Annotated in this window: 61 protein-coding genes and 1 other RNA gene (1 of these 62 running past the window's edge); 16 read left to right on the top strand and 46 right to left on the bottom strand. The window is 70.1% G+C overall.

Translation table 11 applies throughout. The features are described from left to right. The 5 genes in view from BGO15_RS06875 to BGO15_RS06855 are tightly spaced (at most 58 nt apart) and all read left to right on the top strand, a layout consistent with a single transcriptional unit that may run on beyond the window. Positions 1–214 carry the final stretch of an FAD-binding oxidoreductase gene (locus BGO15_RS06875; protein ID WP_056207023.1) on the top strand. 1,178 nt of this gene lie to the left of the window's left edge, so 214 of the gene's 1,392 nt are visible here — the last part of the coding sequence; the start codon falls outside the window, past its left edge; the stop codon is at positions 212–214. Then, the gene (locus BGO15_RS06870) at positions 211–816 is read left to right on the top strand and encodes a pyridoxamine 5'-phosphate oxidase family protein (protein WP_056207025.1); all 606 of its coding nucleotides are present in this window, start codon (positions 211–213) and stop codon (positions 814–816) included. Before BGO15_RS06875 ends, BGO15_RS06870 begins: the two co-directional genes overlap by 4 nt. Beyond that, positions 813–1,889 (top strand): methylenetetrahydrofolate reductase C-terminal domain-containing protein, encoded by a 1,077-nt coding sequence (locus BGO15_RS06865; RefSeq protein WP_056207026.1) that lies wholly within the window; start codon positions 813–815, stop codon positions 1,887–1,889. The genes BGO15_RS06870 and BGO15_RS06865 overlap by 4 nt, the downstream gene beginning before the upstream one ends. Then, the gene (locus BGO15_RS06860) at positions 1,889–2,623 is read left to right on the top strand and encodes an SDR family NAD(P)-dependent oxidoreductase (protein WP_200934415.1); all 735 of its coding nucleotides are present in this window, start codon (positions 1,889–1,891) and stop codon (positions 2,621–2,623) included. The genes BGO15_RS06865 and BGO15_RS06860 overlap by 1 nt, the downstream gene beginning before the upstream one ends. 58 nt (positions 2,624–2,681) lie before the next feature. Next, positions 2,682–4,022 carry an amidohydrolase family protein gene (locus BGO15_RS06855; protein ID WP_056519905.1) on the top strand — a complete coding sequence of 447 codons (1,341 nt, stop codon included), beginning with the start codon at positions 2,682–2,684 and terminating at the stop codon, positions 4,020–4,022. Between the two features lie 28 nt (positions 4,023–4,050). On the opposite strand, the gene BGO15_RS06850 is transcribed toward BGO15_RS06855, so the two are convergent. The 4 genes from BGO15_RS06850 to BGO15_RS06835 form a co-directional block, all read right to left on the bottom strand. Then, on the bottom strand, positions 4,051–4,848 hold the full coding sequence (locus BGO15_RS06850; protein ID WP_045248516.1) for a creatininase family protein: 798 nt from the start codon (positions 4,846–4,848) through the stop codon (positions 4,051–4,053). Positions 4,849–4,947: 99 nt separating this feature from the next. Next, the gene (locus BGO15_RS06845; RefSeq protein ID WP_045248517.1) at positions 4,948–6,132 is read right to left on the bottom strand and encodes a nitrate ABC transporter substrate-binding protein; all 1,185 of its coding nucleotides are present in this window, start codon (positions 6,130–6,132) and stop codon (positions 4,948–4,950) included. A gap of 61 nt (positions 6,133–6,193) precedes the next feature. Further along, positions 6,194–7,114, bottom strand: a complete 921-nt coding sequence (locus BGO15_RS06840; protein ID WP_056207028.1) for an ABC transporter permease — start codon at positions 7,112–7,114, stop codon at positions 6,194–6,196. Then, complete coding sequence (locus BGO15_RS06835; protein ID WP_045248519.1) at positions 7,114–7,896, bottom strand: ABC transporter ATP-binding protein; 783 nt, start codon at positions 7,894–7,896, stop codon at positions 7,114–7,116. The genes BGO15_RS06840 and BGO15_RS06835 overlap by 1 nt, the downstream gene beginning before the upstream one ends. A gap of 250 nt (positions 7,897–8,146) precedes the next feature. Between BGO15_RS06835 and BGO15_RS06830 the strand changes: the two genes are divergently transcribed. Continuing rightward, positions 8,147–9,367: an MFS transporter gene (locus BGO15_RS06830; RefSeq protein WP_056207030.1), complete on the top strand. Its 1,221-nt coding sequence runs from the start codon at positions 8,147–8,149 to the stop codon at positions 9,365–9,367. Here the strand turns inward: BGO15_RS06830 and BGO15_RS06825 are convergent. The 3 genes from BGO15_RS06825 to BGO15_RS06815 all read right to left on the bottom strand — a co-directional run bounded on the left by BGO15_RS06825 (position 9,360) and on the right by BGO15_RS06815 (position 13,297). Then, a complete protein-coding gene (locus BGO15_RS06825) occupies positions 9,360–10,892 on the bottom strand; it encodes a carboxylesterase/lipase family protein (RefSeq protein WP_056207032.1) in 1,533 nt (510 codons plus the stop codon). The genes BGO15_RS06830 and BGO15_RS06825 overlap by 8 nt on opposite strands. 66 nt (positions 10,893–10,958) lie before the next feature. Further along, a complete protein-coding gene (locus tag BGO15_RS06820) occupies positions 10,959–12,647 on the bottom strand; it encodes an ATP-binding protein (RefSeq protein WP_056519908.1) in 1,689 nt (562 codons plus the stop codon). Continuing rightward, positions 12,644–13,297, bottom strand: coding sequence for a response regulator transcription factor (locus BGO15_RS06815; RefSeq protein WP_235557476.1), 654 nt, complete (start codon positions 13,295–13,297; stop codon positions 12,644–12,646). Before BGO15_RS06815 ends, BGO15_RS06820 begins: the two co-directional genes overlap by 4 nt. Before the next feature lie 67 nt (positions 13,298–13,364). Here BGO15_RS06815 and BGO15_RS06810 point away from each other — a divergent pair, with 67 nt between their 5' ends. Next, positions 13,365–14,546, top strand: coding sequence for an amidohydrolase family protein (locus tag BGO15_RS06810; protein WP_056207036.1), 1,182 nt, complete (start codon positions 13,365–13,367; stop codon positions 14,544–14,546). A 79-nt stretch (positions 14,547–14,625) separates the two neighbouring features. Here the strand turns inward: BGO15_RS06810 and BGO15_RS06805 are convergent, their stop codons facing one another. Genes BGO15_RS06805 through BGO15_RS06785 form a run of 5 tightly spaced genes read right to left on the bottom strand, consistent with a single transcriptional unit; the run spans position 14,626 to position 19,566 of the window. Continuing rightward, positions 14,626–15,393, bottom strand: coding sequence for an ABC transporter ATP-binding protein (locus BGO15_RS06805; RefSeq protein WP_056207038.1), 768 nt, complete (start codon positions 15,391–15,393; stop codon positions 14,626–14,628). After that, positions 15,386–16,159 (bottom strand): ATP-binding cassette domain-containing protein, encoded by a 774-nt coding sequence (locus BGO15_RS06800; RefSeq protein WP_056207039.1) that lies wholly within the window; start codon positions 16,157–16,159, stop codon positions 15,386–15,388. Before BGO15_RS06800 ends, BGO15_RS06805 begins: the two co-directional genes overlap by 8 nt. Beyond that, entirely contained in the window at positions 16,156–17,007 is an 852-nt protein-coding gene (locus BGO15_RS06795; RefSeq protein WP_056207041.1) for an ABC transporter permease, read from the bottom strand. The genes BGO15_RS06800 and BGO15_RS06795 overlap by 4 nt, the downstream gene beginning before the upstream one ends. Continuing rightward, entirely contained in the window at positions 17,004–17,951 is a 948-nt protein-coding gene (locus BGO15_RS06790; protein WP_056207043.1) for an ABC transporter permease, read from the bottom strand. Before BGO15_RS06790 ends, BGO15_RS06795 begins: the two co-directional genes overlap by 4 nt. 52 nt (positions 17,952–18,003) lie before the next feature. Continuing rightward, positions 18,004–19,566 (bottom strand): ABC transporter substrate-binding protein, encoded by a 1,563-nt coding sequence (locus BGO15_RS06785; protein ID WP_056207045.1) that lies wholly within the window; start codon positions 19,564–19,566, stop codon positions 18,004–18,006. Between the two features lie 170 nt (positions 19,567–19,736). On the opposite strand from BGO15_RS06785, the gene BGO15_RS06780 reads away from it, so the two are divergent. From BGO15_RS06780 to BGO15_RS06770, 3 genes are all read left to right on the top strand, one after another. Further along, positions 19,737–20,858, top strand: coding sequence for an aminotransferase class V-fold PLP-dependent enzyme (locus BGO15_RS06780; RefSeq protein WP_056207046.1), 1,122 nt, complete (start codon positions 19,737–19,739; stop codon positions 20,856–20,858). Positions 20,859–20,869: 11 nt separating this feature from the next. Beyond that, positions 20,870–22,237, top strand: a complete 1,368-nt coding sequence (locus BGO15_RS06775) for an LLM class flavin-dependent oxidoreductase (protein WP_056207048.1) — start codon at positions 20,870–20,872, stop codon at positions 22,235–22,237. A 70-nt stretch (positions 22,238–22,307) separates the two neighbouring features. Next, positions 22,308–22,952, top strand: coding sequence for a GntR family transcriptional regulator (locus BGO15_RS06770; protein ID WP_056207050.1), 645 nt, complete (start codon positions 22,308–22,310; stop codon positions 22,950–22,952). A 31-nt stretch (positions 22,953–22,983) separates the two neighbouring features. Here BGO15_RS06770 and ssrA read toward each other — a convergent pair. Next, positions 22,984–23,352: a transfer-messenger RNA gene (ssrA, locus tag BGO15_RS06765) on the bottom strand. A 208-nt stretch (positions 23,353–23,560) separates the two neighbouring features. On the opposite strand from ssrA, the gene BGO15_RS06760 reads away from it, so the two are divergent. Continuing rightward, positions 23,561–25,018, top strand: a complete 1,458-nt coding sequence (locus tag BGO15_RS06760) for an MFS transporter (RefSeq protein WP_056519910.1) — start codon at positions 23,561–23,563, stop codon at positions 25,016–25,018. Positions 25,019–25,021: 3 nt separating this feature from the next. Here BGO15_RS06760 and smpB read toward each other — a convergent pair whose 3' ends face one another. The 4 genes from smpB to prfB form a co-directional block, all read right to left on the bottom strand. Further along, positions 25,022–25,498 (bottom strand): SsrA-binding protein SmpB, encoded by a 477-nt coding sequence (gene smpB / locus BGO15_RS06755; protein ID WP_045248522.1) that lies wholly within the window; start codon positions 25,496–25,498, stop codon positions 25,022–25,024. Between the two features lie 63 nt (positions 25,499–25,561). Continuing rightward, the gene (gene ftsX / locus BGO15_RS06750; RefSeq protein WP_045248523.1) at positions 25,562–26,479 is read right to left on the bottom strand and encodes a permease-like cell division protein FtsX; all 918 of its coding nucleotides are present in this window, start codon (positions 26,477–26,479) and stop codon (positions 25,562–25,564) included. Next, positions 26,476–27,498: a cell division ATP-binding protein FtsE gene (ftsE, locus tag BGO15_RS06745; protein WP_056207051.1), complete on the bottom strand. Its 1,023-nt coding sequence runs from the start codon at positions 27,496–27,498 to the stop codon at positions 26,476–26,478. The genes ftsX and ftsE overlap by 4 nt, the downstream gene beginning before the upstream one ends. Positions 27,499–27,574: 76 nt before the next feature. Continuing rightward, positions 27,575–28,687: a peptide chain release factor 2 gene (prfB, locus tag BGO15_RS06740; RefSeq protein WP_045248525.1), complete on the bottom strand. Its 1,113-nt coding sequence runs from the start codon at positions 28,685–28,687 to the stop codon at positions 27,575–27,577. 25 nt (positions 28,688–28,712) lie between these two features. Here prfB and BGO15_RS06735 point away from each other — a divergent pair, with 25 nt between their 5' ends. Then, positions 28,713–29,942 (top strand): MFS transporter, encoded by a 1,230-nt coding sequence (locus tag BGO15_RS06735; protein ID WP_056207053.1) that lies wholly within the window; start codon positions 28,713–28,715, stop codon positions 29,940–29,942. A 10-nt stretch (positions 29,943–29,952) separates the two neighbouring features. On the opposite strand, the gene BGO15_RS06730 is transcribed toward BGO15_RS06735, so the two are convergent. Then, positions 29,953–30,798: a helix-turn-helix transcriptional regulator gene (locus tag BGO15_RS06730; RefSeq protein WP_056519912.1), complete on the bottom strand. Its 846-nt coding sequence runs from the start codon at positions 30,796–30,798 to the stop codon at positions 29,953–29,955. Positions 30,799–30,898: 100 nt separating this feature from the next. Between BGO15_RS06730 and BGO15_RS06725 the strand changes: the two genes are divergently transcribed. Beyond that, on the top strand, positions 30,899–31,663 hold the full coding sequence (locus BGO15_RS06725; RefSeq protein ID WP_056207055.1) for an SDR family NAD(P)-dependent oxidoreductase: 765 nt from the start codon (positions 30,899–30,901) through the stop codon (positions 31,661–31,663). A gap of 73 nt (positions 31,664–31,736) precedes the next feature. After that, positions 31,737–32,573, top strand: coding sequence for an aldo/keto reductase (locus BGO15_RS06720; protein ID WP_056207057.1), 837 nt, complete (start codon positions 31,737–31,739; stop codon positions 32,571–32,573). Between the two features lie 109 nt (positions 32,574–32,682). Here the strand turns inward: BGO15_RS06720 and BGO15_RS06715 are convergent, their stop codons facing one another. From BGO15_RS06715 to BGO15_RS06705, 3 genes are read right to left on the bottom strand one after another with little or no spacing between them, the layout of a single operon-like run. Beyond that, on the bottom strand, positions 32,683–33,102 hold the full coding sequence (locus BGO15_RS06715; RefSeq protein ID WP_056207059.1) for a pilus assembly protein TadG-related protein: 420 nt from the start codon (positions 33,100–33,102) through the stop codon (positions 32,683–32,685). Continuing rightward, positions 33,099–33,545 carry a hypothetical protein gene (locus BGO15_RS06710; RefSeq protein WP_056207061.1) on the bottom strand — a complete coding sequence of 149 codons (447 nt, stop codon included), beginning with the start codon at positions 33,543–33,545 and terminating at the stop codon, positions 33,099–33,101. Before BGO15_RS06710 ends, BGO15_RS06715 begins: the two co-directional genes overlap by 4 nt. Next, entirely contained in the window at positions 33,520–33,906 is a 387-nt protein-coding gene (locus BGO15_RS06705) for a TadE/TadG family type IV pilus assembly protein (protein WP_056207125.1), read from the bottom strand. The genes BGO15_RS06710 and BGO15_RS06705 overlap by 26 nt, the downstream gene beginning before the upstream one ends. Before the next feature lie 261 nt (positions 33,907–34,167). Here BGO15_RS06705 and BGO15_RS06700 point away from each other — a divergent pair, with 261 nt between their 5' ends. Further along, positions 34,168–34,635, top strand: coding sequence for a DUF2510 domain-containing protein (locus BGO15_RS06700; protein WP_082483048.1), 468 nt, complete (start codon positions 34,168–34,170; stop codon positions 34,633–34,635). Between the two features lie 442 nt (positions 34,636–35,077). Here the strand turns inward: BGO15_RS06700 and BGO15_RS06695 are convergent, their stop codons facing one another. The 22 genes from BGO15_RS06695 to BGO15_RS14790 form a co-directional block, all read right to left on the bottom strand. Then, positions 35,078–35,740, bottom strand: a complete 663-nt coding sequence (locus BGO15_RS06695; protein ID WP_056207064.1) for a hypothetical protein — start codon at positions 35,738–35,740, stop codon at positions 35,078–35,080. Beyond that, positions 35,730–36,224 (bottom strand): hypothetical protein, encoded by a 495-nt coding sequence (locus tag BGO15_RS06690; RefSeq protein WP_056207066.1) that lies wholly within the window; start codon positions 36,222–36,224, stop codon positions 35,730–35,732. Before BGO15_RS06690 ends, BGO15_RS06695 begins: the two co-directional genes overlap by 11 nt. An 11-nt stretch (positions 36,225–36,235) precedes the next feature. Beyond that, positions 36,236–36,967: an immunoglobulin domain-containing protein gene (locus BGO15_RS06685; RefSeq protein ID WP_056519915.1), complete on the bottom strand. Its 732-nt coding sequence runs from the start codon at positions 36,965–36,967 to the stop codon at positions 36,236–36,238. A gap of 52 nt (positions 36,968–37,019) precedes the next feature. Next, complete coding sequence (locus BGO15_RS06680; RefSeq protein ID WP_056207070.1) at positions 37,020–37,412, bottom strand: hypothetical protein; 393 nt, start codon at positions 37,410–37,412, stop codon at positions 37,020–37,022. Positions 37,413–37,438: 26 nt separating this feature from the next. Continuing rightward, positions 37,439–37,582 carry a hypothetical protein gene (locus tag BGO15_RS06675; RefSeq protein ID WP_156454817.1) on the bottom strand — a complete coding sequence of 48 codons (144 nt, stop codon included), beginning with the start codon at positions 37,580–37,582 and terminating at the stop codon, positions 37,439–37,441. Continuing rightward, entirely contained in the window at positions 37,579–37,947 is a 369-nt protein-coding gene (locus BGO15_RS06670; RefSeq protein ID WP_156454818.1) for a hypothetical protein, read from the bottom strand. Before BGO15_RS06670 ends, BGO15_RS06675 begins: the two co-directional genes overlap by 4 nt. A gap of 47 nt (positions 37,948–37,994) precedes the next feature. Next, entirely contained in the window at positions 37,995–40,559 is a 2,565-nt protein-coding gene (locus BGO15_RS06665) for an immunoglobulin domain-containing protein (RefSeq protein WP_162237868.1), read from the bottom strand. Positions 40,560–40,744: 185 nt separating this feature from the next. Next, positions 40,745–43,072, bottom strand: coding sequence for a phage tail tape measure protein (locus BGO15_RS06660; RefSeq protein WP_056207073.1), 2,328 nt, complete (start codon positions 43,070–43,072; stop codon positions 40,745–40,747). A gap of 239 nt (positions 43,073–43,311) precedes the next feature. Further along, positions 43,312–43,650 carry a hypothetical protein gene (locus BGO15_RS06655; RefSeq protein WP_056207077.1) on the bottom strand — a complete coding sequence of 113 codons (339 nt, stop codon included), beginning with the start codon at positions 43,648–43,650 and terminating at the stop codon, positions 43,312–43,314. 9 nt (positions 43,651–43,659) lie between these two features. Next, a complete protein-coding gene (locus tag BGO15_RS06650) occupies positions 43,660–44,256 on the bottom strand; it encodes a hypothetical protein (protein WP_056207080.1) in 597 nt (198 codons plus the stop codon). After that, the gene (locus BGO15_RS06645) at positions 44,253–45,254 is read right to left on the bottom strand and encodes a phage tail tube protein (RefSeq protein ID WP_056207082.1); all 1,002 of its coding nucleotides are present in this window, start codon (positions 45,252–45,254) and stop codon (positions 44,253–44,255) included. Before BGO15_RS06645 ends, BGO15_RS06650 begins: the two co-directional genes overlap by 4 nt. Continuing rightward, positions 45,251–45,577, bottom strand: a complete 327-nt coding sequence (locus BGO15_RS06640) for a hypothetical protein (protein WP_056207085.1) — start codon at positions 45,575–45,577, stop codon at positions 45,251–45,253. Before BGO15_RS06640 ends, BGO15_RS06645 begins: the two co-directional genes overlap by 4 nt. Before the next feature lie 11 nt (positions 45,578–45,588). Then, positions 45,589–46,062 (bottom strand): hypothetical protein, encoded by a 474-nt coding sequence (locus tag BGO15_RS06635; RefSeq protein ID WP_056207087.1) that lies wholly within the window; start codon positions 46,060–46,062, stop codon positions 45,589–45,591. Next, positions 46,059–46,409 (bottom strand): head-tail connector protein, encoded by a 351-nt coding sequence (locus BGO15_RS06630; RefSeq protein WP_056207089.1) that lies wholly within the window; start codon positions 46,407–46,409, stop codon positions 46,059–46,061. The genes BGO15_RS06635 and BGO15_RS06630 overlap by 4 nt, the downstream gene beginning before the upstream one ends. An 85-nt stretch (positions 46,410–46,494) precedes the next feature. Beyond that, positions 46,495–46,845, bottom strand: a complete 351-nt coding sequence (locus BGO15_RS06625; protein ID WP_056207090.1) for a hypothetical protein — start codon at positions 46,843–46,845, stop codon at positions 46,495–46,497. After that, positions 46,842–48,116 (bottom strand): phage major capsid protein, encoded by a 1,275-nt coding sequence (locus tag BGO15_RS06620; RefSeq protein WP_056207092.1) that lies wholly within the window; start codon positions 48,114–48,116, stop codon positions 46,842–46,844. Before BGO15_RS06620 ends, BGO15_RS06625 begins: the two co-directional genes overlap by 4 nt. After that, positions 48,113–48,805 (bottom strand): HK97 family phage prohead protease, encoded by a 693-nt coding sequence (locus tag BGO15_RS06615; protein ID WP_082486416.1) that lies wholly within the window; start codon positions 48,803–48,805, stop codon positions 48,113–48,115. The genes BGO15_RS06620 and BGO15_RS06615 overlap by 4 nt, the downstream gene beginning before the upstream one ends. Further along, positions 48,805–49,962, bottom strand: a complete 1,158-nt coding sequence (locus tag BGO15_RS06610) for a phage portal protein (protein WP_162237869.1) — start codon at positions 49,960–49,962, stop codon at positions 48,805–48,807. Before BGO15_RS06610 ends, BGO15_RS06615 begins: the two co-directional genes overlap by 1 nt. Then, positions 49,959–50,138: a hypothetical protein gene (locus BGO15_RS06605; protein WP_056207098.1), complete on the bottom strand. Its 180-nt coding sequence runs from the start codon at positions 50,136–50,138 to the stop codon at positions 49,959–49,961. Before BGO15_RS06605 ends, BGO15_RS06610 begins: the two co-directional genes overlap by 4 nt. Further along, positions 50,135–51,628, bottom strand: coding sequence for a terminase large subunit domain-containing protein (locus tag BGO15_RS06600; RefSeq protein WP_156454820.1), 1,494 nt, complete (start codon positions 51,626–51,628; stop codon positions 50,135–50,137). Before BGO15_RS06600 ends, BGO15_RS06605 begins: the two co-directional genes overlap by 4 nt. Continuing rightward, on the bottom strand, positions 51,591–52,166 hold the full coding sequence (locus tag BGO15_RS06595; protein WP_156454821.1) for a hypothetical protein: 576 nt from the start codon (positions 52,164–52,166) through the stop codon (positions 51,591–51,593). The genes BGO15_RS06600 and BGO15_RS06595 overlap by 38 nt, the downstream gene beginning before the upstream one ends. Positions 52,167–52,462: 296 nt before the next feature. Next, positions 52,463–52,675, bottom strand: a complete 213-nt coding sequence (locus BGO15_RS14790) for an HNH endonuclease (protein WP_353743570.1) — start codon at positions 52,673–52,675, stop codon at positions 52,463–52,465. A 136-nt stretch (positions 52,676–52,811) separates the two neighbouring features. Between BGO15_RS14790 and BGO15_RS06590 the strand changes: the two genes are divergently transcribed. Beyond that, complete coding sequence (locus tag BGO15_RS06590; protein ID WP_056208401.1) at positions 52,812–53,015, top strand: three-helix bundle dimerization domain-containing protein; 204 nt, start codon at positions 52,812–52,814, stop codon at positions 53,013–53,015. A 480-nt stretch (positions 53,016–53,495) separates the two neighbouring features. Here BGO15_RS06590 and BGO15_RS06585 read toward each other — a convergent pair whose 3' ends face one another. The 3 genes from BGO15_RS06585 to BGO15_RS06575 all read right to left on the bottom strand — a co-directional run. Beyond that, complete coding sequence (locus BGO15_RS06585; protein WP_056208396.1) at positions 53,496–54,170, bottom strand: peptidoglycan-binding protein; 675 nt, start codon at positions 54,168–54,170, stop codon at positions 53,496–53,498. Further along, positions 54,167–54,298, bottom strand: a complete 132-nt coding sequence (locus BGO15_RS06580; protein ID WP_268768736.1) for a hypothetical protein — start codon at positions 54,296–54,298, stop codon at positions 54,167–54,169. The genes BGO15_RS06585 and BGO15_RS06580 overlap by 4 nt, the downstream gene beginning before the upstream one ends. 247 nt (positions 54,299–54,545) lie before the next feature. Next, the coding region (locus tag BGO15_RS06575) for a hypothetical protein (RefSeq protein WP_286747648.1) at positions 54,546–55,212 on the bottom strand (667 nt) is incomplete at its 5' end.

The raw sequence follows: 55,212 nt of genomic DNA, 5'->3' as shown, positions 1-55,212 counted from the left end.
CGACCGGCTCGCCGCGCTCGGCGTCGGCTACCACAACCCCCACCAGTGGTTCGTGGACTACTTCCCCGACCGTGCCCGCGAGATGGCCGCGACGACAGACCCGCAGGGTCTCCTCAACCCCGGAAAGCTCGTCAAGCCCGACGTCGACACGGGCACGAAGCCCTCCGTCGCCCTCACCGACGACACCACGGACGACGAGGCGGGCGCCTGGTGACCGGCTGGTTCGACCTCGCCGAGCGAGACGACTGGCCCGCCGACCCGTTCGAGCTGCTGACAGCCTGGCTGCCGGCGAACGACGACCCGGCGCGTCCGATCATGACGGTGATCACCGTCGACGAGACCGGAGCCCCCGACGGACGCACCCAGCTGCTCACCGAGTTCGATGCGGGCGGTCTGTACTTCCACGCCGACGCGAACTCGCGCAAGTTCGCCCAGCTGGAGAACGATCCGCGGGTCGCCCTCGTCATCGCGCTGCTCGACGACAAGCATCAGATCACGGTGCAGGGCGTCGCCGAGACGCCGCCGCCGGGCGAAGAGGATGCCGCCTACCGCCGCCGCAACGTCTACCTGCAGCAGCTCGCGTGGCAGAACACCCACGAGTTCGCGCGACGTCCGCTTCCCGAGCGTGTGGCCGCATGGGCGGCGTTCCAGGAGGAGCACGCCGACGGCTTCGAGCCGCCCGTGTCGTGGGCCGGCAAGCGCGTGCGCCCCACGCGCCTGACGTTCTGGGCCGGCCGCGACGACACGGCGTCTCGCCGCGTCGAGTACCGTCGTCAGCCCGACGAGTCCTGGGCCGTCGAGGTGCGCGCCGGATGAACGCCCCCGCGGCCGTCGCCGACTGCCCCAAGTCGATGACCTACGGCCCGTGCGGCGGGGTGGGTCTCGACGGGCGCTGCGAGGTCGCACCGCATCCCTGCGTCTTCCTGCACACGGGCGTGATCCCGTGGTCCGGGGTGCGGCCGGATGCCGCCGCCCCGCCGACGGTCGCCGCAGCCCCCCTCCCCGACCCGGTGCCGTCTGCGGGCGCGGCGCGCATGCGCGCACTGCTCGCCACACGCCCGATCGTCGTGGCGGACTTCCCGGCGCGCCCGGTGGATGCGGCATCCATCGTCGACTGTGCACACGAGCTCGTCGGCGGGGTCGACGCGGTGCTGCACGGTGACGCCGGGCAGATGCGCGTGCAGTTCCCGCCGGCCTACCGCGCCCGGCTCGTGCAGGAGGCAGGCCTCGTCTCGTGGGCGGGCGTGAACACCCGGGATCGCAACCGGGTGGCGCTCGAAGGCGAGCTCGCTGCCCTCGCCCACGCGGGCGTCGGCGGTGTGCACTGCGTGACCGGTGACCACACCCTCACCGGCTCCCGGCCGGAAGCTCGACCCGTCTTCGACCTCGACTCGACCGAGCTCGCCTCGCTCGCGCATCGAGCGGGCCACCTCGTGTCGGTCGCCGAGTCGCCGATGGCGCCGCCGATCGCCGAGCGCGCCGGACGTCTGCTCGAGAAGCAGCACGCCGGCGCGGAGATCTGCTTCGTCAACCATTCGGGCGGCGCCGAGCCTGTCGCGGCCTTCATCGGCCGCGCGCGCGACCTGGGAGTGACGACGGGCTTCATCCCGTGCCTCCCCATCATCCTCAGCCATGCGAGCGCGGCCCTCATCCGCTCGTTCACCGAGCTCGCCCTGCCACCGGGCTACATCGAACGCATCCTCGCCGCACCGGACCCTGTCGCCGAGGGCGTGGCAGCGGCGATCGAGCTCGGGAGGGAGTTCCTCGAGATCGACGGCGTCGTCGGCGTGGACCTCTCGGGCGGCGTCGACGACGGCACCGAGATCGAGTACGCCCGGGCGGTGGCCGCGATCGGCCGCGCGCTCGGCGGCGGAACGGAGACGAACTGATGGGCACCCTGGACGGCAAGCGTGTGATCGTGACGGGCGCGGCCCGCGGCATCGGGCGTGCGATCGCGGCGCGCATCGCGGCCGAGCGCGCGCAGGTCGTGCTGCTCGACCGCGACGCCGACGCGATCGCCCAGACCGCGGCAGACCTCGGGGTCGCCTCTCTCGCCGTCGACCTCGTGGATGTCGCCTCCACCCGCACCACGATGCGCGCGGCGATCGATCTGCTCGGCGGTCTCGACGTGCTCGTGAACAATGCGGGCGTGTTCCTCAGCGGCGGACTGCTCGAGACCGACCCGGCCGACTGGGACCGCGTCCAGGTCATCAACACCCGCTCCATGCTCGTCACGACGCAGGAGGCGGTGCCCGCGATGCGCGCGGGAGGCGGCGGCCGCATCATCAACCTTGCGAGCATGGCTGCGAAGTCGGGCGGCGGCTTCGAGGGCGCCTACGCCGCCTCCAAGGCCGCCGTCGTGGCGCTCACCCGCGCGACGGCCCAGGAGTTCGGCTCCGACGGCATCACCGCGAACGCCCTGTGCCCCGGATACGTGCTCACCGAGATGGGCGCCGACACCCGCACCCCCGAGATGGTGGCGGCGTGGTCGTCGCGCTCGCCCCTCGGCCGCTGCGCCGCACCCGACGACGTCGCCGACGTCGCGGCGTTCCTCGCGGGCGATGCCTCGCGCTACATGACCGGCCAGTCGGTGAACGTCACCGGCGGCATGATCATGCACTGAGACGGATGCCCCACGGGCACCGTCGTCCCACCCGTCACCCGTCCTCCGGAGTCCGCCGATGACCACCCTCCCGCCCGCTCCGTCCCTGCGCGTGCACGGCGCACGCGCCATCGTCGTCGACGCGGACACGGTGCGCACCGGCGACCTCGTCATCGAGGGAGCGCGGGTGGCGGAGGCATCCGATCTGCGCACCGTCGACACGCTCGACGCCGATGGCGGGATCATCACGGCCGGGCTCGTCAACGCCCACCATCACCTGCTGCAGAGCGGATTCCGCACGCTGCCGGGCACGCGCGGGGTGCCGATGGCCGCCTGGCTGCCCGCGATGGCTGCGGCGTATTCCACCGCAGGCATGGATGCGGAGCTCTTCGGCGTCTGCGCCGAGGTGGCCGTCGCGGAGGGCTTGCTGAGCGGCGTCACCACCGTCGCCGACCATCACCTGAACTGGCCGCACGGCGCGCCGATCGAGGAGACCGTCGACATCGCGCGAGCCATCGCGACGTCCGCTGCCCGCCTCGGCGGACGCCTCGTCTATGTGCGCGGGTCGGCCCGTGACGACGCCGACTGGGCGGGCGCTTCCGCCGAGGCGATCGCGGTCTCACTGCTCGCCGACGGTCACGTCGGCGGCGTGACGGCCGACGGCATGCTGCAGTACGCGGTCGGACCTGCCGGCGTGCACAGCGACGGCGAGGCGACCTTCGCCGCCCTCGGCGCGGTCGCCGCGCGGTGGGGACTGCGGCGCCGCACGCAGGCGAACGAGCAGGTGGATGTCGCGATCGCCCTCGAGCGCTACGGACGCCGCCCGATCGACCTGCTCGAGGAGTGGGGCTGGCTCGCCGACGACGTCACGATCGCCCACCTCGTCGACATCACCGACCACGAGCGCCGCCGGATCGCGGCCGCCGGTGTCACCGCGACCCACGCCCCCGGATGCGACGTGCCGATGGGCTGGGGAGTCGCGCGGGTCGCCGATCTCCTCGACGCCGGCATCGCCACGGGACTCGGCACGAGCGGCGGCGGCTCCAACGACGCCGGACACCTGCTCGCCGACGCCCGTCTGGCCCTGCAGGTGTCGGGCCTTACGGGCAGGCCGCTCGCCGCGGCATCCGTCATCGACATGGCCACGCTCGGGTCGGCCCGCGGGCTGGGCCGGCCCGAGCTCGGACACCTCGCCCCCGGGGCCGCCGCCGACTTCTGCGTGTGGGACCTCAGCGGCGTCGCCGACGCGGGCGTCGCCGACCCGATCGCCGGACTGCTCTGGGCCTCGCCCGGACGCCGCCCGCGCCACGTGGTGGTCGCGGGCCGCGTCGTCGTCCGCGACTACCGGCTCGTCACCGCCGATGAGCACGACATCACGGCACGGATGTCGCACCTGCTCGCCGAGCGCGCCGCGCGCTGAGCGGAGCGGCGCGGCGGGCGACGGCCGCTCAGATGAGGGTCGTGCGCTCGGGCAGCGTGAAGCGGTCGATCTCGCCGAGCGCGACGAGACCTCGTTCGATCGCCTCGTCGAACAGCGCCTTTCCGGCCGCCGCCGTCGCCGCTGTGGGGTCGCCGATGATGCCCGCCGGGCCGAAGTCGTCGGAGAGCCAGCCGAAAGAGACCGGCTTGCCGTTGAACCCGAGCATCTCGTAGTCGTCGAACCACTCCGGCACGTTGCGGGCGAACAGCTCGGGGTGCACGAGGTCGGGACGCAGGTGCATGACGATGGATGTCTCCGCCCACCCGCCGTGGATGCCGAGGCCGTGCTCGTCGGGGAGCGTCGGATCGTCGGAGGTTCGACCGGCGGTGCCGAGGGCGGGCATCGAGAACGTCTGGAGGCCGAACCGTCGGCGCAGCTCGCGGTTCGCCACCTGCAGGAGGGCGACGTTGCCCCCGTGGCCGTTGACGAAGACGACCTTGCGCGCGGGCGTCGTCGTGATCGAGCGACCGATTTCGACGAGCACGTCCATGAGTGTCTCTCCGCTCAGCCACAGCGTGCCCGGCGCCCAGCAGTGCTCGTCGGACTTCGCGATCTGCAGGGTCGGCAGCTGCCAGGCATCGATGCCGGCCTCACGTGCACGGGGCACGAGGGCTTCGACGGCGGCCTCCGCCATCAGCGCATCGGTCACCAGTGGGAGGTGGGGCCCGTGGTGCTCGATCGCGCCGATCGGCACCAGCAGCACCGAGGCCGGAGTGAGCACGGTCGCCGTCTGGGGGCCGGTGAGTTCATGGAAGCGCGTGGTCACGGGGCATCCTTCTGTGTGCGGGTCGTGCGTGTCGGCGGCGGGGGGACCGGGTGGGGCACGCCGATGCCCCCGGCGCGGGGCCGGGGGCATCGGGTGGTGTTACTTGAGTCCGATCGAGGTGTCGATGAACTCGTTGGTGTACAGATCGGTCGCCTTCAGGCCGGGCGCGATGTTCGTGCCCAGATCGGTGTAGATCTTGGAGGCCTTGGTGAAGAAGTCCGCCATGCGGGCGTCGTTGAAGTCACCGATGGTGGAGTTGTCTCCGTTGGAGACGATCTTGTCGGCGAGCATCGTCTTGACCGCGTAGTCCGCGACACCGGGGCTGTAGCTCCAGCTCGCGTTGTAGCCGGCGATCGCCTTCTGGATGAGGGCGTTGGCCTTCGACGGGTCGGCGAAGTAGTCGACCTCGGCCTGCTGCAGCACCGGCGTGAACGCCTTGAGGCACGGGGTCAGCTTGTCGAAGTCACCGGTCTTGGCGACCATCTCCGACTGGTAGGGGTCCCAACCGGTCGACGAGATGAGCGAGTACTTGACCGGCTTGTCCCAGGCCGAGACCTCGTTCTGGTAGATGTACGGCTCAGCGGAGGCGAAGCCCTGCTGGACGCTCTTGCCCTCGGCGGCCACGAACTGGTCCGGCGCACCCGAGTAGCTCGAGTCGGTGTTGGCCTTGTCGACGTAGCCCTGCGAGATCAGGTAGTCCATGTAGGCCGATCCGCTGAAGTACAGCCACGAGCCGCCGGTCGACTTGAGCGCCGCGCCGATGTCCTTGACACCGGTCACGTTCGGGTAGGTCGCCGGGTCCCACATGACCATGATCGGGCTCTGGTCGAGGGGCGCGAAGAAGGCCTTCGTGGGCACCTTGCCCGAGTTGGCGATCTGGTCGTCGGTGGTGACGTAGCCGAAGGTGATCGAGTCGTCGGTGTACATCTGGGTGGCGACGTTGTTGAAGTTGATCGCCGCGCCACCGGCGCGGATCTCGAGCTTCACACCGGTCGACTTGCCGCCGGCGTAGAGCGTTCCGACGACGGCCTTCTTGTCGGCCTCGACGGTCGCGTCGTCGCCGAGCATCTGGTACAGGTGACCGTGCTCCGACTCGGGCCACCAGTCGGTCTGGACGACGATGGTCGACGGGCAGCCGGCCGCGGCGAGGTCGACCGTGCCGGCCTCCGCGGAGGCCGCGGCGCTGGAACCGGTGGTGGTGCTCGACGAACACGCCGCGAGAACCGCGGCCATGGCCACGGCGCTCAGGATCGCGCCCGCACGAACAACGGTGCGTGTGTGCATGTGATCTCTCTTTCGGGTGAGACGGATGGTGCGATGCGGGAGTGGTGCAGGTTGAGGGGGCTCAGGTGGTCGGCTCGTACCAACGGCCGACGACGAGCTTGGAGAGGGCGCCGAAGATGATGAACATGGCGACGCCGAGGAGCGCGGAGACGATCAGCGCATCGAACAGCTGGGGCATGTTCAACAGGCGCACGTAACGCTGCATGAGGGCGCCGAGGCCCGGTTCGCCGCGCTGGAAGAACATGTCGCCGACGATGGCGCCGACGACCGACAGGCCGGCGGAGGTGCGAAGGCCCACGAAGATCGACGGCAGCGCGCCGGGGAACATGAGCTTGGAGAGCACGGTCCACTTGGAGGCCTTCTGCAGCTTGAACAGCTCGTGGTAGGACTTGTCGAGCGACTGCAGACCGAAGAGGGTGTTCGACACCATCGGGAAGAGCGCGATCATCACGCACACCACGACACGGGCGCCGAACTCCTGGCCGAACCAGATGCCGATCAGCGAGACGAGCGCGAGGATCGGGATCGTCTGCAGCACCACGGCGTAGGGGTAGGTCGAGTTGTAGACCCACTTCCACAAGGCCATGCAGGTAGCCCATGCGATGCCGAGCGCCGAGGCGATGAGCAGTCCCACGATCGCCACGCCGGTGGTGCGGGCGAGCCCGGTGATGATGTCCGCCGACACCGACGGGTCGAAGGCCATCACGAACACCTCCCCCGGCGTCGGCAGGAGGAATCGCCGCTGGGGCGTCTGCATGGCGTTGAGGAGGTACCACCCGGCGATCACGAGCACGAACACGCCGAGCGGCGGGAGCAGGGTCAGGATCGTGCGCCTGACCTTCTGACCGAACGTGCGCTTCGCCTTGCGGCTGGGGCCGACGGTGGCGGGTTCGACGGCGGAATCGAGGTGCGCGGCGGCGACCGCGGGCTCGACTGCTGCCTCGGGGGTCACGGCGGAGGTCTCGGTGGACGGCGTGGACATCAGCGGTGCCCTTCTCGGAGCGCGTGCGACACCTCGCCGACGAGCTCGGCGAAGTCGGGGGTGTATCGGATGTCGGGGTTGCGGTCGGCCATGGCGAACGGCACATCGAAGCTCTTCACGATGGTGCCGGGCCGGCCCGACATGACGATCACCTTCGTGGAGAGGTACACGGCCTCGGACACCGAGTGGGTGATGAACATCCCCGCGAAGCCCTTGGCGATGAACAGCTGGATGAGCTCGTCGTTCAGGCGCTCGCGGGTGATCTCGTCGAGTGCACCGAACGGCTCGTCGAAGAGGAAGAGCTCGGGATCGAGGGTGAGCGAGCGTGCGAGCGAAGCGCGCATCCGCATGCCGCCGGAGAGCTGCTTGGGCAGGTGCTTCTCGAACCCCTTGAGGCCGACGAGGTCGATCGCGGCATCAGCCTTGGGGCGGCGGACGCGGATGGGCTGGTTGTTCAGCTCGGCGAGCAGCTCCACGTTCTGCTGCACGTTGCGCCACGCGAGGAGGGTGGCGTCCTGGAAGACGTAGCCGATGCGGTCGGTGCTGACGTCGACGGTGCCGCGGCTGGCGGTCTCGAGTCCGGAGGCGATTCGCAGCAGCGTCGATTTGCCGCAGCCGGAGGGTCCGACGACGGTGAGGAACTCGCCGGTGCGCACGGAGAGGTCGACACCGTGGAGGGCGACGGTGCCGTTGGGGAACTTCATCTCGACGTCGGTGAACGACACGAGATCCCGGGTCTGCGGGAGGGGGGTGGAGCCGGTGGGAGGTGCGACCGTGGTCACGACGGACTCGCTTTCGCTCGAGGGGTGGCGACGCCGCGTCTTCGGGGCGAATGTTGATGCGCTCAACAACGCTCAAGTTAGGGATCGGGTGTTTCGCTCATGTGTCGCCGCTGTAACCCTGATCGAAAACCCGGATGCCGCCGCCTCCCCGCCCGCTCGACGGCCTCGCGCGCGTGCCTAGACTGACGACGCCGGCGATTGTCCCGAGGGAGTCTCCCGAGTTCGACCGGCCAGAACAGGCCGGGTCGTCATGACCGCAATCGACCTCGATCGCTATCGCCGTGCGCTCATCGCCCCCGGCGCTCCGTGGTTCTCCCTCGCGGGGCTGCTCGCCCGCTTTCCCCGGGGAGCGCTCTCGCTCGGCGCGATCCTGCTCGTGTCGGGCGCGAGCGGAAGCTACGCGCTCGGCGGTGCGATCGCCGCGACGTTCGTCGTCGGGCTGTCGCTCGCGGGACCCGTGTGGGCGCGCGCGATGGATCGCGTGGGACAGCGCCTGCCCCTGCTGGCGTCCGCGGCGGCTCTGATCGTGTCCACCGCCCTCCTCACCGGCGCGGTGCTGTGGCGGTGGCCGGTGTGGACGTGGTTCGGGCTCGCGGCGATCGCCGGGGTGTGCTGCCTCGATGTCGGTCCCGCGGTGCGTGCGCGGTGGACCGCGCTCCTGGCCGGAGACGATCGACAGAGCGGATTCGCCATCGAGACGATCGTCGACGAGATCCTCTACGTGCTCGCGCCGCCGCTCGTGACGGTGATCGCGGTCGCCGCGGCTCCCGCGTCGGGCCTGGCGGTGATCGTCGTCATCGGTGCCGTCGGACTCGCCTGGCTCGGCGTTCTCACCCGCTCACAGCCCATCCCGCGCGGCCGGGAGCGCAGCGCGCGTCTCGTGCCGCCCCTCGGCATCCTGCCGCTCGTCGTCGCCTGGATCGGCGTCGGCGCGATGTTCGGCGCGTTCGACATCACTGCCGTCGCATGGGCCGCCGAGCTCGGCGGCGCATGGCTCACGGGCGTACTGATGGCGGCGTTCGCCCTCGGCAACACCGTCGGTGCGATCGTCTACGGCGCGTTGACGCTGCGCCCGTCGGCACGGGCCCGGTGGCTCGCGCTCACCGCGCTGGTGGCGGCCGCGGCCGTCATGCTGCCGCTGGCCGCCCGGGGGCTCGTGCTGATCGGGGTCGTGCTGCTGTTCGGGCTGCTTGTCGGTCCGCTCCTGGTCGCCGGCTTCGCCCTGCTGGAGTCGCGTGTCGATCGCGACCGCGTCACGGAGCTGCTCGCCTATCCCTCGATCGGCTCGGGCATCGGCATCCCGCTCGGGTCGATGATCGCGGGGGCATGGATAGACGCGCAGGGCGCGGCATCCGGATTCCTCATCGTCACCGCGGCCGCGGCCGCCGCACTCGTGCTCTCCGCCGCAGGCGAGGGTGTCGTCGCGGTGGTCGCGCGGGTGCGGCGGCCGGTGGTGTCGCAGGTCAGCTGAACGAGAGCACCTCGTCGCCCCAGGCGCTGCGCAGGGCCGCGTCCAGGTCGGGAACGACCGAGTCGGTGTGCTCGATCACGAGGGTGTCGCGCGCGGCGGCATCGTAGCGCGGCCAGTCGACCGCACCGTCGGCCGTGGGCTCCTGGCCGTAGGCGAACCGGGTCCACCGCTCCTGCATGCGCTGCGAGATCTCGATCGCGGCGCGCTTGCCGCCGAGCTTGAACGTCGGGTCCTTCGGGCCGCTCGTGAGGTTGCCCCACAGGTAGGGCAGCTCGGTCGCGTGTGTCGCGCCGAGACCGATCAGGCGCAGGAAGGGCGCACTGTGGTCGAAGCGGTAGAGGTAGGTCGGTGCCACGCGGCTGTGACCTTCGGCCACCCACAGCGTCGGCATGCGGAAGCCGATGTCGCGGGCGATGCCGAGACCGATCGCGCCCTGGCGGGCGTGCTCGTAGGCTCCGCGCACCTGCTCGATCGGCGGCATGTCGATGGACGGGTCATCGGCGGCCATGTCCGTGAACATCTGCTGGATGCGGTCGTCCGTGATCGGGATCAGCGGCGACTTCATGAACTTGAACAGCGACGCCTCGTCCTTGTTCGTCCCGATGATGAGCGGAACCGGGATGCCGCGGCCCTCGCTGAGCGCGTCGACGGGAGCCTCGGGCAGCAGGTCGCCGTCGACGATCGGGGCGAAGGCGAGTGTGCCCGGGTCGGTCGAGGGGACGGCGGCGTAGACGGCCTGGCCGACCCGCACGACTTCCTCGACGGGCAGCTCGCGCAGTGCCGTCACTGCGGCACCGTCGAGGCCCGCCTCGGTGACGAAGCGCTCCGCGACGGCACGGGCGCGTCCCGGACCGTACATGCTCGATGCCGGCGACGACTGGGCGATCGCGCGGTGGAAGAGACCCTCGGCGGACGGCACGGCAAGGAGCGTGGTGACGAGGCCGCCCCCCGCGGACTCGCCGAACACGGTCACGCGGGACGCGTCACCGCCGAAGGCGGAGATGTTCGTCTGCACCCAGCGGAGGGCCGTCAGCACGTCCTTGAGGGCGAGATTGCGGTCGAAGCCGCCCTCGGGCAGCAGTTCGCTGAGGTCGAGGAAGCCGAGCGCGCCGATACGGTAGTTCACCGTCACGATCACGACCTGGCCGCTCGTCACGATCGACGTCGCGTCGAACAGCGGCTGGCTCGACGAACCGAACGTGTACGCACCGCCGTGCAGCCAGACCATCACCGGCAGCGGGCCGGCAGCGTCGGCGGGCGCCCACACGTTGAGCGAGAGGCAGTCCTCGCTCTGCACGATGTCGGTGCCGAGGGGGATCGACGGGTTCACCGGCTGCGGGCAGACCGGGCCGTAGGCGAGCGCGTCCACGACGCCCTCGACCGGGGCGGCCGGCACCGGGTCGCGCCAGCGCAGCGGGCCGATCGGCGCCTCCGCGTAGCGGATGCCCCGCCACGACGTGACGTTCGCGGCGGTGGCGCCGCGGAAGGTTCCGGCGGGGGCGGTGATGGTGGTGGCGTCCAACATGACGGGGTCTCCTTGAGCGTTGGTCTGGGGTGCGATAGCCCGAAGCTATCCGCCCTCTCCGAGCGCTCAGGCGGGATGTACGGCTGACACGACAGGATGCCGCGATCCGCCCGGATCGACCACGAGAAGCGCCCGCAGCACCACGCTGTCTGCCACCTGCACGAGCTCGGCGCCGAGGGAGCGCACGTGGGATGCCGGGCGCAGCGCGGCCCCCCGCGGCAGGATGCCCTCGCAGCGCACGGCGAGACGCAGCATCCGCCCGGCACCCGTGGATGTGAGGTCGACGCTCACCCCCACCCGGCGTGCGTCGGCGTGCTTGACCGCGTTGAGAAGCCCTTCGGCGACGATGTCGTAGGCGTCCCGCGCGAGCGTGCCATCGCCGTCGAGCGCGGCGCGGGCGTCGTCGTCGATGCGCACGTCGACGGCGATCACGTGCGCCCAGGTGGCGATGACCTGGTCGACGGCCTCCGCCCCGACGGGCGGCGCCGGGCGCGCGAACACGTCGGCGGCCTGCGCGAGCAGCTCGTCGATGTCGGCCGCGATGCCTGCGCTCGGCGTCTGCAGCTGCAGCACGCAGCGGGCCTGCACGTCGCGATGGAGGATCTGGGCGGCATCCGTCAACGCCGCCCGAGCGGGGGCGGTGCCGCGGCGCAGCGCCCGCTGCTGGGAGGCCACGGCGTGGGAGAGGCGGCGCTGCTCGACCTGCAGCGCGTGCACGACGGCGGCGAGCATCGCGAACGCGAACGCGATCAACGGGAACGCGAGGGCGGGGATCAGCACCCGTATGCCGGTCAGTCCACCGAGCACAGAGGCGAGCGACAGCGCGAAGCCGGTGAGGACGGAGACTCCGAGGAAGACTCCGGCGCGCGCTCTGCCGCCACTGAGCACCGACAGGCGGCGGGGCAGGTAGTCGGTGGCGAGCGATCCGATCACGAGGAACACGGCGCCGATCACGAGTACCGCAGGGGTCGCCGCCCGCACTGCATAGGGAAGCATGAAGACCAGGTAGACGAGGCCGACGAGGCCGACCGGCGGCAGGCGCAGGCCGAACAGTCGCGCGCGACGCACGTCGAGCTCACCGGGCATCCGGGGCGGCTCGGCCGCCGCGAGATCGGCCAGTTCATGACTTTCCGCGCGGGCTGCGTCGGCTGCGAAGGCGCGCACCTGCTCGACAGTGGGCGGGTCGTTCCATTGGGCGAGGCGCGTGCGGGCGTCGTCGACGACGCGCACGACGAGCGCCCGGGCCGCACGATCGTAGGCCTCCGTGCTCTGCTGCGCTGCTGCGAGCTCGGCCCGCACCGAGCGAAGCAGCGCGTTGACGCGCCGGCGGGAACGGATCGCGTCGACGACGAGCGCCGTGACGGACAGCGTCACGAGCCACACGATGAGGTTCGTGGCGACGCGGAACGCGAGAACCTCGACCGAGTCGCCCGGGAATCCCGCGGCACGCAGCGCCGCGTCCTGCACGAGCGGTCGCGCGGCGGCAGCGACGGCCACGCCGGCGAGCACGGCGGTAGCACGACCCCGTGGCGTCGGGATGTTCCGTTCGAGGACGGCGACGAGCCCGAGCAGGAGGCCGAAGACCAGCGCGCCGATGAGCGACACGACGAACCCGTCGAACGCCTCATCCGGCGACAGGTCGCCGGCGGGGCTCACGACGGTGAGCGAGAGCGCGACGGCGACCGCGAGCGTCCAGATCGAGACGTAGGCGCCGCCGCCGACCACGTGGACGACGGCCGACGCCAGTCGTCTCATCGCACGGGTCCGAAGGCGGAGATGTAGGCGGCAGCCGCGGCGACGCGGGGATTCACAGCAGGATCGCCGGTGAGGCGCATCCGCTCGAAGATGCGGCTGATCGACCGTTCGACGGCGCGGACCGTTGCTCCGGATGCCTCGGCGATCTGCTCGTTCGACCAGCCGCGCGCGATCATCGCGAGCACGTCGATCTGGTGCCGCGTGAGGGTACCGAGCTTGTCGGCGACGGGCGCTGCGACGGTCGGCGCCGGTGACGGGTGGGTCGACAGCGCCGTCTCGAGCGCCTCGAAGAGCACCGCGGGCGAGGTGAGCGCGTCTTTGCTGACGAACACGGCACCCGCCACTCCGAGCGGCTCGGCGCCCGCGGCGGCGCGCGGGTAGCTCGAGAGGAAGACGATGCCGAGGTGCGGAGCGAGTCGGTGGAGCGTCTGGGCGAGGTCGATGCCGTTGGGACGACTGCCCAGGTCGATGTCGGTCACGAGGGCGTCGGGATCGACCTCGGCGAACAGTCGCATGGCCTCATCGGCGGATGCCGCGCCGGTCGCATCCCAGCCGTTGCGGGTGAGCAGCTCGCACGCGAGCGTGCGCAGCGCCGCCTGGTCCTCCACGACCAGCACGCGACGCACCCACCCCGCTCCCACGGTGTCCACGCTAGTCGAGGAAATCATGCCGAACGGCACGATGACGGCCCGCGCGCGGCCGTAGGCTGGCGGCGAGATGCACAGCACTGCCGACGACGCCCCCTCCTCCGAGCCGGTGGTCGATCTCGTCGACCCGGCGGCACCGCTTCTGATCGTCGGCGGGCGACTGCTCGACGCGCACGGCACGATCGTGCCGAACCCAGGGGTCCGGGTCATCGACGGGCGGATCGCCGCGTTCGGTGCGACGGTGGATGCGCCACCCGCCGGGCGCGTGGTGCGTCTCGTCGACGAGGTGCTCGCACCGGGGCTCGTCGACGCCCACTGCCACATCGCGTGGGCGGCGTTCCACGACAGCGAGCGGGCGGACATCGACTCGGTCCGCACTGAAGCTCTGGTGTCCGACGCCCTGACCCGCACGCTCCGCTCCGGCGTCACCCTGCTGCGCGATGCGGGCGGTGCCGACGAGACGCTGCGGCGTCGCGCGGCATCCGACCCGGCATCGGCTCCGAGGCTGTCGCTCAGCCACCGCATCATCACGGCGACCGACGCGCCGACCGCTGACGCGATGCGGCGGGTCGTCGCCGCGCTGGCCGACGACGGCGCCGACTGGGTCAAGCTCGCCGCGACGGGCGGCCTGGGCGACGCCGATGCCCTCGAGCTCGTCCCCCGGTTCTCGCGCGAGACGGTACGCGCGGCGACCGAGGAGGCCGCCGCGCACGGGCTGCGCGTCATGGTGCACGCCTGGGGCGGCGCGGCCATCGACGACGCCCTCGACGCGGGGGTCGCCTCGATCGAGCACGCGATCTTCCTCACGCCGGCTCAGGCCCATACCGCCGCCGCGTCGGGCGTCACGATCGTGCCGACCCTGCGCATCTACCAGCTGCTGACGGATGCCGCCTCCCCCGTCGACCTGCCGGCGCCGTTGCGCGCGCGGGCCGAGGCGGTCGTCGAGGCGCATCCCCGGGCCGTGGGCGACGCCCTCGACGCGCGGGCGACGGTCGCCGTCGGCACGGACTTCGGCACGCCGCAGCAGCACGGCCGCATCGCGGAGGAGCTCGCCGCACTGCGCGCGGTGGGCCTGTCGGCCGCCGAGGTGCTGGTCGCCGCCACGCGGGCGGGCGCGACTCTCGTCGAAGGCGACCCCTCCGCGGGAGTGCTCAGTGTCGGCGGCGTCTTCGATGCGGTCGCGCTGCGCGGACTGGATGCCCCCGGCGCGCCCACCGTCACACGCGTCTTCCGTTCCGGCATCGGGACCTGACCCGGGCGATCCGGCTGCGGCCTCCGGCGTCGACCCGAGTCACTCACGCGCACCTCGCTGACCTGTGCGCCACGTCGCCTCAGCGGTGCGCGCCGCCGTCGAGCCGCGGGACCGCGTCGATGAGCGCTCGGGTGTAGGCGGACGTCGGGCGCCGCAGCACGTCGGCCACGGCGCCCTGCTCCTGCACGCGGCCCTGCTCGAGCACGATGACCTCGTCTGCCAGCCGCTCGACGACGCGCAGGTCGTGCGTGATGAGCACGATCGCGAGTCCCTGGCGTCGGGCGAGCTCGTCCAGCAGCTCGAGGATCTCGGCCTGCACCGAGACATCCAGCGCCGACGTCGGCTCGTCGGCGACGAGCACCTCGGGATCCACCGCGAGCGCGCGGGCGATAGCGGCGCGCTGACGCTGTCCGCCTGAGAGGTGGCCGGGGCGGCGGCGGGCGAGCTCGGGGGTCAGCGCGACCGACTCGAGCAGATCATTGAGCGCCGTCTCCCGCTCCGCGGCGGATCGCCGGGGGCGGGTGCGCCGCAGCAGCTCCCGCAGCACGCTGTCGATCGTGCGCAGCGGGTTGAGTGCCAGTGAGGGATCCTGGAACACCATCTGCACCCGGGTGCGAGCACGTCGACGATCGGATGCGGTGCCCCCGGGGGCATCCTCACGCCACACCAGACGCCCGGCCGACGCGGGCTGCAGCCCGGCCACGACGCGACCGATCGACGTCTTCCCCGATCCGCTCTCGCCGATCAGCCCGACGATGCGGCTCGGACGCAACACCGCGTCGACGCCGTGCACGACCGTTCGGCCGCGGTAGGCGACCTGGAGGCCGTCGAGCACCAGCTCAGCCATCAGAGCCTCCTTCCAGTGCGCGGGCCTCGGCGATGAGCTCGGAGAAATAGTCCGATGCGGGCGCCGCGATGACCTCGTCGGTCACGCCGGACTCGATCACCTGGCCGTGCCGCATCACCATGATGCGCTCGCTCACCTGCGCGACCACGGGCAGGTCGTGGGAGACGAACACGAGCCCGAGCCCCTCGGCCCGCAGCGACGACAGCAGGTCGAGCACACGCTGCTGCACGGTCACATCCAGCGCGGTCGTCGGCTCGTCGCACAGCAGGAAACGCGGCTCCGCCGCGAGCGCCACAGCGATCGCGGCACGCTGACGCATCCCGCCCGACAGCTCGTGCGGGTAGAGACGCGCGGTGGCCGCGGCATCCCGTATGCCGACCCGGTCGAGCAGGGCGACGGCATCGGATGCCGCGACCGCCCTCGGAAGCCCGCGCACGGCGCGCCGCACGTCGGCGATCTGCGCGCCCACGCGCCGAACCGGGTCGAGCGCCGAGCCGGGGTCCTGCAGCACCAGGCCGATCTGGCCGCGCACGTCGGCGTGGCCGTGTACCGGTGCACCGTCCAGACGCACCTCACCCGCCGCGCGGCGCACACCGTCGGGCAGCAGGCCGATGAGCGAGCGCAGCAGCAGGCTCTTGCCCGAGCCGGACTCCCCCACGATGCCCAGGCTCTCGCCCGGCGCGACCCGCAGCTCGGCGACCTCGACGAGGGGCGCGCCTCCCCTCTCGACCAGACGCAGCCCCGACAGCTCGAGCCCCGCGCTCACAGTCGCACCCGTCGGTAGTCCGCATAGCCGTCGGCGAGCAGCGCGAAGCCGAGACCCGTCCAGAAGACAGCGAGCCCCGGGAACACCGACACCCACCAGTTCGTGGTCAGGAACTGCCGGCCGTCCGAGATCATGCGCCCCCATTCGGCCGTCGGTGCCTGCACGCCGAGACCCAGATAGCTCAGCGTCACGACCGCGAGGATCACGAAGACGACCTCGGAGAGGGCGAGGGTGACGATCTGGTTCCAGAGGTTCGGCAGGATGTGCCGGAAGATCACGCGTCCGTGACCGAGCCCGCCGGCGCGCGCCGCCTCGACCCAGGGCCGTTGACGCAGACCGAGGGTCACACTGCGGGTGAGTCGCGCGTAGTGCACCCACGCGACCGCGGCGAGGGCGACGTAGATCGAGAGCTCGCCCGGGCCGAGGAAGACGACGAGGGCGAGAGCGAGGATGTAGAAGGGGAACGTCAGCACGACGTCCACGAGGTAGCCGATGATCGCATCCGCCACGCCGCCGAAATAGCCCGCGACGAGACCGAGCACCGATCCGATCGTCGCCGGCAGGAGGATGCCGAACACGCCGATGCGCACATCGGTCGCCGCCCCGTATGCGATGCGCGCCCAGATGTCGCGGCCCAGCTGATCGGTGCCGAGTGGATGCGCACCCCCCGGCGGAAGGAACCCCGCGGAGAGGTCCTGAGCGTTCGGGTCGTACGGGGTCAGCAGCGGTGCGGCCACGGCGATCAGCACCATCACGCCGATCATCACCAGCCCCACGACGAGGGCGGGCTGCCGCCACACGGACTCCCGTCGACGGGTCGGGGTGGCGATCCCCGCCTCGGCGCTCATCGGGTGCTCCTCGCGCGGCGCACCCGAGGGTCGACGAGACGCACGACGATGTCGGTCAGCGTCGTCACGACCACGACCACGAGCCCGGTCAACAGCACGATTCCCTGGATGAGCGGGGCGTCGCGGGCCGAGATCGCGTCGAACAGGAGTGAGCCGACGCCGTTGATGGAGAACACCCGCTCGACGATGAACGTGCCGCCGAGCAGCACGGCGAAGTTCGTGCCCGCGAGAGCGATCATCGGCAGCAGCGAGTTCGGGATGAGCCGGCGCCAGGTGATGAAGGCGGGCGAGAAGCCGACCGCGCGGGCGGAGACCATGAAGTCGGCGTCCTTCGTGTCGAGCATCTCGGTGCGCAGACTCCGGGTGAGCACGGGCACGATCGCCGCGGCCGCGACGATGACCGGGAGAACCAGGGATGCCGCGAACTCCGCCGGTGAGCGCCCGAGCCCGCCGGCCGGGAGCACACGGAGGTTCACCGCGAAGATCAGGATGAGCACCAGACCGAACCAGAAACCCGGCACGGCGATGCCGGCCGTGGTGAGCAGCCGAACCCCATGGTCGATCGCTCCGCCGGGGCGTCGGGTGGCCGCCACCGCGAGCAGCAGAGCCGACGCGAGGGCCAGGACGAGCGCGATGCCGGCGAGCAGCACCGTGGGGCCGGCGCGACCGATGACGAGCGGAGCGACCGGCACCCCGAGTGACAGCGACGTGCCGAGGTCTCCGTGCAACACCCCGACGACGTAGTCGCCGAGCCGCACCCACCAGGGCTGGTCCAGCCCGAGGGCGGTGCGCAGTGTCCCCGCCGCCGCCGGTGTGACGTGGGCGCCGAGCAGCGCGCTCACCGGGTCACCGGGGATGACCAGGATGAGCGCGAACGAGGCGAGGACGACGCCGACCGCCACGGCGAGGCCGCGGGCGGCGACGCCGATGATGCGTAGGATCACGGTTCTCCTCGGGGGAACGGTGGGGCGACCGTTCGAGCCGCCCCACCGTATCTCACTTGGCGATCCACACTCCGTCGAGGAGCGAGGTGCCGTTGGGCACGACCACGAGGCCGTTGATGGAGCTGGCGGTCGCCGTGATCTGCGCCGTGTAGTCGAGCGACAGGTTCGGCACGTCCTGCGCCACGATCTCCTGCAGCTGGGCGTAGATCGCCTTGCGCGCGTCGCCGTCCGGGGTCGTGCGACCCTGCTCGGCGAGGTCGTTGACCTGCGTGTTGTCGTAGCCGGTGAAGAACGCCTTCGACGGGCCCTTCGCGTCGACCTGCCAAGTCGTCACGTTGTCGGGATCGGACGTGTCGGCGATCACCGTCGTCAGGGCGAACTGGTAGTTGCCCGCGGGGAACTGCGTCCAGAAGGTCGCGCTGTCCACCGAGTCGATCTTCACAGTGATGCCGATCTTCGCCAGCTGCGACTGGATGATCTGCGCCTGCTGGTCGCGCGACTGCGATCCGCTCTCGACGAGCAGCGTCGCGGTCGTCGGAACGGGGTTCGCCTGCGCGACATCCTTCGTGGCCTGGTCGATGTCGAACGGGAGGATCGTCGCCGACTGGTCGGAGTACTTCACCGTGCTCGGGATGTAGGTCGTGCCGGTCGTCGCGGTGCCGAAGGTCGTGTTCTTCGCGAGCGCCGCGCGGTCGATGGCCTGCGCCACCGCACGTCGCGCATTGCGGTCGCTGAAGGGCGCCGCGGCCGTGTTGAAGAAGATCTCGTCCTGGTTCCAGCTCGAGATGCTCTGCAGCGTCACGGCGGTGTCGGAGCTCAGGTCCGCCACGCTCGCCGGGGCGATGCCCTCGGAGATCTGTGCCTGGCCCGACTTCACGAGCGACGCGAGCTGGGCGTCGTCACCGGCGACCAGGTAGGTCACCGAGTCGAGGTACGGCTTGCCGGGCTGCCAGTAGTGGGTGTTCTTGACGAGCGTGATCGACCCACCCGTCTTGTCCCAGGTGCCGACGGTGAACGGGCCGCTGGCGACCGGGTTCGCGAAGAACGTCGCCTCCGACTCGCCCTTGAGGTTGTTCGGCACGATCCCCGACGAGAACGTCGACAGCTCGGCGAGCAGCGGCGAGAACGGCTTCGAGAGCGTGACGACGACGGTGCCGGCGTCGGGGGCGGTCACGTCGGTGATGGGCGCCGACAGCGGCAGCGCACCGCCCTTCGACAGATGGCGCTTGATCGAGTAGACGACGTCCGCCGACGTGAGGGCGCTGCCGTCCGAGAACGTGAGGTCGGGGTGCAGCGTGAAGGTCCAGGTGAGTCCATCCGAGGATGTCGTGTACGACTGGGCCAAACGGGGCTGGATGCCGCCCTTGTCGTCCTGGATGACGAGCGTGTCGAAGATCTTGTCCAGCGTGTACGCGTTGTTGCTGGTCAGCGTGTCGGGCACCGGGTCGAGGTTCGTCACCTCCGCACCGAGCCGCGCGATCGTGATGGAGCCGCCGGCGACCGGCGATGCGCTCGTGGGGGCCGAGGCGGCCGACCCGGAGCAGGCGGAGAGAGCCAGGGCCGCGACGATACCGGCGGCGGCGATCCCTCCCCAACGTGCGACACGAAGTGCCATGGATGTCCTCTTCTCTGGTGCGCGCCGGGATGGGTGTTCGGTGGCGCGGAAGTCATGTGCGGTAACCCTGGGGAAGCGTAATGCGCACGCGTGTATACATTGTTGACGACGAGAAACACTTCGTCACGGGACGCCCGATCACCGAGGCGACGCCGCGGAAGGACGCACGAATGACAACAGCACTGGCCGCGCCGTGGCATCCGCTCTGGGACGTTCCCGCGTTCCCCGCCGCACGCTACGCACTGCTCAGCGACCGCATCGGTGCACTGGTGGGCGCGTCAGACGTGCACGACACCGTCATCGTTCCGGGCGAGGCCATCGTCGCGCTCGAAGCCGTCGCCCGCGAGGTCGGACACGCCGGGCAGCGCGTCCTGAACATCGTGACGAGCCACTACGGCGGCCTCTTCGGCGAGTGGCTGGCGCAGAGCGGCGCCGAGGTGACGACACTCGCCCCACTCGTGGCGGGCGGCGCGATCGAGACGGAACGCGTCGCCGCGGCCCTCGCGCAGGAGGCGTTCACTGTCGTCAGCCTCGTGCACGGAGAGGGCGCGACCGCCATCGTCAACCCGCTCTCCACGCTGCTGTCCCTCGCCCGCGCAGCCGGCGCCCTCACCGTCGTCGACGCCGTCGCCTCGGTCGGCGCCGAGCCGGTCGACGTGACGTCCGACGGCATCGACATCCTGGTCGCAGGCCCGCAGAAGGGATGGTCCGGCCCCTCGGCGATCTCGACGATCACCGTGAGCCCCGCGGGTTGGAACGCACTTCGACGCACCACTCCCACCGCGGCCCTCTCGGCCGTCTCGCTGCTCGACCTGCAGCGGGACTGGCTCACCACCGACCGCACCCGCATCCCCGGCACCGCCCCCTCGCTCGAGCTGTGGGCGCTGGATGCCGCGATCACCCGCGTCGAGCTGGAGGGCCACGCCTCACTCGTGGCGCGGCACCGCGCGGCGGCCGAGGCCACGTTCCGCGCCGTCACCGCGCTCGGACTGCAGCCGTGGGCCCGCGGCGTCGAGGAGGCTTCCGGCCTCATGACCGGCATCCTGCTCCCCGACGGCACCGACCGCTCCCGCGTGCTGCGCGCGACGTCCGCCCGCGGCTCCGGCATCACCGCGGGGGTAGGCGACGTGCCCGCCGGCCACCTGCGTCTGAACCACACCGGTCCTCGCGCCGGCTTCGCCACGATCGCCGCCGATCTGACCTCCCTCGCCCTCGCCGTGACCGCAGAAGGGGTCCGCGTGGACCTCGCCGCGGCCGCCACCGAGCTCGCCGCGCTTCCTGCGGCCGTCTGACAAGGAGACGCATGCCTCGCCGACTGCACCTCAACGCGTTCGAGAACTTCTCGCCCGGCAACATCGCCTCTGGCCTGTGGCAGCACCCGCAGGACGACTCGCGGGCGTACCGCTCACTGACGTACTGGACCCGATTGGCCCGAGATCTCGAGGCAGCGGGCTTCGACGCGATCTTCCTCGCCGATGTGCTCGGCGTGCTCGACGTCTACAAGGGCGGCCCCGACGAAGCCCTCCGCACGGCCAGCCAGGTGCCGATCGGCGACCCGCTGACGCTCGTGTCGGCGATGGCGGCGGTGACGGAGCGCCTCGGTTTCGCGGTGACATCCTCGGTGAGCTACACGCACCCCTACACGTTCGCGCGCAGCCTCGCGAGCCTCGACCACCTCAGCGGCGGGCGGGTCGGCTGGAACATCGTGACGTCGTACCTCGACAGCGCGGCGCGCAATCTCGGGCGCGGCGAACAGCTGGCGCACGACGAGCGCTACGACCTCGGCGACGAGTTCCTGGAAGTGACGCACAAGCTGTGGGAGCTGTCGTGGGATGCCGACGCGGCCGTCGTCGACAAGGAGCGCGGCGTCTACGTCGACCCCGAGCTCGTACGGCCGATCGGTCACGAGGGCCGCTACTTCTCGGTGCCCGACGAGTTCCTCGCGGAGCCGTCGCCGCAGCGCACCCCGGTGCTCTTCCAGGCGGGATCGTCGTCGCGCGGGCAGCGGTTCGCGGCGGAGCACGCCGAGGGCGTCTTCGTGCACGGCACCCGCCCCGAGGTGCTGGCCCCGATCGTTGCGAACGTGCGCGCCGCCGCCGAGGCGGCCGGGCGCGCACGCGAATCGGTGCGGGTGCTCGCGGTTGCGACGATCGTGACCGGCGAGACCGACGAGATCGCCCGGGCCAAGTTCGCCGACCTGCAGCGCTACGCCGACTACGGCGGCGCGATGGTGCAGTTCGCGGGGCCGGTCGGAGTGGATGTCGCGGACCTCGACCCCGACATCCCGCTCACCGACATCGCCTCCAACGGCGCGCAGTTCTCGGCGAAGTTCTTCGCATCGGCCGACCCGGACCGCACCTGGACCTTGCGTGAGGTCGCGGAGTACATGGCCGTGGGTGGGATGGGACCGACCATCGTCGGCTCGGGGGCGACGGTCGCCGACGAGCTCGAGCGCTGGGCGGAGGTCGCGGACCTCGACGGCTTCAACCTCGCCTACGCGGTGCGTCCCGGCACATTCGACGACATCATCCGATACGTCGTGCCGGAGTTGCGCCGCCGCGGCGTTCTGCCCGAGCGGGAGCACGGCGCGCGCACCCTTCGCGAGGCCCTGTTCGGCGACGGCGAGCCGGCCCTGAAGGCCGATCACCCGCACTGGCGCATCGCGCTCTGACCACTTGTCGGCGCCGACGAGGGCGCTGATACGATCCGCACACACGCCGCACGGCAGCAGGGGGCACCACGTGACGACCAAGACCCGGAGGTCGACCGCCGCGGTCGATCACCACGCGACACTGCGCGCCCTCATCCTGAGCGGGGAGATCGGCGCCGACACCCGGCTCTACGAAAGCGCGCTCACCGATGAGCTCGGCACCTCGCGCACGCCGATCCGCGAGGCGCTGGCGATGCTCGAGCGCGACGGCATCCTCGTGCGCGAGGCGCGCGGCTACCGTGTGCGCACGCGGTCGACGCAGGAGGTGCTCGACTACTTCGACATCCGCATCGCGCTCGAGTCGTCGGCAGCCGCTCTCGCCGCCGATCGCGCCACGCCTCTGGAACGCGGGCGCATGGTCGAGCTGCTGCGCCGCGCGGACCAGGCGACCGACGAGGAAGCGGCCGAGCACCACCGCGCGTGGCACCGCACACTCATCGAGGCGTCGCACAATCCCGCGCTCGTCGACTTCGTCGAGCGCGCCGAGATCATGATCCTGCTGCACGAGCGTCCGTGGCCGCGGTCGATCGCCGGCACACAACAATCCCAGGCCGAGCATCTGGCGATCCTCGACGCGGTGCTGCAGGGCGACGCACAGGCCGCGCAACGGCTCATGGCCGACCACATGGTGCGGGCACGCGACTACCAGCTGCACGCGGCGATCATAGACCTCTGAGTGGCGGCCACTCCCAGTGCGACAGCGGCGATGGTGGAGATGGGGGGAATCGAACCCCCGTCCATCGCTGGGTCTCTGCGCCTTCTCCGGGCACAGTCTGTGCAGACGTGTTCTCAGTCCCGACGCTTGTCACAGACACCTGCGTCGACGGACTCATCCTGAAAGAGTCCCTCGCAACCCTCAGGCGAGGTTACGAAGCAAGATTCCTAGATGACGCCAGGACCCGTATCGGAATCACATACGGACTGACGGACTCGGGCTCGCTGCTCAGGCAGCGAGGGCGAAGTCGGACTGCGACTTGTTGGCAGTTATTGGTTCGCAGGGGGCGTTCACGAGATAACCCTGCATCCTCGGCCCGCTTCTCGCAGATTCGCAGGCGATGTCGAAACCGATCATCCCCATGTTCCCTCGGTGAGGGGCCGCTGTCGCACTGTGGAGTTGCCATGCCCTTGCGGGCGATCGGAAGCGCGAGGCATCCGAGCGTTTCAGAATACAACGGATGCCGCGCCCCTGCCATTCCCCGCCGTCACCGCGGCGCGCGTGTGACGCCCACGGCGCGGCGCACCCGCCGATACAGTGAACCCACCCGGACCAGTGGAAGGAGCGCGATGTCTGCGCGCGTGAGCTTGGGCGCCCTGGCGGGCGTCGTCGGATTCCTGGCCTTCGTCGAGTTCACGAGCGGCGTGCTGCAGGGCTACTACACCCCGATGCTCACCGACATCGCCCGGCATCTGTCCATTCCCGATGCCGACGTGAACTGGCTCGAGGGAACCCAGCTGATGCTCTCGGCGCTGGTCGTGCCCGCCTTCGCCAAGCTCGGCGACATGGTCGGACACAAGCGGATGCTGCTCATCTCGACCGCACTGACCGCAGCCGCGTCGGCGGCGCTGCCGTTCACCGACTCGTTCCCGGTCTTCCTTGCGGCGTGGACGCTGCAGGGCTTCTACGTGGTCTGGCTGCCGCTGGAGATCGCCCTCATCTGGTCGCGCACGCGCGGCCGCGAGGGGCGCGCTGTGCTCACCGCACGTGCGGCCGGCCTGCTCGTCGCGGCGCTCGAGATCGGCGCGATCTCCGGCGCACTCATCGGCGGTGCGCTCGTGGACGCGCTGCCCCTGCAGCTGGTGCTCGCGATCCCCGCCGTCGCGGTGGTCGCCTGCTTCTTCGTCGTCCTGTTCGGTGTGCGCGAATCGCCCGAGACCACCGGCGGCCGCCTCGACACCGTCGGACTCGTGCTGATCTCTCTGGCGTTGCTCTCCTTCACGGGCGGGCTGAGCCTGCTGCGCATCAACGGCCCGACAGATCTGTTCTCGTGGGGGGTCACGCTCGTCGGCGTGGCGCTGGTCGTGCCGTTCGCCCTGTGGGAACTGCGCCATCACGACCCGCTCATCGACGTGCGCATGTTCCGCTCCCCCGCGCTCGGTCCCGTGTTCCTGACGGCGGGCCTGTTCGGCGTGAGCGTGCTCGGGTCACAGGCACCGCTGTCGACCTTCGCGCGCACCGATCCGGCCGCCGCAGGGTTCGGCCTCGGCACGACCGGCTTCCAGACGAGCCTCATCATCGGCATCTACCTGATCGCCATGATCATCGGCGCGCTCCTCTTCCCTGCGATCTCACGCCTCGTCACCCCGCGGGTGACGCTGATCGGCGCCGCAGTGCTGGTGGGTGTCGGCTTCCTGCTGTTCGTGCCCTTCCACTCGGCCTACGCGAGCGTCGTCATGAACATGGTCGTCGTGGGACTCGGATCGGGCGCGCTCGTCGCCGCCCTCCCCGCCGCCGCGGCATCCGCTGCGCCGGCCACCCAGACCGGCGTCGCGACGGGTCTCACCAACTCCGTGAAGACCGTCGGTGGCGCCATCGCGTCATGCGCGTTCGGCATCGCACTGTTCCAGGGCAGCCTCGGCGCCGAGGGCGGCGGGCAGACCGCGGCATCCTTCTCGGGATACCTCACCGTGTGGATCGTCTGCGGCGTCACCGCGCTCGTCGCCGCCGTGCTGCTGGTGTTCGTGCCGAAGCAGGCGTTCACGGATGCCGCGGCCGAAGTGGCCGAGGCATCCGCCCAGGTCTGAGGATCAGTCGCCGAGGCGGTTGCGGGTGCGCATCGCGCGCTCGGCCTCACGGCGGTCCTGGCGCTCGCGCAGCGTCTGGCGCTTGTCGTACTCGGCCTTGCCCTTCGCGACCGCGATCTCGACCTTGGCGCGGCCGTCAGAGAAGTAGAGCTTGAGCGGCACAAGCGTGTAGCCGCCGGCGGAGATCGCATGGCTGAGCTTCACGATCTCGTCCTTGTGCAGCAGCAGCTTGCGCAGGCGCTTCGCGGAGTGGTTGTTCCAGGTGCCCTGTGAGTACTCGGGAATCGTCACCGCGTCGAGGAACGCCTCACCGCGCTCGATGAACGCGTACCCGTCGGAGAGGTTCGCGCGCCCCTGGCGCAGCGACTTCACCTCGGTGCCGGTGAGCACCAGGCCCGCCTCGTACGTCTTCTCGATCGAGTACTCGTGGCGCGCGCGACGATTGGTCGCGACGACCTTCTCCCCGCGTTCCTTGACCATGACCTGCTCCTCCGGGATACTCGCGCCGATCGACGCGAGCCCCCCAGTCTATCGGAGCCGGGATCAGGCGCGAAGCCACCGCCGGATCGCGAATCCCGCCGACAGAGCGGCGAGCACCACGCCGATCACGATCATCGCCGGGATGACGTACCAGAGGTCGTCCGTCGTGACCCAGGAGGTGATGAACGTCACCCTCGGCTGCAGGTAGCTGCCGACGCCGAACTGCACGCCCGCCCACACCGTGACGCTCGCGAGCGCCGACCCGATGACCGCCGAGATCACGCCCTCGAGCACGAAGGGGGTCTGGATGAACCGGTTCGACGCTCCCACGAGACGCATGATGCCGATCTCCCGACGTCTGGCGAACGCCGACAATCGGATCGTCGTGGAGATCAGCAGCACCGCGGCGATGAGCATGAGCACGGCGATGCCGACGGCGATGTAGGTCGCGACCGTCAGCGCCGAGAACAGCGGCTGAAGGTACTGCATCTGATCGGCGACCTCTTCGACGCCCGCGGTCGAGGAGAACTGCTCGGCGAGCACGTCGGACTGCGACTGGTCCTTGAGGTTGATCCAGAACGTCGCATTGATCTGGTCGGGGCTGATTACCGACGCGTACTGCGATCCGAGCTGCTGGATGGCGCTCTGGTAGGCCTCCTGACTCGTCTGGAACGTGTAGTTCTTGATGAGCGGCGCGAGCGTCGATCCGTCGAGCGTCGCCTTCACGGCGGCGATCTGGTCGTCGGTGGCCGCGGTGCCGGGGGCGCAGTTCTTCGCCTGGGACACTGTCGAACACATGTAGACGGCGACCTGTGCGCGGTCGACCCAGAACGAGCGCAGCTTGCCGATCTGCGACTGCATGAGCATGGCGGCGCCGACAAAGGTCAGCGACACGAAGGTCACGAGGATGACCGAGATCACCATCGAGGCGTTGCGGCGCAGCCCGCCGAACGCCTCGCCGAGAACGAGTCCGAGCCTCATCGCGTGGGTCCCACTTCCTCGCCCGGGCCCTCGAGCCCGAGACGGTCGGCGACGCCCAGCGCGTCGAGCGAAAGATCATCCGCCTCCGTGGGGCGGGGTGCCGCCGGTGCCGACGCGGCGGTCGGCGCGGCCTGCGGAGCGGGCGCCTGCGGCGGGGTGACCGGCGCCGCGGCGGGCGCCGCCGGCTGCGGCGCCACCGCGGGCTGCGCGGCGACCGGCGGAACCGGCGCCTGGGAGTCCGCGGCGATCTCCTTCTGCAGCTCGATGACCTCGGTCAACGCAGCGACGGCGGCCGCGCCGCGCTCCTGCTGCGGCTGCAGTCGCGGGATCGACGAGGTGTCGCCATAGCCGCCGTGACGCTCGTCGCGCACCATCTCGCCGCCGCGCAGCTCGATCACTCGGCGCTGCATCTGGTCGACGAACGCGGCCTCGTGCGTCGCCATGAGCACAGTGGTTCCGCTCGCGTTGATGCGGGCGAGCAGCTGCATGATGTCGACGGATGTCGCGGGGTCAAGGTTTCCGGTCGGCTCGTCGGCCAGCAGCACCTGGGGACGGTTCACGAGGGCGCGGGCGATCGCGACGCGCTGCTGCTCACCACCGGACAGCTCGTGCGGAAGGCGCTTCTCCTTGCCGGCGAGGCCCACGAGCGCGAGCGCCTCGGGCACCGCCTGGTGGATGAATCCGCGTGAGGATCCGATCACCTGCAGGCTGAACGCGACGTTCTGGAAGACGGTCTTGGTCGGCAGCAGCCGGAAGTCCTGGAACACCGAGCCGATGTTGCGGCGGAAGTAGGGGACCTTGCGGCTCGCCACCCGTCGCAGATCCCTGCCGAGCACGACCACACGGCCCTGACTGGGGATGTCCTCGCGGAGGATCAGACGCAGGCACGAGGACTTCCCCGATCCCGACGCCCCCACGAGGAAGACGAACTCGCCGCGTTGCACCTCGAAGTCGACGCCGTTGAGGGCGGGCTTGGAGGTGCCGCGATACCGCTTGGTGACGTTCTCGAACCGGATCATGGCTGTGTCAGCCTAAGCGCGGCTCTCGCGGCATCCGGGTGCGACACCCGGGGGCGCGACATCCGTTCACCGGATGTCAGTCGTCGTCGTCCTTGCGCTTGCGCCAACGGATTCCGGCGGCGATGAAGCCGTCGAGGTCGCCGTCGAAGACCACGGCGGGGTTGCCGACCTCGTGGCCGGTGCGGAGGTCCTTCACGAGCTGCTGACCGTAGAGGAAGTAGGAGCGCATCTGGTCGCCCCAGCTCGCCGTGATGGTGCCGGCGAGCTCCTTCTTCTTCGCCGCCTCCTCCTCGCGCTTGAGCAGCAGCAGTCGGGTCTGCAGCACGCGCATGGCCGCAGCGCGGTTCTGGATCTGCGACTTCTCGTTCTGCATCGAGACGACGATGCCGGTCGGGAGGTGGGTGATGCGCACGGCGGAGTCGGTGGTGTTGACCGACTGCCCGCCGGGGCCCGAGGAGCGGAACACGTCGACGCGGATGTCGCCCTCGGGGACGTCGACCTCGACGGCCTCCTCCATGACGGGGATGACCTCGACGGCGGCGAAGCTGGTCTGTCGCTTGTCGGCGCCGCCGAACGGGCTGATGCGCGCGAGACGGTGGGTGCCGGCCTCGACCGAGAGGGTGCCGTAGGCGTAGGGCGCGTCGACCTCAAAGGTGGCCGACTTGATGCCGGCTCCCTCGGCGTAGGAGGTGTCCATCACCTTGACGGGGTACTTGTGGCGCTCGGCCCAGCGCAGGTACATGCGCATGAGCATCTCGGCGAAGTCGGTGGCGTCGTCGCCGCCGGCGCCGGAGCGGATGGTGACGACCGCCGACCGTGAGTCGTACTCACCGTCGAGGAGGGTCTGCACCTCCAGCTGGCTGATGACCTCGCCGAGGTCCTTCAGCTCGCGGCGGGCCTCGTCGGCCGAGTCCTGGTCCTCGAGCTCGTTGGCGAGCTCGACGAGCACCTCGAGGTCGTCGAGGCGGCGGGCGACCGCGTCGATGCGGGCGAGGTCGGCCTGACGGTGGCTGAGCGCGCTCGTCACCTTCTGCGCCTTCTCGGGGTCGTCCCAGAGGTCGGGTGCACCGGCCTCCTCGCTCAGGCGAGAGATGTCGGCGCGCAGCGCATCGACGTCGACGACGGCGGTGATGTCGGCGAACGTGGAGCGGATGGCCTGGATATCGGCGGACAGATCGAGCTCGAGCATGACAGTCCAGACTAACGTGGAAGCGATGGATGATCGTGCGGGCCTGGTGCTGGGCCGACTCGCACCCATGATCTACGGGCCGACCATCCTCTTCTCCCTCGGCGAGGGCGCGGTCATCCCCCTCGTGCCGGTCATCGCGACGAAGCTCGGGGCGGATGTCGCGGGTGCCGGTTTCATCGCGAGCGCGCTGGTGGTGGGGCAGCTCGTCGGCAATCTCCCCGCCGGCTGGCTCGTCGCCCGCGCCGGTGAGCGCGTGACGATGGCGATCGCCGGCGGCGTCGCGATGCTGGGCGTGCTGGGCACCGTGTTCGCGCCGAGCCTGCCGGTGTTCGCGGCGGCGGTGTTCGTGATCGGCTTCTGCGCGGCTGCGTTCGGGCTCGCCCGCCATTCGTTCATGACGACGCGGGTGCCGCTGCACTTCCGTGCGCGGGCGCTGTCGCTGCTCGGCGGCTCCTTCCGGCTCGGCATCTTCGTCGGTCCGTTCATCGCCGCCGGGCTCCTCGCGGTCTTCGGCACCGAGCATGCGGCGCTCTGGTTCTTCGCCGGATGCCTCGCGGTGCTCGTCGTTCTCGTGCTGTTCGGTCCCGACCCCGAGCGCGTCGCCCCGTCGGGAGGGGAGCCGGTCGTCGCGCTCGAGCGGGAGGGCGTGTTCCGCACGATGTGGCGCCACCGCGGCATGCTGTCGCGCCTCGGGGTGGCCGCGGCATCCCTGTCGGCGGTGCGCGCCGCCCGCCAGGTGGTGCTGCCGCTGTGGGGCGTGTCGATCGGGCTGGACGCCAGCACCATCGCGCTCGTCGTGGGCGTGTCGGGCGCGATCGACTTCGCCCTGTTCTACGCGAGCGGGCAGGTGATGGACCGCTTCGGGCGGTTGTGGGCAGCCCTGCCGGCCATGCTGCTCATGGCGGGCGGATTCCTGGTGCTCGCCTTCACCCACGACGTGTCGGGACGCCTCGGCTGGTACCTCGCCGTCGGCATCGTGCTGGGGCTCGGCAACGGGCTCTCGAGCGGCATCCTGCTGACCCTCGGGGCCGATGTCGCACCGCGCGCGGATCCCGCGCCGTTCCTCGGGTCGTGGCGCACGCTGAGCGATGCGGGCGGGGCGACCGCTCCCGTGCTCGTGAGCATCATCGCCGCGGCCGGCAGCCTCGCGATCGCGACCGGCGCCGTCGGCCTCATCGGTCTCGCCGGCGCGCTCGCGTTCATCCGCTACGTGCCCCGGTTCGTGCCGCACGCGCGGACGAGCCGACGCGGCTAGCGACTCGGAGTCACCGGGTCTCGACGAACGACTGCGTGCCGATGACGGTGAGCAGCGCCAGCTTCTCGGCGTCGGGGGTGCCCGGGGTCGCCGTGAACACGAGCAGTCGCTGTCCGGTGTCGGTGTCGAGCAGCGTCTGGCAGTCGAGTGTGAAGGTGCCGATCTCGGGGTGCACGAAGCGCTTCGTGGCGGGATGCTTCTCGCGCACCTCGTGCTCGGCCCACAGCGCCCGGAACTCCGGGCTCTCGTCGTCGAGCGCACGCACGACCCGACCGGCGAGCGAGTCGTCGCCGTAGCGCACGTAGGCACTGCGCAGCTCGGCCACGAAGGCGCGGGCGCGCTCGTCGTGGTCGTCGCGGGCGTAGACGTCGCGCGAGGCGGGCTGCGCGAACCACCGGTAGACGGTGACCCGCGCGAGGCCGGTGAGGGCCGTCGCGTCGCCGAGCAGCGCCTTTGCGGGCGCGGTCTGCACGAGGGTCTCACCGAACTCGCTCACGACCTGCGCGGGGGTGTCGCGCAGCCGGTCGAGGATGCGCAGCATCGCCGGCGCGACGTGCGAGCTGCCGCCGGTGCGCTCGGGCGCGGGGTGCCCGGCGAGGCGGAACAGGTGGCCGCGCTCGTCGTCGCTCAGCCGCAGGGCGCGGGCGAGGGCGGTGAGCATCTGCTCCGACGGCTGGGGGCTGCGGCCCTGCTCGAGCCGGTTCAGATAGTCGGTCGACATCGTCGCGAGCTGGGCTACCTCTTCACGACGCAGCCCCGGCGTGCGGCGGCGCGGGCTGCGTGCGAGCCCGACGTCCTCGGGTTGCAGCGCCTCGCGTCGGCGGCGCAGGAAGTCGCCCAGCTGTTCACGGTCCACTCCCCCATGGTCGCCGCGACCCGGCGCGCGAGCAAGGGATCGCCGATCCCCCGATCGACGAGTCCTTCCCGGATGCCGCGCCCCGCCCGACGATCGAGACATGACCGATTCACGAATCATCCTCATCACCGGCGGTTACCGTGGCCTGGGCCGCGCCACCGCCCTCGCCGTCGCGGCCGCCGGCGACGACGTCGTCGTCACCTATCGATCGGGCGCCGGCGACGCGGCATCCGTCGTGTCCGACATCGCGGCGCTCGGGCGGCGCGCGGTGGCGCTGGAGCTCGACACGACCGCGCCCGAGACGTTCGCCGCGTTCGCCGACACCCTGCGCGCCACGCTCTCGGCGACCTGGGGACGCGAGACGTTCGACGGGCTGGTGAACAACGCCGGGTTCGCCGGCAGCACACCGTTCGGCGGCATCGAGCACGAGACGATCGACGCGCTGGTCGCCGTGCATTTCACCGGGGTCGTGCTGCTCACGCAGCAGCTCGAGCCTCTGCTCACCGACGGCGGCCGCATCGTCAACATCTCCAGCGGCCTCACCCGCAATCCCGCCAACTCGGCGTATTCGGTGTACGCCGCGATGAAGACCGCCATCGAGACGTGGACGCTGTATCTCGCGAAGGACCTCGGCCGGCGCGGCATCACCGTCAACACGGTGGCGCCGGGGGCGACCGCGACCGACTTCGCGGGCGGCGGCATCCGTGACGACGAGGGCTACCGCGGCATGATCCTGCCGACGGTGGCGCTCGGCCGCATCGGCGAGCCCGACGACGTCGGCCGGGCGATCGCGACCGTGCTCGACCCGCGCCTGGCGTGGGTCACGGGTCAGCGTATCGAGGCGTCGGGCGGCCAGCGCCTGTGACCTGCGAGGGGGCGGATGCCGCGGCATCCGCCCCCTCGGCCTCGATGTCGCGCCGGGCTCCTAGGCTGGAGGGATGACCGTTCCCTCTGTGACCCTCAACTCCGGTTATGACATCCCCCAGCTCGGCTTCGGCGTGTTCCTCGTGCCGCCGGCCGAGGCCGAGAAGGCGGTGAGCGAGGCCCTCGAGGTGGGCTACCGCCACATCGACACCGCCGCGATCTACAAGAACGAGCAGGGCGTCGGCGCCGCGATCGCGGCAAGCGGCATCCCCCGTGACGAGCTCTTCATCACCACGAAGCTCTGGAACGACCGGCAGGCCGGTGACGAGCCGCTCGCCGCAATCCGCGAGAGCCTCGACAAGCTGCAGCTCGACCACGTCGACCTGTATCTCACGCACTGGCCGACGCCCGAGAAGAACACCTACGTGAACGCGTGGGAGAAGCTCATCGCGATCCGCGATGCGGGGCTGTCTCGCTCGATCGGCGTCTCGAACCACCTGCCCGAGCACCTCGATCGCCTCGTCGCCGCGACCGGCGTGGTGCCGGCGGTCGACCAGATCGAGCTTCACCCGGCCTACCAGCAGCGCGACGTGCTCGCGTGGGCGGCCGACCACGGCACGATCATCGAGTCGTGGGGTCCGCTCGGCCAGGGCAAGTACCCGCTGTTCGAGAACCCGGCCGTCGTCGCGGCGGCCGAGGCGCACGGTGTGAGCCCGGCGCAGGCGGTCATCCGCTGGCACCTGCAGCGCGGCTTCGTGGTCTTCCCGAAGTCGACCCGCAAGGAGCGCATGGTCGAGAACTTCGAGGTGTTCGGTTTCGAGCTGACCGCCGACGAGGTCGCCGCGATCGACGCCCTCGACACGGGTGACGGCTCGGGCCGCGTCGGCACGCATCCGCTCGAGTTCAACTGACCTCGTCTCGATAGGTCACGGCCGGTCGCCTTCGGGCGGCCGGCCGTTGCCGTGTGCACTCGGGGCGTACGTGACCACCCCGCGGCACACGTGATCGCGGCATCCCGGGTCACCGCAGCGCGACGCGGCTCGTGGCGGTCGAGGTGAGATCGACCCCCGCCGGCACGAACGGCGAGAGCAGCACCGACCGCCAGGTCGACGTCACTGTCACCCGCGCTGAGCGACCGTCGTCGGTCACCGCGTCGACGAGCACGGCGTCGGCCCCCGTCGCGGCCAGCGCACGCTCGGCACCCGAGGTGATGTCTTCCCCACGCTGCACGATCACCGCCCCCTCGCCCTCCAACCGGATGTCATACGAGGATGCCGCGGCCACCGCCGCCGCGTCGGCGACACCGTCCAAGCGCTTCTGCGCGAGGAACAGACCCGTCGCCTCCGCGCATACCAGCACCAGGGCGATCGCGAGCATCCCGTAGCCGAGCACGAGCGGGAGGATCGACCCCTCGTCATCGTGTGCGCACCGCGCGGTCATCGTCCCGGCCCCGCCGACACGAGCTGCACCGCCGACGCCTCGATCGGCAGCGCCGCGAGATCCTCCCACCCGAACACGGGCGGCACGAGCGGCAACACCACGCGCGTCTGCACCGTCGCGGTGAGCACGGCACCGGGGGCGGGGCATCCGTCGTCCGCCGGGGCGCAACGGACCCGCACCGAGATATCGGCGGGGTCGATGCCGTAGTCGGCGGCGGTGGTCTGCACCACCCGCGCGATGTGGCCGTCGATATCGCCGTCGGCCACGGCGATCGATCGAGCGAGGTGGCGGGCCGCGGCATCCGCGCCGAACGCATGCGACTGCACGAGCCCGAGGGTCACGACCAGGTAGACCACGGGAACGAGCAGCAGCAGCCCGGCGACGAGGAACTCGATCGATGCCGAGCCGTCGTCGGGCTCAGTCGAAGGATTCGAGCGGCGCATCGCCGGTCACCTCCATCGCCCCGGGGATGCCGACGAGGCCGATCACGGGAAAGGTCGCGCGCACGGTGACCCGCACCGTCGGGAACCCCGCCTCCGCCGACGTCGCCACGCGGATCTCGTCGATCAGCCCGCCACCCACGGCCCGCGTGATGGCATCGCGGGTGCGCGCCTCGCCGTCCCCCGGCGTGGCATCGGCGAGGGCGGCGACGTGTGCTCCTTCGGATGCCGCGTCCTGCACGACGTTGCGGACGTACACCGCCAGCGCGAACTGCAGCACCGCCAGCGTCAGTACCGTGAGGAGGGCCCCGACCATGACGAACTCGGCCGCCGCGGATCCCTCATCGTCACGCCACCGCCTCAGAATCCGGAGACACGGGCGAGCGCGTTCTGGAACAGCTCGGCGAGCGCGGGGCCGGCGAGCGCCCAGATCACCACGACGAGTCCCGCCGTCATGAGCGTGAAGCAGTCCTAGTCCCCCGGCGTTCGACCACGAGGACGGGTGAGAATCGGGACTATTCACGAACGTGAATCAGTCCTACTGCCCCCGTCGCAACGCCCGTACGCAAGCGTCGAGTGTCGGTCTCACCTATGAACTTCACTCGTGCCCGCTATGCTCCGCGCCATGACGACACCGGCAGGTTGGTATCCCGACCCGGAGTTTCCGCAGACGGAGCGCTGGTGGAACGGCGTTGAATGGGCCGACGCGCGACGGGCTTCCCAGCCGACTGGCCGTCGCACTTCCGGGCTGCGCTGGTACTGGTGGCTGGCATTCGCCCTCGCGGGCGCTCTCGCCGCGTTCAGTGTGCTCGGCGTCCTCGGGGGCCACGGCAACAACGCGCCCGTCTCGAGCGGCTATTCGACCAGCGAGGCCGCGTTCCTCTCGTCGATGCGCGAAGCGGTGAACAGCCGGGGCAAGTCGTGGAGTCAGACTTCCGAGCAGGCGATCCTGACGCTCGGATGGGAGGTCTGCGACCTGTCGCAGACTGCGAATGGCGCCGCGGCACTCGCCGCCGCCGCGCCCACCTCGGGCCTGGCCAGCGAGGTCTGGGCAACTCTCATCGCCTCAGCGCAGACTCACCTCTGCCCCTGACCACCCCGCGGCAGGAACATCTCGGGCGGCGCAGCGCCCGGGCCGTGCGCGCGTAGCTCGCGATCGTGGAGGCGTGCGCAGGCGAGCCGGAGCGACGTCGCCCACCCGAGCACCTCGCCGTCTCGAGAGCAGCGATAGCGGGGACCGTCGGCCGTGCGGCGCAGCTCTACCCGCCCGTACACACGCCCGCCAGGGTCGACGAGATCCCACGTCGCCGGAACCTTCTCGACTGCCGCCATGATCGGATGCCACTCGCCCACGGTGAGAGTCTGCGGTCGCCCACCAACACGCGTCGCCGGCGGCCAACGACGACGCGTCGCGTCTCACCGGCGCGGCACTACGCGTCGCGGTGACCAGGTGGACGCGTCGCGGGCGCCGGCCGGCGCGACGGGTACAACGACGAAACGCCCCCACCCGCCCGAGGGCGAGTGGGGGCGAGACGTCATGACATGGTGAACGGGGGCAGCTCGGGGAACGCCGCGACGAACGCGGCGCGCAGTGCGGTCGCTCGAGGGATCGAACCGCCGGCCAGGTCGACGAACAGGTGAGCGCTGCCCGTTCCCGCGCCGGTATAGGACGCGTCGAGTTGCACGGTCCACAGCTCGGCGAACCACTCGAGCTTGTTCGATCGACCGAACAGATAGTCGGGGATCGTCGGATACGCGGCGGTCCACAGGGACGCGAACGGCTCACGATCCGTGAGGGGGACGCGGGTCGAGTCGACGTAGATCCCATACGCCTGGTCGACGTGATGCCCGAACTCGTGCACGACGGCCCAGTCTCCGAGCACGCCGATCCGGTGCGACAGCGCCTCGTAGAGCCCGTTCCAGGCGACGAGACTCCCGAGGCCGCTCACCCGTCCAACCTGCTGTCGTGCGGCGGCTCCCGTCAGGACCGATGAGTAGACCGTCGGCGCGCGCAGCGCCGGCACCATCGCGAGACTGAGCTGCATCGGCGCGAACCGGGCGAGGATCTCCGCGGGGATCAGGCCCAGCTTCGCGTTGATCGCCGCGGACGTGTCGCTCGCGGAGATCCGCTTGCCGCCGATCCCGCCCGCCAGCGACAGCGGCCAGATGCCCGGGTGCGTCGCCGGCTCAGACAGCATCCCGCCACCGCCACCAGAGCTGCACGGTCAGATTCTCCGGTTGCGCCGTCGCGCTCGCGAGCACGCGCGTGACGTCCACCGTGATCCGGCTCTGCGGCACGAGTCGCGGCGTGGCGGTGAAGATCCGCGCGGCGGGTGCCGGGTCGTCCTTCCGCATGTGCCACTGGAACGCGGTCGCGGGAAGGCCGGCCGTCCCCACCGGAACATCGTTGACGTTCACGCGCACGTCCACGGTGTTGTTCGGGAGCGCCTCGGTCACCACGCCGAGAAGCGTGGTCGTCAGCGAGAGCCCGAGCAGCTCAACGAGCGGCCCGAACGTCGGGACGGAGATCGCCGCGACACCAGATCGCACCGAGACGGGGCCGGGGAAGAACCAGCTCGAGCACTGGATCTCGGCGCCCGCCGACGTCGCCCCGCCGGGGATGACGGCAGGGTCGAGCTTGCCCGTCGCGGGGTCGATCGACGGCACGAGAACATCGGACATGGCTCCCCCTCTCAATCCACCACGGACAGCGACGCCGCGGAGGACGTCGCCGAACCGGCGGAGTTGGTGAACACGGCGCGGTATCGGCTGCCGTTCTGCGCGTAGGTCAGCGGCGGCGTCGAGTAGCTCGGGGAGGTCGCGCCCGCGATATCCACCCAGGGGCCGGAACCGCTCGCGGATGATTGCCACTGCACCGTCGGTGCGGGCGTGCCCGATGCAGCCGCCGTGAACGTCGCGACGTCGCCCCAGGCGGACCATACGCTCGCCGGCTGCACCGTGACGACCGGGGCGACGCTGGGCGGCTCGGTCGTCCCGCCCAGCACCAGCACCCCCGGGAAGCTCGGGTGCGGTGACACCGACACGCTGCCGCCCGGCCCGCCGACCTGAAGCTCATCCACCCGCGCGGCGAGATCCTGCCACACCGGGCGCGTCTCGGGCGTCATGTCGATCGAGCGCGGGTCGACGTCGGCGAGAGCGGTGAAGTCCACCGTCCCCTCGGTGCCGATGACCTGCACGTACCGTTCCGTGAGGCCTTGCACGCCGACCACCTCGACCCGCCACACACCGGCCGAGAGCACCGCCTGCGCGGCGCCGTTCTGGATCGGCACCGAGAACGGCCGCACCGAGCGAACCTTCCCGCCGGATGCCTCACGCTCGAGCAGCGCGCAGCGCACGGCCGACCCGGCAGGCGAATCCGTTCCGGTGCTCGTGGGATCGACGAACGCGAACTTGACGACGACCATGCCGCCTCCTCTCGTCACAGCGGGCCGGGCGCGCACGCCCGGCCCGCCTCTGTTATTCGGTGGGGTCCGGTTGGAGGAAGATCACGGCGAGGATCGAGGACAGCACCGTGAGCGCCTGCGCGACGTATACGAGCACGAGGTCGCTCACGTCCGGCGTGATCAGACCGAGCGCGACCACAACCGCCGCGGTCGCGACGGCGAGCGCGTAGATCGCCACGCGCCCCGCGGTGAGGAACCAGCCCGCGACCGAGCCCCACGTCAGGTGCGAGAGGGTGAGGACGCTCTGCACCAGCGCCAGGGCGAGCGCGACCCAGTTCAGGATCGGATCGACCTGGGGCGGCGTGAGCGTGCCCGTGAGGAGGAGGAGCGCGGCGACGGCGCCGACCGCGGCGTAGATGCGCTTGCGGCGCGCGGCGGTGAACCACACGCGAAACAGGTTGAGCATGAGAACTCCCTTCGTTCGGTTGCCCGTCACGCGGCGCGCGACAGGATGGATAGGAGCGCCACGGCGAACTCGCCGAGCGCCCACAGATAGGCAGCGCCGGCCGCGACTGCGGCCAGAACGACAGCGCCCCCGCACACGGCGAGGGCGATCAGGACTGCACGGCGACTCACGATCCGCCCCCTTCGATGTGCTCCACGAGCGCCTTATCGACTCGACGCACCGTCGTTTTCAGGGCCGCATTCTGGCGCTTGATGTGATCGACCGTGGCGCGCAGCTCGTTCACGGCCGCCTCCGTCCGCGCGGTCGCGTCCTTCACGCTTCCGCCGCCGTTGTGCTGTAGCTCGTGCTTCACTTCGGCCATGTCATTGGCGAGCGTGCCGATCGTCTCGACGAGGCGGATGAATCCGCCCAGCCACGTGTGCACCGACTTGAGCGACGCCCAGACCTTGTGCCGCGACCGCACCGCGACCGTGAGCGCCGCGATCACGGCAGCGGCCCAGACCACGAACTGCGCCGCCGTGATCCCGTCGAGCACGTCGAGAATCCAGTCGACCATTGGTCCCCCCTCTCATGATCTGTGCGTCACCCGACGTCGTTGAACGCGTGAGTGAGCGCTGTCGTCGTCGCCGACCCGGCCGAATTGGTGAACACGGCGCGGAACCACACCGTCTCGCCGTAGCTGCCCGGGTAGTGCGCCTGCGTTAGCGGGACCGACGTCGCGCCCGCGATGTTCACCCAGCCCGTTGTGCCGTCCGCCGACCTCTGCCACTGCACGCCGGGCGTCGGGCTCCCCGACGCCGCGGCCGTCACCGAGTACGGATCACCCGGATACCCCGACGCGCTGCTGGACGACGGCTGAGCCGTGATCGCGGGAGCGACACCGGCACTCACGGTCACCGTGAGCTTGGCGCTCCGCGACCAGTCATCCCCGGCCGCACCGACCACGTTGCACCGGTACGCCTTGCCCGTGTCCGCGAGCGTGAGCGCGGGGGTTGTGTAGCTCGATCCCGTAGCCCCGGCGATGTTCGACCATCCGCGCCCGTCGTTGCTCTGCCACTGGTAGCCGGTCGCGCTGGTTGCGGTGACTGTGAACGTCGCCGTGTTGCCTTCCGAGCGCGTCGCGTCGGCCGGGTGCGATGTCACCCTCGGCGCCACACCAACGACCTGACGCAGGCCGTAGCGACCCGTCATGCCGTTCTCGACGTTCCGACTCAGCGTGAGCGCGACGGAGGTGATTCGAGCCACGATTCCCGGCACCCGGCCTCGCCAATCGGTGAGACGGATAGGGTCGCCGAGCTGCCACCGTGGATCCGCCGGCACCTCCACGTCGGCGATCGTTACGCGCGGCCGTGCCGTGTCGACGAGCAGCCCGTCGATGAATGACTGCAAGGCGACGGGATCCTGTCGCCACACGCTGTCTTCCATCTGCCAGACACGTTCGCCCCACGTCGCCGCCGCGGCGCCCACCCGGTCGATACCGATCGTCGTCGTGTCGTCCTTCGGGAACGCGTACCCCAGGACGTAGAACGACGGGTCGCCCGCCTTCAGCTCGAACGGCACGGAGATCACACCGTTTGACTCGGTCCACTCTTCCGGCCACACGGCGTAGAGAGTCGACCCAGAGGCGTTCTGGATCGTGAGCCGGTAGCTCCCCATCCCAACCGGCGTGATCCACGCCGTGACGCTCGAGCCCGCATAGCGGCTGGCCCCGTTCTCGTCGAAGCAGAACACTATTCCCGCGGGCACGGAGATCGCCGCGCCCCACGCTGAGAGGACGACGACTCGTTGCGTGTCGGCGAGCACGGGCGAGCTGCCCGATACGATCACCGACGACGTTCCCGGCGGGGCGGCGATCTTCGTGTCCGCCACGAGCGACGGCTTCGGATCGCGCGACTCGCTCCCACGGTCGGACCAGACGCCCACCTGTCGCGAGACGTTCGCGGTGACACGAGTGATCACGGAGTCGATCGAGATCGCCGGGTGCAGGTCGTCGACCAGGTCGACGCCCCACGTTGCGACCGGCGCGGACGACGCCGAGAGGGAGGCGCGGGGCTTGAAGTAGAACCGGCCAGTTTCGGAGTACCCGACCATGCCCAGCTCGGCGCTGGCCACAGCCTTGAGGACGTCCCAGGACGCCGCCCCGTCCACGTCCGGGATCGACACATAGTCGAGCGCGCCCGCGGGGATGTCCGCCTCAGCTGCGAAGCTGGCGAACTCCGGTGAGGGCGCCGCCGCGGGGCTCGTGCCCCAGTAGACGGCGATGCCCTGAATGCCACCCGAGTACCACTCGACTCGGTCAATCGGCCCGGCCGGCGCCGCAGACGACGACCACGACGTGAACGCCTTCACGACACCGTCGATCCAGACTTTCGCCGAGGCGACGGCGGGCGTGATCTCCACGGCGACGTGGCGCCACCCGGCCGTAATTGCGGCCGACGCACGAACCGCGGGCGTGCCTGGGTTGGGGATCGTGGACAGGTACACGTTGCCGCTGTCGATGTTGATGACGTAGACCGAGCCGCTGTCGAGCGCCAGCCGAAGCACTTCGCTCGACATTCCTGCGGTGACGTTCACGAACGCCTCGAGCAGAACGCTCGCGCCGGTCAGGTCGCGCCGCGTGGTGAAGTATCCCCGCACACGCTCCGTCGATGTCGGCGCGACAGAGAACCGCCCCTCCGCCAGCCACGGTCCTGCCGGAACCGAGGCGCCAACGGGCACCGTCCACCCGATGTCAGCGAGCCACCCGCCCACTCCGGGCACACTCAGCTCGCACCGTCCGTCACGCGGCGCCGGGGTTACTCGAATCCCGTTCGCGTGGAGGATCGAGGTAATGACCGCGGCCGAGTTGGTCGGGTGATTCTCGATCGTGCCAGGCGTGTAGCTGCGACTCCATCCACCGAAGGCGCGCAGCCGAACGGGCTTCGTGATCTTGTCCGCGGCGTCCCGACCGGAGAGCACCAGACGCCCGCTCTCCTCAGACGTGTCGAGGTCTGCGACTCGACCGGCGAACACTGGCACGGTGAGCCCGGCGTATCCCGCCGCGCAGGTCATATCCGAGTTGAGCCAGGCGTCCACGTCCGCACCGCGCAGCGGGCTCGGCGCGTTCGCGGCGAAGGCGTCGCCCTCGACCCGCACCGTCGTCGACACGCTGCCGACAACGTCAGATGCCCCATCGGGCATGTCACCGTCGAGACGGCGCTCGACGGTAATCGTTTCCGCCCACCCCGCGGCGGCGCCGAGGTCAACCCCCGGCACCGCCACGGGCGCGGACACAACGACGCCGGAACGCGCGGACAGCGCCGAATCGAACCCAGCCGGCCCAACTTGCATCGTTACCTCCGCTTCCGCTTGTGACGCTCGACCGTCTCGTAGACCGTGCGGCCGTCGAGCTTCAGCACGTTGTGCACGAACGTGTCGCCGTCGTCGCCGCCAAGCCCGTAGTCACCCGCCTGCGACAGCGGCACGACGGCCTCCGGGCCGGCCTCACCGATCAGCGCCAGCGTGGGACCGGTCACCACCCCACCCTCGGCGAGGGCGGGGATACTGAACCGCGGGAACTGGATGTGCCCTCCGCCGAGGAACCAGGGCAGATCAAAGTTGATCTGCCCGAGCGTGTTGTTCCACGTCTCGAGGGTGAAGCGCATCACGTTGAGCAGGACACCGCGCACCAGGTCGGTGAATCCGCGCCAGCCGTCGCCGATCCGGTTCGGGATCTCCGTGAAGAACCGAATGATGTCGCCGACCCGGTCGCCGATCCAGTCGACTCCGTCGCCAATTCCCCCGGTGAACTGGCCCCACCAGTCACCCAGTCCCTGGACCAGGATCTGGAAGCCGAGCGACAGATTCCGCCAGGCATCACCGAGGAACCCGACGAACCCCTCCCACGCCTTCTTGCCGTCCTCGGTCTGGGTGAGCCACTCGACGAACTGCGCCACGAGCGTGGCGATGATCACCACGAGAGCGCCGATGCCGGTCGCTTTGATCGCGGTCCCGAGGCCCGTCATCCCGACGCTGGCAGCGTTCGATCCGGTAGCCAGTCCACCCATGAGTAGGGCCGCAGGCCCGAGCCCGGCGACGAGGCTGACGAGGTCACCACCGAACGCGGACAGGAACGTCGCGACCCCGCCGAGCGGTCCCCCCATGTCGACGAGCCCGCTGAGCCACGACTGAACCCCGCGACGCAGCCCCTCGACCTTGGACGTCGGCCCGTCCTCGATCGCCTTCGCCACTCGATACGCCGCACCGCCGACCTGATCCATGCCCTGCGCGGCGGTGTTGGTGTCGAGCGCGTAGAGCGCGCCTTGCAGATCCTCCGCCTTCGTGCCGAAGAACTGCACGGCGAGCGCGTTGCGCTGCACCGGATCCTCGATCGAGTTGAGCCCGTCGAGCACCATCTGAAGCGCCTTCTTGGCTTCGGGTCCACCGGTCGCGATAGCGTTCGCCGCCCACTCTCCGTTGATCCCGAGGCGTCGGTACGCCTTGCCGAGCGCGGTCGACCGATCGGCAGCGTTCGCGTTCGCGGCGGTCACCTCTGCCGCGGCATCTGCGACGGCCTTCTGTGCCGACGCGAGCGCATCCTGAGCGGCGAGCACGCTGTCCGCCCCGTCCACGCCAGCCGCGTCGGCAGCGGCCTTCTCATCCTTCAGAGACACGACGGCCTTCTGCTGCTGCTCGAGGTTGTACGTCGCCTGCTCGTACGCCAGCTCCGCCTCGGCGCGATCGAGCGACGTCGACCGCGCGTCACGCATGGTCGCATTGAGCTGCTGCTCGGCTCGGTCCTTTGCCAGGGTCGCCGAACGCTCCGAGAGCGCCGCGCCCACGAGCTGATCCGCCATGTCCTTCAGCCGCTGGGATGCCTGCGCGCGCGCTGCGTTCAGACTGTTCTGCGCCGCAAGCTCGCTGCGCTGCGACGTGACCAGCGACTCGCCCGCAGACTTCACCCGCTCGAGCGCCGCCGCCTGCTCGGCCGCGGTTCGCACGACGGGCTCCTGCCCGCGGATCGTGAACTCCTTGAGTGCGTCCGCGAGGAAGTCGCTGTTACGCGCACCCGCGATCATGCCCTGATTGAGGATGCCGAGAGACGACTTCGCGTCCAACCCGAGCTTCGCGAAGAACGGGCTGTATTCCGTGAACGTGTCGAGCAGATCATCGGCCCGGTTCACGGGCGACTGAAGACCGGAAGTGATCACGTCGAGCGCATCCGCGATCGACGGGGCGAGATCGTTTCGCATGATCGCCGCGGCGGCGCCAGCCGTGCGCGACACGTCCTGCTCGAACACGTCGGAGATCACCAGGGCCTTGTTGGCGACGTCCTTCATTTCGCCGTCGCTGAGGCTCCCGAGATTCTGGCGGACGGCAGCGATCGCGTCGTTCACCTGGGCGCGATCGGCGAACCCCTCGGACCACAGATCGCCCGCAAGAGTCCCCTGCTTGCGGGCGTCCTCAGCGAACGTCCCCAGCTCAGCGGCCAGCCGGGCGTTGCTCTGCCCGATGTCCATCGAGTCACCGACGACACTGCCGATCTTCTCCTTCGCCCACGCTGCGGCGATGCCGGCGGCGGCACCGACAGCAACCGTCTTGAAGCCCTCCATCACCTTTCGCGCCTGCTCGTCGCGGGCAACGATGTTGATGACGAAGTCCTTCGCGGACACTGCGCCCACGGCTTACCTCCTCCGGCTCGAGCGGGCGGGCTCGCGTTCGTCGCGTGCCCGCTTCGTTTCCTGCACTTGCTTGTCGCACGACTGCGCGAGCGCGAGCCATGTGCCGTACTCGAGATCGCCGACGTTCGTCGGCGTGATCCCGGGCCAGAACTGCGCGTGAGAGATCGTCAGGATTCGTTTCGCGATCTGACGCTCCACGAACGGCTCGGCGCGCTCGAGCGTGTCCGTGCCGAGGTCGACTACTCGTCGGCCGGCGCGAGCGTTTCGGATTCCGGTCCCGTAGGGTTTGCCTCTGCCTCGTCCTCGCTCTCACGAGGATCGCCGGGCTCGCCGATCATGACTCCGAGGTCACCGGCCGGGCCGTCCAGCATCGCGTTGAAGTCGGGCGTGAACCCCGCGTTTCGTTGAGCGAGGAAGCTCATCGCGGCGAGCGCGAAGATGTCGGCCTCCTTCGCCTGATCCTGAAGCTCGATCACGCCGAGGCCGGTCTGCCGCTGAAGCTCGATCACGTCGCGCGCTCGCGCGTTCCGCAGGGTCACCACTCGCAGCTCGTGCCCGTTCACCTGAATCTTTGCCATGTTCTCTCCTCACGTCTTGTCTGCGATTTGGCGCAGAGCGTCGTCGATCGCCGCGCTCACGCGCCCGGCCATGCGCTCCGCGCCGCGGAACGCAGGCCCCCAGAAATAGGGCTGCCCGGCCTGGTCGTACATGCGTTCGCGGTCACCCCACGCGGGATGCCGGAACCGCCGGGATTGCCAGAACGTCGCGCCCGTCTTGCGGGCGTTCGTCGTGCGAACCGAGATCGCCGTCCGCTTCTCGGTGAGTGTCACGCGGGTCTTGAGCGATTGCTTGATGCCCTCGCGGAGCCCGCTACCTCGACCGGCGTTCTTCACGTCTACCTCCCGATAGACGTTGAACAGACGGAACGCAGCGGTCCCGGTCTTCTTGTTGACGACGAGCCGCCGCCGCTGACCCGCGACCTTCACACCGCGGGGCAGCGGGCCGCTCAGAATGGCCCGCTGCTCCGCAATGATCTCGTCGCCCGAGCGCCGCAGATCGCGGCGCGTGTTTCGAGCCAGTGCGGGGCTGAACTCCTTGATGCGGTCGAACTTCGCCCGAACGTCGTCAGGCTCGAGCGCGACGCGCGGGAGCGCGACGCGCGGGAGCGCAGCCCCGCTGCTCACGGCGCCGTGTCAGTCGACCGGTAGACGATCCAGATCGGCTGCGCTGCGGAGCCGTCGTCGAACGCCTCGAACGGGATCTCCTGGGTGATCGGGTCGCCGCCGTTCGACGTCGGAACCTCGCCGCCCAGCCGCACGGCGGGCAGCACGATCTGGAGCACCGAAACACCGCTCGTGAAGGTGAGCAGCACCGGCAGTGCGGTCTGCGACAGGTACGCGTCGCGGAGCGTGTTGTCGATGTACTCCGCCGTGAGCTTCCCCGTGATCTCGGGTCGGCCAAGCTGCGGCGCACGCGACCGGAGGCCGGCGCCCCCCAGGTTCCATCCGCCCTTGTCGAGATTCCGCTTCAGCGAGAGGTCGAGTCCGGTGATGTTGACGGCGGCGGTCCCGCTCAGGGTCGCCATAGCCGTGTTGGTGGGAGGCGTGAGGGTGCCGCCGATGATGATCGCGCCCTGCACGAAGGTGAAGAGCGTGTCATCGGTCGGATACGACGCTGCCGCCGCCGCGACGAGCGTCGAGAGCTGGCGCATCGTGAGCCCGAACTTCGCCGAGACGTACTCGCCTTCCTTGACCGCCAGGTCGAGGGTGTCGAACACGCATCCGGTGAAGGTGTGGGGGTAGGCGTTGAGCCCGCCGATCACCGGCAGAACTTCCTGCATGGTGTACGACGGAACCGGGTCGGTCGTCGAGAGGGTGTGTACCTGCTGGTACAGCGCGCCCGCGACGAGTGTGGTCGTCTGAGCGCCCATGAGCGCGTTGAGCAGATACCCGAGCCCTCGGGTCGGTGCGTCCAACTCGATCTCAGCGGACCCCTCGAAGCGTGAGATCGAATGGCGACTCGTTCGCGCGACCCCCTTCGTCGGCCGGAGCCCCTTGCCCTTGATCGTCTGGACGTCGTACTTCGCCTTGGCCTCCGTCTCGAAGAACCGCGACACGGTCGCTGCCGTGCCGTAGGTCGTCTCCTTCGCGAGGCCGACCGTGAAGTCAAGCTGCGTGGTCACTTGCTCTCCTCTCCTTCGATGCTCGGCTTCGGCGTACGAGTCGACTTGGTCGGCGTGCTGCCCGGCTCCGCAGCCGGCGCGACATCGACCGAGTCGGGCTCGGCGCCGATCAGGTCGGGCTCGTAGGCCGCAGCGAGCGCGACCTCGACTGCGCTTGCCGCCGACTCCGCCGCGACGTCGATCGGCTCGAAGTTGTCGCGCTGACCGGCGAGGACCGCGGCGACATCTTCGGTCACCTCGAACTCCTCACCCGCCGCAACGACCTTCCCGAGCGCCGGCACGTCCAGCGCGCCGAGCGGGCTGATGTTCTTGAACTTCGCCATGCGTTCTCCTTTCACTGCCCGCGCACTCTGTGCGCGCAGATGAACTCAGCGGCCACCTCGACCTGGAAGCCGCTGTTGTATTCAGTGCCGTCCGAGTCGACGGCGCCAGGCAGGCACCACATCACGGCGCCGCCAAGCTCGGTGTGATCGCCTTCGACGACGTAGGCGGTGATCTTGTTGAGCAGCGCGAACGCGCGCTGGTAAGCCTCGGCGGCACTCCCGTCGTCCTCGCTGTGACCCGCGCGCCACACCGTGATGGAGATCCCGAGCGTGATCGTCTCGTCATAGGACCGTCGCGCGCTTACCGTTTTCGGGTCCGCAGCCCCGCTCGCAGCGGTGAGCTGCACGGAGTCGTCATGAACGATCGGCCACGTCCACCCGGCGTAGATGTCCACTTCAGCCTCGTCGGCAAGCGCCGCTCGAATCGCGGCCTCGAGTCCATCGCGGGCGAGCAGCACACCGGTCCCTGCGTGGATGCCGCTCACGCGTCGTCCCCCGGGTACAGCCGCGGCGGGTACTTCGCGAGCAGACCCTCGATCCACCGCGGGAGGTCGAACCCGATCGCCTCCGAACCATCCTCGCGGGCACTCGGTCCACGCTTCTCCTGTTTCCAGCGAAGCTTCGCGAGCGCACGCGCCGCGAGGATGAAGTCGAGCGGCACGCTCCCGTTGATTTCGTGCCGGGTCGGATCACTCAGCCGGCCCGTCTCACGGTCGACGCGCTGGCACGCCGCACCGATGAACAGCTCCAACTCGGCCCAGTCGTCCTGCCCCTCCTTGTACTGCACGGCCGTTCGCATGTCCTCGGCGTGCAGCGGCCAGTTGTCGGCCATAGCGTCTCCTCTCCGCTGTGCGGGTGCTGGGCCGCACGGCCCAGCACCCGCACTTCGTGTCGCTCCGCCTCGCGGCGGATTCGAGCTATTCGGCCAGAGCCGCGTAGCCGACGGCGACGAGCTGCTCGGCCTCGGCGGCGGGCACCGAGATCGAACCTCCGGCGGGAGGCCACGGCACGCCGTTGCGGGCGCCCGTGATGGTGAGACGCATCGTCACCTTCACGTCGCCCTCCTGCGCCTCCGTGGGCGCGCCGATGTCCTGACCCGCGAGCAGTGCCGCGAGCTTCCGGTCCGACTCGGCAGCTTCCTCGCGCAGACGCGCGATCTCTGCATCCTTGTCGGCCTCGGATTCGGTCCCGGCCGGCGCCTCCACGGTCTGCGCCGGCTGCTCCGTGGTGACCGCTTCGCCCGGCTCGGCGGGCTTACGGGCGGTCACGACGCACCGCCGACGAAGGACTTGACGGCCGAGGCGTCCATGAGCGTGCCGTCCGCGCGGACCTTGCCGCGGAACGCGATCTGGTCGGCACCGAACAGGGCCTGGTCGGAGCGCTCGACGCGCGTCGCGCCGACGAGGCGAACCCAGTACCGCGAGAAGTCGCCGTAGAACAGCGACTTGGAACCGAGCCCGAGCGGGGCGAGGAACGGGTCGCGGAACACCGGGGCGCCGAGGAGCTGCGCGGGAGCACCGGTCTGACCGTTCGGCTCCCAGTAGTAGCGGCCGGTCGAGTCCTTCAGCTTGCGTGCCGCACCGACGGCGCTGTTGGCCGCGACCCAGGATGCGTTCGCCTGGTAGGGCGGGAGCAGCGACTCCTGAAGGTCGATCAGGTTGTCCCACGACGGGGCGCCCAGGACGCCCGTCGCGCCCGTCACGCCGGTCGTCGCGGCAGTCGCGATGCCAGTCGGCTCGGTGCTGCCAGCGCCGGTCGCGAGCTTCTGGCCGAGCAGCACGGCGATGTTCTCGCCGATCAGCCGCGTGACCAGGCCCTCGATGTCGACGAGCGAGTCATCGACCAGTTCGCGGCTGATGCCCCGGTAGTCGCCGTAGCCGTAGGCCTTCAGGGTGACCTGACCGAACGTGGGATCGGTGCCGGCGGGCTGGGTGGCCTCCGGCGCGGTCGACGCGGAACCGAAGCTCGCGAGCCGCGGGAGGATGACGTCGTCACCCTTCTCCGTGGTGAGTACGTAGGCACCCGCCGCGAAGATCCCGGAGAACTGGCGGAGCGGCTCGACGAGCTGGGAGAGGAAGGTCTTCCCCACCGTGTTACCGCCCGCCGCCGCCGTGCCGACGCTCAGCGCGCGGATCTCCGCTGCGAGGGATGCCGGCGTGGCCAGCGGGACGGCCCGGCTGATCGCGCGCGCCTCTTCCGGGGTCGCCGAGTACTCGAGCGGGGAACCCGACGAGCGGAGCGCCGCGCGGAGATCGTCGGCGAACCGCTTCACGTCCGCCGCGGCACCGAAGGCACCGGGGTTTCCGAGCAGGCCGGCCGCGAAGTCGACGGCTCGCTGCTCGAGGTCACGCTGCTGCACGAGCAGGGTGATCCGGTCATCGAAGTCGTTGTAGGCGCGCTCGAGCTTCTCGAACTTCTCCTTCTCGTCGACCGTGAGCGCTCGCTCCTGGGCGATGTCGGCGAGCGGCTTGCCCTCCGTGTGCCAGACGCGGTGCTGCTCGTCGGCAAGCTCCTTGATTCGGGTTGCGATGTTGGTCACTTCCGACCTCCGTTCTTCCCGCGTCCGCGGGATCGAGTTGCAAGGGCGGTGTGCTCCTTGCGGGACAGACGGGCCGCGCTCCGTTCGGTCGCGGCGTTCTCCCAGTCGCCCGGTGCGGGCGGCTGCGGGTGAAGGGCTGCTCGCACTGCGTCGAGGTCGACGCTGCGTTGCAGTTCGGCCGTCGCCGCCCAGTAGGCGGGATCGGCCACGGGTGCGACGTCGATGAGGACGGCTCGCAGGATGCGGCGCACGAGGATGCCGTCGGCGTTCTCGCGCCACTCGACGCCGTCGGGCAGGATGCGGAAGGCGAAGCTCGAGTGCGAGTAGTCGCCGCGCGAGGCCAGCTCGGCCGCATCGCGCCCGGCTGACGTGTTGGGCAGATCCACCGAGTAGGGCAGTCCGATGTCGTCGACTGCGACGCGGAGCGTGCCCGCGTCGGTCGTTCCGAGGAGCAGCCGCGAGTCGTGCTCCGCTCGAGCGATCACACGCGTGTGCACGGCGAGGTCGAGCGGCCCGACCGGGCCGAACGCGGCCGGGTCGATTTCCTCGACCCACCCTCCGAGGTCGCGGGACTGCGAATTGAAAACGGCCCCGTACCCCACGAGGGTGCCGGGGCCGCTGCTGCCTTCCGGCGCGGCTCTCAGTTCTACGGCGTGCTGAAACGCTCGCCGTTCAACGACTTGGGTCATTACCCCTCCTTCTGTGCGATTGCGATCGAGGTCGCGAGCGACTCGGCCGCGCTCTTGGTCGTCGAGTACCACTGCTGCCAGTCCGCGATCTGCTTCGCGGTCGGCGGCTTCTTGCCCTTCGCGCGCCGCGCTTCCTCGAGGAACGTCGTGCCGTTGCGCAGCTCCTCGGTGTCGATCCGCGCCCGCTCGAGCGCACCCGGCTGCTTCAGCACCGTGAGATCGAACGTGATCCGCTGACGAGGGCGAAGGATGGGCTTCAAGCCCGACGCGACGCGGCCGGATACGCCGCCCAGCGTCTCGATCTCGAACAGCTCCTGATCCATTTCGACGTTCGAGTAGGAGCGGCTGGAGCCCGCACGTCCGCCCACCTTCTCGGGCGGCACACCGAAGATGACGGCAACCTCGTTCGCGGTCGCCTGGATGGTGAGGAGGAACTGCGCTTCCTCGGGCGTGACGGTGATCTTCGTGTAGTCCCACTCGCCAGGGAGCGCGACTGGAAGCCCGGACTTCGCGGCTTTCACGAAGTCGTCGCGCGCCTCGACGAGCAGTGCCGGATCCATCCGTGGCGTCTTGGCGGAGAGGATCGCAGGAGGCATCGACGAGCCCTTGAACCAGCGGCGCCCGTACTGCCGCGCGAGTGCGCTCGTCTCGAACGTGGCCGCGAAGTGTTCGATCGGTGACAGGCCGACCACGGAGCCAGGTTGAGTGAACTCGCGGATATGCACGAGATTCCCGCCCTGCTTGACGAGGTCCATCGGACGCCCATTGACGCGATAGACCGGCTTCATGCGGTTCGACTCGTCGACCGTCACCCACTCGTTCGGCAACCACCGGCAGAAGCGGCGTCCGTCATCGACCAGCCCGTAGGCGTTGCCCCGGAGCTTGAGCGCAGCCACGAGAGCGAAGCGCCACTCGAACTCGGACAGGTACGGGTCGGGATCCTCGAGGATCAGGGGCAGGTCGACCATTTCCAGCTCGCCGTTTCGCGGCTCGGTCACGGTGATGGGCGCCTGCGCCCACTCGTCCCCGATGAGGCGGACGGCTCCGTAGACGGCGGGGATCGCGGTCGACGTGCTCGGCGGCGCCTCCCAGTCAGGCCCCCACACATCCGCTCCCGTGATGTCACGCTGCTCGACTTCGCGCGTGAGGACGCTCACCGGTCCCACCACCGTGGGATCGGGTGAGCGATGACGAAGCACCCGAGCCCCGCCACGATCAGCGCGACGGGCGGCGCCCAGAGGGCGATACCCACCACGACGAGCGCGATCCCGATCAGCTCGAACCCGCTCGCGATGCGCTCCTTGCGGCGCTTCTTGGCTTGTTCGTCGTTCATGCAGCCTCCTTCTTGGTAAGCCCGTTCGCGATTCGCAGCGCGGCTAGCGGGTCGTATGCCAGCTCCGGGAGCGTGCGCGTGAGGATCTGCGCGGCGTGGCTGACCGACGTTAATCCCGTGATCGCCCGCATTGACTTGCCGCGAGCCCAACGCCACACGTCGCCGGATACCCTCGTCGCGGCCGACGCGATCTGCTCCTCAAGCTCCTGCTGTCCGAGCTGCCGAATCTGGTCGTTCAACACAAGGTCGAGTAGCGCCGGCCCGCTGATCGCGATGTCCTGCGCGGGTATGGGTTGCGGCTCGAGTCCGGCGTCTCGCATCCGAGGAACGACGAACCCGGCGAACTTGTGCTCGTACCAGATATCGCCGGGATCGGCCGCGTGAATGTCACGCATCCCGACGAGCCCGCGGGAGGGATCTCCGTCGACGAGCCAGTCCGTGCCGAGCCCGTCAGAGATCACCTCGACGTGAATGCGTCCGTCGTCGCGCACTCCCGCGACGGAGATCGAAGCCCACGCCGAGTCAGGCGCAACGTCGAACACGTAGACGAGCTGGTCGTCGGCGATCGTCGAATCGACGTCGCGCGATGCCTCCCACGCTTCGCGCGGGATCTTCCAATCGGACGCGAAGTCGTCGCCCCACTGGCATCCGAAGGCGCGCCGGAACTCCGCCTCGCCCATCGAGTCGGCGAAGCTCTGGATCTTCTCGAGCGTCTGAGTGAACCCGAGCGCCGGCATGCGGCGCCACCACGTCATCGGGTCGTAGGGATCCTCGTCGTCCGCGAAGGAGAACTCCACATACAGCGACCGCGACCGGTCGAGCTGCGTCGGGTCGGCCCGCGCAAGCTCCACACGGCTGCGTCCCTTCGACACCTTCCCCCACAGGAACGGACTCTTCGTCTTGCTCTCGCCCGGCGTGGAGATCCACAGCGACTGCGCGTCATCGACCGCAGCCGTCGCCGGCATGAGCGCCGACTCGAGCCGCGAGTCACGCAGCGCGAAGATCTCATCGCCGACCGTGAGCCCGAGCGTCCCACCGTGGCCCGCGTCCTCCGTCGGCGCGTCAATCGACCACTTCGACCCGTTCGTGAACTTCAGATGCTCCGAGCCGTTGACCATGACGGGGAGGATCTTCCCCGAACGGTTCGGCACGAGCAGGCGCCGCAGCGGCGAACGGTTGATGTGGAAGAAGTGCTCCTCGAGCAGCTTCTCGCGAGCCTTGTCGCGGGTCTGCGCGATGTAGAGCAGGAACTGACGCTCGCCCCACCCGATCATGCGGTGAACGCCCCACGGGATCACGATCGTGCTCTTGCCGCTCTGGCGCATGATCACGACGACGATCTCGCGATACCAGAGCAACCCGGACGCGTCGACCTCGAACGCCACCTCGAACAGGTCGCGCTGCCACGGCATCGGATCCGATCCCATGACCCGCATGACCGCTATCGGCTCGTCAGCGATCGTCTCCCGAGCCGGATTGCGGGGCGTCATCCACCGCGGCTCGGCGTCGGGAACTCCGGCCGGAGCCGAGCGCACCCATGAGCTGCTCAATAGCCTTCGCCTCCCCACTGCTGTTCGGCGCGAGTTTCGCGAGCGAGTCGAGCACCGCGAGAAGGGCCGACGTTGTCGACGCGTAGAAGCGCGCGTTTGCCGGGTCGTCGAGAGCGCGCGCGCCGCGGAACGCGACCTCGCGCCGCAACCTCACCTCCGCGGACGCCTCGCCAGACAGCGCCTCCCGCGCTGCCGCCTCGATCGGGCCGGCCTTGAGTTGCACGGCGATGTCGTCGAGCGCCCGATCTACCTCGGCGTCGGACAGGTCATGTGCAGGGCGCTTGGACGGCTTGCGCGTAGGTGCGTCGCGGGACGCAGGTACGTCCTTCGCGCGCGAGGTACGAGGCGCCTCCCGACCTTCCCGACGACGGCGGTTCTCGCGATAGCGACGATTCGCCTCCGTGTTCGCGTCGGTGCAGGGCGAGCAACGGCATCCCGCCTTGTATCGGCGAACCGTCCCGTGTTTCGGCAGCGGCACAACAACCTCCGATCTTTCATCCGACCTCGGCGGCTCGAAGCGCTCAGCGCCCGCCTGCCGCGTCGAACCCCGCGACAACACACGAGGACCGACTGAGTGCGAAGCGGCGTCAGCCAGTCGCACAACCCTGCACGTACCTACTCCTGGTTGGGAGACGTAGGAGAGAGGGACTTTTGAGCGCGGCGCGGGTGGATCGTGCGAAGGGGGCTGCAAAAACTCGTGATGTTTCCCCGCGGGTGTGCGGGCCGGGCGGGGCTGGTGCGCGGTCGCGGGCAGTCGGTGCGGTCGCGGGCGGGTCAGGTATCGCCGCGTCCGCCCCAGTTGCGTGACCTCATGCCGCGCCGTGCCGGGATGGGGCGGTCACGCCGCCCACTGTTGCATCCGTAACACGCTGGGAGCAGGTTCCACAGATCCCATGTCCCGCCTTGCTTCGCCGGGATCTTGTGGTCAAGGCTCGGCCCGTCAGGATGCCCCCGCCGCAACCCTCGACGAAGCACCTTCCCGCACATGTGGCACTTCGCACCGGGCGGGCACACGATCGCGGTCAGCCGCTTGCGTTCCGACTCTGACAGCTTGGGCGCATAGTGCGGCATCGCGACTCACCGACCCTTCCCCCCGGACCACCCCCGGGCGTAGCCTCGATTCATGTCGAACGTTGTTGACGAGACAGAGCCGCTCGCCGACGTGGTGCGCCGTCTCCACCAGCGATTCCCCGCGATCCCGACCGAGCGGGTTGCGGACGCCGTCATGGCCGCTTACTACCGGTTCGACGGGGCACGCATACGCGACTTCATCCCGGTGCTCGTCGAGCGGGCCGCACGCAACACACTCCTACCCCTGGCGGTGTAGACCGGGCCGCAGTAGCATCGGCACACCGAATCGCCGGTCGAACGGTCCCCACGTTCGGACACCGCCCCACCTCCTCACCCCTAGGGACGTTGGTGGCGGTGTCGCGGCGGACTGGCGCGATCAGCGGCCGACACTGCGAACTCTGGCGGGTCCGCCTGCTGCGACACCAGCGCCTCCGGGCTCGGGCTCATCCGCGGTTGGTCCGGTATCACCGCGAACCCGACGACCCCGGCGAGCGCTGCCGCCGTCGTGCGTGTGAGCGTCATCGCGTCCCCCTCTCGCGCCATGCCTTGCAGCGGTCGGCGTTGCGGCGCATTACCGCGCCGAGCCTCGCGTGGCCCTCCCGTGAGGGCGTGAAGTGTGTAGGCCGACCGTCCGCGCCCCACCCGACCGCCAGCGCCAACCCGTCGCGGTGAAGGTCCGCGAGGGTTGGCACCGGCTCAAGGTCGGGCGGGTCGATGTCGGCGGGTAGGCCGCTGATCAGAACCCCAGCGCGGCCCACGTCTTGGGGCCGGCGACGCCGTCGGGCTCGAGCCCGGCGCGCGTCTGGAACTCGATCAGCGTGCGGTCGGTCGCGTTGCCGAAGTCCTCATCGACGTCCAGGTGCGAGTACAGCGGGTAGTCGCGGTTCAGGCGGCGCTGAAGGTCACCGACCGCGGGACCCTTCGAGCCCTTGCGGATCACGGGACGGCCCGGCACCGGGACGGGCGCGGCCGACGTCAGGCGACCGGCCGCGACACGGCGAATCTCGGGCAGCGGGTCGAGGAACCCGCCGCCGACACGCTGCTGCTCGAGGTGCACGCACGAGCCGACCGTCGCGCCCGAGTTGCCCTCCCACAGGATGATCCCTCCCTGCGCGATCTGCGCACCGACGGGCTGCTGCGACGCCCACGCGCCGTGCGCATACCGGAAGTCGAACAGCATGCCGTCGAGCACGCTGCGGACCACCGTCGAGTAGCCGAAGCCGTGATCGCTGCTCGGGACCGTCTTGGACACGACCACGCCCGCGTGCAGCGCGGGGACAGCGACCGCGCCAGGCGTCACCGAGTGCGAGATGTCCTGGCCGCGATGCTTGCGGCCGTTCTCGCGCGGGGCGCCGAACTGGCCCCCGTTGAGGTTGATGCCGTTCGAGTAGTAGTCCGAGGCGGCGCTCACGCGGTCACCTCGCCGTTACGGGCCTGGTCGTCGGCGTCGCCGAGACTCTCGTCGCCCTCGAGCTGCCATTCGGCGTCGTCGGGTGCGATCTCTGCCGGCTCCGAAGCCGACACGGTCGGATCACTCATCGGTGTGCCCTCCTTGAATGACGAGAGCCCCCGGCGTCGCCGAGGGCTCGTGGATGGTTGTCGCGGGCGGGCGCCGGCCTTGTGGGCTCACGGCGCCCGCCCGCCGCCCTCTCTGTCACGCCGGGCCGACGTGCCGCGCGTTGTCTCTGCGTCCGCGGTTACAGGGCGCGCATGGCGCCACCTCGACCGCGCGCCCTGCGGGCGACTCGTGCGGTCGGCTTATGTCGGGCGAATATCAGCCCGGCGGTTATAGGACCGTGAGCGACTGAAGGTCGAACCCACGCTCGGTGATGTCGAACACGAGGAGCCCCGGATCGGAGTCGTCCCCGGTGAGGTTGCGGAACCAGTCGGACCCGTTGTCGAGCGTCGGCGCCTGAAGCCACCACTTCGCCCGTCCCGTGTACGGATTGCGTCCGGTCGGCATGACCGACAGTGAGTGGAAGTGGCCGGTCACGAGAACGTCGGCGGCGCCCACTGGCTGCCCGCCGTGCTGCTGCCCCCGCCACCACTCGACCGCCCGGCCCGCCCGGTACTGGTTGCCGTGCACGACGCCCAGCACGGTCCCCAGGACATCGAGCGTGACCGCCTCGTCGTGCTGCCCCGGCAGATGCCAGTCGACGTCGAACCCGTGCGCACGCGCGAGGCGCTCGACGTGCCGGTGCACGTGAAGGCCGAAGTCATCGCCCGGTCGACCGAGCTGCCGCTTCCCCGACCGCCACGCGGTGTGATTGGACGGCACGCCGAGCACGTCGACATGCCCATGCCGGCGAAGGATCGACACGAAGTCGAACAGGATCAGGCCGGCCATGTCCATCTGCTGCGCGAGCGAGAGATCGTTCGTGAACGCCGGATTGCCGCCCGACTCGAACCCCTCGAACAGGTCGCCGGCCTCCGCGAGCACCGTGCGCGCCGGC

Origin of the sequence: Microbacterium sp. 71-23 (assembly GCF_001897265.1) — a bacterium.
Taxonomy (GTDB): Bacteria; Actinomycetota; Actinomycetes; order Actinomycetales; family Microbacteriaceae; genus Microbacterium; species Microbacterium ginsengisoli.
The sequence above is the reverse complement of the archived record's forward strand: the minus strand, read 5'-3'. Positions and strand labels throughout refer to the sequence as shown.

Bases quoted from the DNA above. Each gene is read 5' to 3' on its own strand.
- BGO15_RS06725 (WP_056207055.1), top strand. From the start codon at position 30,899: ATGACCGATTCACGAATCATCCTCATCACCGGCGGTTACCGTGGCCTG.
- BGO15_RS06760 (WP_056519910.1), top strand. From the start codon at position 23,561: ATGTCTGCGCGCGTGAGCTTGGGCGCCCTGGCGGGCGTCGTCGGATTC.
- BGO15_RS06860 (WP_200934415.1), top strand. From the start codon at position 1,889: ATGGGCACCCTGGACGGCAAGCGTGTGATCGTGACGGGCGCGGCCCGC.
- BGO15_RS06720 (WP_056207057.1), top strand. From the start codon at position 31,737: ATGACCGTTCCCTCTGTGACCCTCAACTCCGGTTATGACATCCCCCAG.
- BGO15_RS06825 (WP_056207032.1), bottom strand. From the start codon at position 10,892: ATGTTGGACGCCACCACCATCACCGCCCCCGCCGGAACCTTCCGCGGC.
- BGO15_RS06690 (WP_056207066.1), bottom strand. From the start codon at position 36,224: ATGTCCGATGTTCTCGTGCCGTCGATCGACCCCGCGACGGGCAAGCTC.
- BGO15_RS06655 (WP_056207077.1), bottom strand. From the start codon at position 43,650: ATGGCAAAGATTCAGGTGAACGGGCACGAGCTGCGAGTGGTGACCCTG.
- BGO15_RS06840 (WP_056207028.1), bottom strand. From the start codon at position 7,114: ATGTCCACGCCGTCCACCGAGACCTCCGCCGTGACCCCCGAGGCAGCA.
- BGO15_RS14790 (WP_353743570.1), bottom strand. From the start codon at position 52,675: ATGTGCGGGAAGGTGCTTCGTCGAGGGTTGCGGCGGGGGCATCCTGAC.
- BGO15_RS06735 (WP_056207053.1), top strand. From the start codon at position 28,713: ATGGATGATCGTGCGGGCCTGGTGCTGGGCCGACTCGCACCCATGATC.
- BGO15_RS06715 (WP_056207059.1), bottom strand. From the start codon at position 33,102: ATGACCGCGCGGTGCGCACACGATGACGAGGGGTCGATCCTCCCGCTC.
- BGO15_RS06640 (WP_056207085.1), bottom strand. From the start codon at position 45,577: ATGGCGAAGTTCAAGAACATCAGCCCGCTCGGCGCGCTGGACGTGCCG.
- BGO15_RS06845 (WP_045248517.1), bottom strand. From the start codon at position 6,132: ATGCACACACGCACCGTTGTTCGTGCGGGCGCGATCCTGAGCGCCGTG.
- BGO15_RS06780 (WP_056207046.1), top strand. From the start codon at position 19,737: ATGACAACAGCACTGGCCGCGCCGTGGCATCCGCTCTGGGACGTTCCC.
- BGO15_RS06615 (WP_082486416.1), bottom strand. From the start codon at position 48,805: ATGACCCAAGTCGTTGAACGGCGAGCGTTTCAGCACGCCGTAGAACTG.
- prfB (WP_045248525.1), bottom strand. From the start codon at position 28,687: ATGCTCGAGCTCGATCTGTCCGCCGATATCCAGGCCATCCGCTCCACG.
- BGO15_RS06605 (WP_056207098.1), bottom strand. From the start codon at position 50,138: ATGAACGACGAACAAGCCAAGAAGCGCCGCAAGGAGCGCATCGCGAGC.
- BGO15_RS06710 (WP_056207061.1), bottom strand. From the start codon at position 33,545: ATGCGCCGCTCGAATCCTTCGACTGAGCCCGACGACGGCTCGGCATCG.
- ftsX (WP_045248523.1), bottom strand. From the start codon at position 26,479: ATGAGGCTCGGACTCGTTCTCGGCGAGGCGTTCGGCGGGCTGCGCCGC.
- BGO15_RS06695 (WP_056207064.1), bottom strand. From the start codon at position 35,740: ATGCTGTCTGAGCCGGCGACGCACCCGGGCATCTGGCCGCTGTCGCTG.
- BGO15_RS06785 (WP_056207045.1), bottom strand. From the start codon at position 19,566: ATGGCACTTCGTGTCGCACGTTGGGGAGGGATCGCCGCCGCCGGTATC.
- BGO15_RS06700 (WP_082483048.1), top strand. From the start codon at position 34,168: ATGACGACACCGGCAGGTTGGTATCCCGACCCGGAGTTTCCGCAGACG.
- BGO15_RS06805 (WP_056207038.1), bottom strand. From the start codon at position 15,393: ATGGCTGAGCTGGTGCTCGACGGCCTCCAGGTCGCCTACCGCGGCCGA.
- BGO15_RS06600 (WP_156454820.1), bottom strand. From the start codon at position 51,628: ATGACGCCCCGCAATCCGGCTCGGGAGACGATCGCTGACGAGCCGATA.
- smpB (WP_045248522.1), bottom strand. From the start codon at position 25,498: ATGGTCAAGGAACGCGGGGAGAAGGTCGTCGCGACCAATCGTCGCGCG.
- BGO15_RS06775 (WP_056207048.1), top strand. From the start codon at position 20,870: ATGCCTCGCCGACTGCACCTCAACGCGTTCGAGAACTTCTCGCCCGGC.
- BGO15_RS06590 (WP_056208401.1), top strand. From the start codon at position 52,812: ATGTCGAACGTTGTTGACGAGACAGAGCCGCTCGCCGACGTGGTGCGC.
- BGO15_RS06820 (WP_056519908.1), bottom strand. From the start codon at position 12,647: ATGAGACGACTGGCGTCGGCCGTCGTCCACGTGGTCGGCGGCGGCGCC.
- BGO15_RS06865 (WP_056207026.1), top strand. From the start codon at position 813: ATGAACGCCCCCGCGGCCGTCGCCGACTGCCCCAAGTCGATGACCTAC.
- BGO15_RS06680 (WP_056207070.1), bottom strand. From the start codon at position 37,412: ATGCTCAACCTGTTTCGCGTGTGGTTCACCGCCGCGCGCCGCAAGCGC.
- BGO15_RS06810 (WP_056207036.1), top strand. From the start codon at position 13,365: ATGCACAGCACTGCCGACGACGCCCCCTCCTCCGAGCCGGTGGTCGAT.
- BGO15_RS06580 (WP_268768736.1), bottom strand. From the start codon at position 54,298: ATGAGTGATCCGACCGTGTCGGCTTCGGAGCCGGCAGAGATCGCACCC.
- BGO15_RS06855 (WP_056519905.1), top strand. From the start codon at position 2,682: ATGACCACCCTCCCGCCCGCTCCGTCCCTGCGCGTGCACGGCGCACGC.
- BGO15_RS06630 (WP_056207089.1), bottom strand. From the start codon at position 46,409: ATGGCCGACAACTGGCCGCTGCACGCCGAGGACATGCGAACGGCCGTG.
- BGO15_RS06830 (WP_056207030.1), top strand. From the start codon at position 8,147: ATGACCGCAATCGACCTCGATCGCTATCGCCGTGCGCTCATCGCCCCC.
- BGO15_RS06795 (WP_056207041.1), bottom strand. From the start codon at position 17,007: ATGAGCGCCGAGGCGGGGATCGCCACCCCGACCCGTCGACGGGAGTCC.
- ftsE (WP_056207051.1), bottom strand. From the start codon at position 27,498: ATGATCCGGTTCGAGAACGTCACCAAGCGGTATCGCGGCACCTCCAAG.
- BGO15_RS06685 (WP_056519915.1), bottom strand. From the start codon at position 36,967: ATGGTCGTCGTCAAGTTCGCGTTCGTCGATCCCACGAGCACCGGAACG.